The 57,339-nt window shown below is 30.8% G+C and carries 56 protein-coding genes and 1 pseudogene; 37 read left to right on the forward strand and 20 right to left on the reverse strand.

Features of this window, described 5'->3' with window-relative positions:
* The 3 genes and pseudogenes from K354_RS15350 to K354_RS0112055 all read left to right on the forward strand — a co-directional run.
* Positions 1–649: pseudogene (locus K354_RS15350) on the forward strand (methyl-accepting chemotaxis protein); the annotation flags it as partial.
* A gap of 516 nt (positions 650–1,165) precedes the next feature.
* Positions 1,166–1,675 (forward strand): GNAT family N-acetyltransferase, encoded by a 510-nt coding sequence (locus K354_RS0112050; RefSeq protein WP_037940785.1) that lies wholly within the window; start codon positions 1,166–1,168, stop codon positions 1,673–1,675.
* Positions 1,665–2,306 (forward strand): HAD family hydrolase, encoded by a 642-nt coding sequence (locus tag K354_RS0112055; RefSeq protein WP_024955753.1) that lies wholly within the window; start codon positions 1,665–1,667, stop codon positions 2,304–2,306. Before K354_RS0112050 ends, K354_RS0112055 begins: the two co-directional genes overlap by 11 nt.
* Here the strand turns inward: K354_RS0112055 and K354_RS0112060 are convergent.
* From K354_RS0112060 to K354_RS0112075, 3 genes are all read right to left on the reverse strand, one after another.
* Positions 2,289–4,397, reverse strand: a complete 2,109-nt coding sequence (locus K354_RS0112060; protein ID WP_024955754.1) for a helix-hairpin-helix domain-containing protein — start codon at positions 4,395–4,397, stop codon at positions 2,289–2,291. The two genes, K354_RS0112055 and K354_RS0112060, sit on opposite strands and share 18 nt — an antisense overlap.
* Before the next feature lie 51 nt (positions 4,398–4,448).
* A complete protein-coding gene (locus K354_RS0112065) occupies positions 4,449–5,450 on the reverse strand; it encodes a D-alanine--D-alanine ligase family protein (protein ID WP_024955755.1) in 1,002 nt (333 codons plus the stop codon).
* A 233-nt stretch (positions 5,451–5,683) separates the two neighbouring features.
* Positions 5,684–6,226, reverse strand: coding sequence for a 3'-5' exonuclease (locus tag K354_RS0112075; RefSeq protein ID WP_024955756.1), 543 nt, complete (start codon positions 6,224–6,226; stop codon positions 5,684–5,686).
* 114 nt (positions 6,227–6,340) lie between these two features.
* Here K354_RS0112075 and K354_RS14355 point away from each other — a divergent pair, with 114 nt between their 5' ends.
* The 10 genes from K354_RS14355 to K354_RS0112125 all read left to right on the forward strand — a co-directional run bounded on the left by K354_RS14355 (position 6,341) and on the right by K354_RS0112125 (position 15,611).
* Positions 6,341–6,721, forward strand: a complete 381-nt coding sequence (locus K354_RS14355; RefSeq protein WP_024955757.1) for a bactofilin family protein — start codon at positions 6,341–6,343, stop codon at positions 6,719–6,721.
* A 165-nt stretch (positions 6,722–6,886) separates the two neighbouring features.
* On the forward strand, positions 6,887–8,371 hold the full coding sequence (locus K354_RS0112085; protein WP_024955758.1) for a carbon starvation CstA family protein: 1,485 nt from the start codon (positions 6,887–6,889) through the stop codon (positions 8,369–8,371).
* A 224-nt stretch (positions 8,372–8,595) separates the two neighbouring features.
* On the forward strand, positions 8,596–11,151 hold the full coding sequence (gene acnB, locus K354_RS0112090; protein ID WP_024955759.1) for a bifunctional aconitate hydratase 2/2-methylisocitrate dehydratase: 2,556 nt from the start codon (positions 8,596–8,598) through the stop codon (positions 11,149–11,151).
* Positions 11,152–11,240: 89 nt separating this feature from the next.
* Positions 11,241–11,468 (forward strand): DUF350 domain-containing protein, encoded by a 228-nt coding sequence (locus tag K354_RS0112095; protein WP_024955760.1) that lies wholly within the window; start codon positions 11,241–11,243, stop codon positions 11,466–11,468.
* Positions 11,465–12,385, forward strand: a complete 921-nt coding sequence (locus K354_RS14805) for a transglutaminase domain-containing protein (protein WP_024955761.1) — start codon at positions 11,465–11,467, stop codon at positions 12,383–12,385. The genes K354_RS0112095 and K354_RS14805 overlap by 4 nt, the downstream gene beginning before the upstream one ends.
* 112 nt (positions 12,386–12,497) lie before the next feature.
* Positions 12,498–12,947, forward strand: a complete 450-nt coding sequence (locus K354_RS0112105) for a MarR family winged helix-turn-helix transcriptional regulator (protein ID WP_024955762.1) — start codon at positions 12,498–12,500, stop codon at positions 12,945–12,947.
* A 40-nt stretch (positions 12,948–12,987) separates the two neighbouring features.
* A complete protein-coding gene (locus K354_RS0112110; protein WP_024955763.1) occupies positions 12,988–13,554 on the forward strand; it encodes a YceI family protein in 567 nt (188 codons plus the stop codon).
* Positions 13,555–13,617: 63 nt separating this feature from the next.
* Complete coding sequence (locus tag K354_RS0112115; RefSeq protein ID WP_024955764.1) at positions 13,618–14,115, forward strand: NADPH-dependent FMN reductase; 498 nt, start codon at positions 13,618–13,620, stop codon at positions 14,113–14,115.
* A gap of 15 nt (positions 14,116–14,130) precedes the next feature.
* Positions 14,131–14,904, forward strand: coding sequence for a DODA-type extradiol aromatic ring-opening family dioxygenase (locus K354_RS0112120; RefSeq protein WP_024955765.1), 774 nt, complete (start codon positions 14,131–14,133; stop codon positions 14,902–14,904).
* A 2-nt stretch (positions 14,905–14,906) separates the two neighbouring features.
* Positions 14,907–15,611: a pirin family protein gene (locus K354_RS0112125; RefSeq protein ID WP_024955766.1), complete on the forward strand. Its 705-nt coding sequence runs from the start codon at positions 14,907–14,909 to the stop codon at positions 15,609–15,611.
* On the opposite strand, the gene K354_RS0112130 is transcribed toward K354_RS0112125, so the two are convergent.
* Positions 15,586–16,236 (reverse strand): class I SAM-dependent methyltransferase, encoded by a 651-nt coding sequence (locus K354_RS0112130; RefSeq protein ID WP_024955767.1) that lies wholly within the window; start codon positions 16,234–16,236, stop codon positions 15,586–15,588. The genes K354_RS0112125 and K354_RS0112130 overlap by 26 nt on opposite strands.
* A gap of 205 nt (positions 16,237–16,441) precedes the next feature.
* Between K354_RS0112130 and K354_RS0112135 the strand changes: the two genes are divergently transcribed.
* The 3 genes from K354_RS0112135 to K354_RS0112145 all read left to right on the forward strand — a co-directional run bounded on the left by K354_RS0112135 (position 16,442) and on the right by K354_RS0112145 (position 20,387).
* Positions 16,442–17,857, forward strand: coding sequence for a YdgA family protein (locus tag K354_RS0112135; protein WP_024955768.1), 1,416 nt, complete (start codon positions 16,442–16,444; stop codon positions 17,855–17,857).
* A gap of 95 nt (positions 17,858–17,952) precedes the next feature.
* Positions 17,953–18,873 (forward strand): methylenetetrahydrofolate reductase, encoded by a 921-nt coding sequence (locus K354_RS0112140; protein WP_024955769.1) that lies wholly within the window; start codon positions 17,953–17,955, stop codon positions 18,871–18,873.
* Between the two features lie 2 nt (positions 18,874–18,875).
* Positions 18,876–20,387 (forward strand): B12-binding domain-containing radical SAM protein, encoded by a 1,512-nt coding sequence (locus tag K354_RS0112145; RefSeq protein WP_024955770.1) that lies wholly within the window; start codon positions 18,876–18,878, stop codon positions 20,385–20,387.
* Here the strand turns inward: K354_RS0112145 and K354_RS0112150 are convergent.
* Entirely contained in the window at positions 20,384–21,088 is a 705-nt protein-coding gene (locus K354_RS0112150) for an alpha/beta fold hydrolase (RefSeq protein ID WP_024955771.1), read from the reverse strand. The genes K354_RS0112145 and K354_RS0112150 overlap by 4 nt on opposite strands.
* Before the next feature lie 288 nt (positions 21,089–21,376).
* Here K354_RS0112150 and K354_RS0112155 point away from each other — a divergent pair, with 288 nt between their 5' ends.
* Positions 21,377–21,934 carry a LutC/YkgG family protein gene (locus tag K354_RS0112155; protein ID WP_024955772.1) on the forward strand — a complete coding sequence of 186 codons (558 nt, stop codon included), beginning with the start codon at positions 21,377–21,379 and terminating at the stop codon, positions 21,932–21,934.
* A gap of 2 nt (positions 21,935–21,936) precedes the next feature.
* A complete protein-coding gene (gene ldhH, locus K354_RS0112160; RefSeq protein ID WP_024955773.1) occupies positions 21,937–24,063 on the forward strand; it encodes an L-lactate dehydrogenase (quinone) large subunit LdhH in 2,127 nt (708 codons plus the stop codon).
* A gap of 83 nt (positions 24,064–24,146) precedes the next feature.
* Here the strand turns inward: ldhH and K354_RS0112165 are convergent, their stop codons facing one another.
* The 9 genes from K354_RS0112165 to K354_RS0112205 form a co-directional block, all read right to left on the reverse strand.
* Positions 24,147–24,911 (reverse strand): dimethylarginine dimethylaminohydrolase family protein, encoded by a 765-nt coding sequence (locus tag K354_RS0112165; RefSeq protein WP_024955774.1) that lies wholly within the window; start codon positions 24,909–24,911, stop codon positions 24,147–24,149.
* Between the two features lie 46 nt (positions 24,912–24,957).
* Positions 24,958–25,281 (reverse strand): metal-sulfur cluster assembly factor, encoded by a 324-nt coding sequence (locus K354_RS0112170; protein WP_024955775.1) that lies wholly within the window; start codon positions 25,279–25,281, stop codon positions 24,958–24,960.
* Entirely contained in the window at positions 25,282–25,686 is a 405-nt protein-coding gene (locus tag K354_RS0112175; RefSeq protein ID WP_024955776.1) for a SufE family protein, read from the reverse strand.
* Positions 25,687–25,688: 2 nt separating this feature from the next.
* Positions 25,689–26,876: an aminotransferase class V-fold PLP-dependent enzyme gene (locus tag K354_RS0112180; protein ID WP_024955777.1), complete on the reverse strand. Its 1,188-nt coding sequence runs from the start codon at positions 26,874–26,876 to the stop codon at positions 25,689–25,691.
* Entirely contained in the window at positions 26,863–28,068 is a 1,206-nt protein-coding gene (locus K354_RS0112185) for a SufD family Fe-S cluster assembly protein (protein WP_024955778.1), read from the reverse strand. The genes K354_RS0112180 and K354_RS0112185 overlap by 14 nt, the downstream gene beginning before the upstream one ends.
* The gene (gene sufC / locus K354_RS0112190) at positions 28,065–28,820 is read right to left on the reverse strand and encodes a Fe-S cluster assembly ATPase SufC (RefSeq protein ID WP_024955779.1); all 756 of its coding nucleotides are present in this window, start codon (positions 28,818–28,820) and stop codon (positions 28,065–28,067) included. The genes K354_RS0112185 and sufC overlap by 4 nt, the downstream gene beginning before the upstream one ends.
* A 10-nt stretch (positions 28,821–28,830) precedes the next feature.
* Complete coding sequence (sufB, locus tag K354_RS0112195; RefSeq protein ID WP_024955780.1) at positions 28,831–30,267, reverse strand: Fe-S cluster assembly protein SufB; 1,437 nt, start codon at positions 30,265–30,267, stop codon at positions 28,831–28,833.
* A gap of 77 nt (positions 30,268–30,344) precedes the next feature.
* Positions 30,345–32,294, reverse strand: a complete 1,950-nt coding sequence (locus K354_RS0112200) for a cache domain-containing protein (RefSeq protein WP_024955781.1) — start codon at positions 32,292–32,294, stop codon at positions 30,345–30,347.
* Between the two features lie 128 nt (positions 32,295–32,422).
* A complete protein-coding gene (locus K354_RS0112205) occupies positions 32,423–33,139 on the reverse strand; it encodes an NYN domain-containing protein (RefSeq protein ID WP_024955782.1) in 717 nt (238 codons plus the stop codon).
* Positions 33,140–33,242: 103 nt separating this feature from the next.
* Here K354_RS0112205 and K354_RS0112210 point away from each other — a divergent pair, with 103 nt between their 5' ends.
* Positions 33,243–33,809, forward strand: a complete 567-nt coding sequence (locus K354_RS0112210) for a YajG family lipoprotein (protein WP_024955783.1) — start codon at positions 33,243–33,245, stop codon at positions 33,807–33,809.
* 61 nt (positions 33,810–33,870) lie between these two features.
* On the opposite strand, the gene K354_RS0112215 is transcribed toward K354_RS0112210, so the two are convergent.
* From K354_RS0112215 to K354_RS0112225, 3 genes are all read right to left on the reverse strand, one after another.
* Positions 33,871–34,962: an ABC transporter substrate-binding protein gene (locus K354_RS0112215; protein ID WP_024955784.1), complete on the reverse strand. Its 1,092-nt coding sequence runs from the start codon at positions 34,960–34,962 to the stop codon at positions 33,871–33,873.
* Positions 34,963–35,047: 85 nt separating this feature from the next.
* A complete protein-coding gene (locus K354_RS0112220) occupies positions 35,048–35,992 on the reverse strand; it encodes a DMT family transporter (RefSeq protein ID WP_024955785.1) in 945 nt (314 codons plus the stop codon).
* Positions 35,993–36,556, reverse strand: a complete 564-nt coding sequence (locus K354_RS0112225) for an HDIG domain-containing metalloprotein (RefSeq protein ID WP_037940790.1) — start codon at positions 36,554–36,556, stop codon at positions 35,993–35,995.
* A gap of 85 nt (positions 36,557–36,641) precedes the next feature.
* Between K354_RS0112225 and K354_RS0112230 the strand changes: the two genes are divergently transcribed.
* The 11 genes from K354_RS0112230 (at position 36,642) to cobA (ending at position 47,080) form a co-directional block, all read left to right on the forward strand.
* The gene (locus K354_RS0112230) at positions 36,642–37,343 is read left to right on the forward strand and encodes a DUF445 domain-containing protein (protein ID WP_024955787.1); all 702 of its coding nucleotides are present in this window, start codon (positions 36,642–36,644) and stop codon (positions 37,341–37,343) included.
* A gap of 789 nt (positions 37,344–38,132) precedes the next feature.
* The gene (locus K354_RS0112240; RefSeq protein WP_024955788.1) at positions 38,133–38,894 is read left to right on the forward strand and encodes a hypothetical protein; all 762 of its coding nucleotides are present in this window, start codon (positions 38,133–38,135) and stop codon (positions 38,892–38,894) included.
* Between the two features lies 1 nt (position 38,895).
* A complete protein-coding gene (locus K354_RS15050; RefSeq protein ID WP_156928238.1) occupies positions 38,896–39,063 on the forward strand; it encodes a hypothetical protein in 168 nt (55 codons plus the stop codon).
* Between the two features lie 226 nt (positions 39,064–39,289).
* Complete coding sequence (locus K354_RS0112255; protein WP_024955789.1) at positions 39,290–40,492, forward strand: ankyrin repeat domain-containing protein; 1,203 nt, start codon at positions 39,290–39,292, stop codon at positions 40,490–40,492.
* On the forward strand, positions 40,482–40,604 hold the full coding sequence (locus tag K354_RS15355; protein ID WP_281169408.1) for a hypothetical protein: 123 nt from the start codon (positions 40,482–40,484) through the stop codon (positions 40,602–40,604). Before K354_RS0112255 ends, K354_RS15355 begins: the two co-directional genes overlap by 11 nt.
* 382 nt (positions 40,605–40,986) lie before the next feature.
* On the forward strand, positions 40,987–41,211 hold the full coding sequence (locus K354_RS0112265) for a DUF2061 domain-containing protein (protein ID WP_024955790.1): 225 nt from the start codon (positions 40,987–40,989) through the stop codon (positions 41,209–41,211).
* An 8-nt stretch (positions 41,212–41,219) separates the two neighbouring features.
* Complete coding sequence (locus tag K354_RS0112270; protein WP_024955791.1) at positions 41,220–41,930, forward strand: phosphoadenylyl-sulfate reductase; 711 nt, start codon at positions 41,220–41,222, stop codon at positions 41,928–41,930.
* A 76-nt stretch (positions 41,931–42,006) separates the two neighbouring features.
* On the forward strand, positions 42,007–42,921 hold the full coding sequence (gene cysD, locus K354_RS0112280) for a sulfate adenylyltransferase subunit CysD (RefSeq protein ID WP_024955792.1): 915 nt from the start codon (positions 42,007–42,009) through the stop codon (positions 42,919–42,921).
* Positions 42,921–44,336, forward strand: coding sequence for a sulfate adenylyltransferase subunit CysN (gene cysN / locus K354_RS0112285; RefSeq protein ID WP_037940792.1), 1,416 nt, complete (start codon positions 42,921–42,923; stop codon positions 44,334–44,336). The genes cysD and cysN overlap by 1 nt, the downstream gene beginning before the upstream one ends.
* 8 nt (positions 44,337–44,344) lie before the next feature.
* Positions 44,345–45,847, forward strand: a complete 1,503-nt coding sequence (locus K354_RS0112290; RefSeq protein WP_024955794.1) for a nitrite/sulfite reductase — start codon at positions 44,345–44,347, stop codon at positions 45,845–45,847.
* Positions 45,848–47,080, forward strand: coding sequence for a uroporphyrinogen-III C-methyltransferase (gene cobA, locus K354_RS0112295; protein WP_024955795.1), 1,233 nt, complete (start codon positions 45,848–45,850; stop codon positions 47,078–47,080).
* Positions 47,081–47,099: 19 nt separating this feature from the next.
* Here cobA and K354_RS0112300 read toward each other — a convergent pair whose 3' ends face one another.
* Complete coding sequence (locus tag K354_RS0112300) at positions 47,100–48,791, reverse strand: methyl-accepting chemotaxis protein (protein ID WP_024955796.1); 1,692 nt, start codon at positions 48,789–48,791, stop codon at positions 47,100–47,102.
* A 142-nt stretch (positions 48,792–48,933) separates the two neighbouring features.
* Between K354_RS0112300 and K354_RS0112305 the strand changes: the two genes are divergently transcribed.
* From K354_RS0112305 to K354_RS0112330, 6 genes are all read left to right on the forward strand, one after another.
* Entirely contained in the window at positions 48,934–49,371 is a 438-nt protein-coding gene (locus tag K354_RS0112305) for a thioredoxin family protein (protein ID WP_024955797.1), read from the forward strand.
* Complete coding sequence (locus tag K354_RS0112310) at positions 49,368–49,820, forward strand: hypothetical protein (protein ID WP_024955798.1); 453 nt, start codon at positions 49,368–49,370, stop codon at positions 49,818–49,820. Before K354_RS0112305 ends, K354_RS0112310 begins: the two co-directional genes overlap by 4 nt.
* 121 nt (positions 49,821–49,941) lie before the next feature.
* Positions 49,942–51,048, forward strand: a complete 1,107-nt coding sequence (gene trmA / locus K354_RS0112315) for a tRNA (uridine(54)-C5)-methyltransferase TrmA (protein WP_024955799.1) — start codon at positions 49,942–49,944, stop codon at positions 51,046–51,048.
* Between the two features lie 103 nt (positions 51,049–51,151).
* Positions 51,152–51,586 carry a CoA-binding protein gene (locus K354_RS0112320; protein WP_024955800.1) on the forward strand — a complete coding sequence of 145 codons (435 nt, stop codon included), beginning with the start codon at positions 51,152–51,154 and terminating at the stop codon, positions 51,584–51,586.
* Positions 51,586–52,797: a threonine ammonia-lyase gene (gene ilvA / locus K354_RS0112325; RefSeq protein ID WP_024955801.1), complete on the forward strand. Its 1,212-nt coding sequence runs from the start codon at positions 51,586–51,588 to the stop codon at positions 52,795–52,797. The genes K354_RS0112320 and ilvA overlap by 1 nt, the downstream gene beginning before the upstream one ends.
* Before the next feature lie 74 nt (positions 52,798–52,871).
* The gene (locus tag K354_RS0112330; RefSeq protein WP_024955802.1) at positions 52,872–54,428 is read left to right on the forward strand and encodes a DUF3369 domain-containing protein; all 1,557 of its coding nucleotides are present in this window, start codon (positions 52,872–52,874) and stop codon (positions 54,426–54,428) included.
* On the opposite strand, the gene K354_RS0112335 is transcribed toward K354_RS0112330, so the two are convergent.
* A complete protein-coding gene (locus tag K354_RS0112335; protein WP_024955803.1) occupies positions 54,418–55,215 on the reverse strand; it encodes a HesA/MoeB/ThiF family protein in 798 nt (265 codons plus the stop codon). The two genes, K354_RS0112330 and K354_RS0112335, sit on opposite strands and share 11 nt — an antisense overlap.
* A gap of 29 nt (positions 55,216–55,244) precedes the next feature.
* Here K354_RS0112335 and K354_RS0112340 point away from each other — a divergent pair, with 29 nt between their 5' ends.
* A complete protein-coding gene (locus K354_RS0112340) occupies positions 55,245–55,538 on the forward strand; it encodes a MoaD/ThiS family protein (protein WP_024955804.1) in 294 nt (97 codons plus the stop codon).
* A 51-nt stretch (positions 55,539–55,589) separates the two neighbouring features.
* Here K354_RS0112340 and K354_RS0112345 read toward each other — a convergent pair whose 3' ends face one another.
* The gene (locus K354_RS0112345; RefSeq protein ID WP_024955805.1) at positions 55,590–57,326 is read right to left on the reverse strand and encodes an aldehyde ferredoxin oxidoreductase C-terminal domain-containing protein; all 1,737 of its coding nucleotides are present in this window, start codon (positions 57,324–57,326) and stop codon (positions 55,590–55,592) included.
* Positions 57,327–57,339: the final 13 nt, after the last annotated feature.

Consider the following 57,339-nt stretch of genomic DNA (forward strand, 5'->3'; position numbering starts at 1 on the left):
GGTACAGGAGATGGTGATTTAACACAACGTTTAGCAGTAAAAGGTAAAGATGAATTAGCAGATATTGCAACAAGTGTAAATCTTTTTATCAAAAAAATACAAGATGTTATTATAAATGCGAAAGAGACAAGTAGTGAAAATGCTTCTATAGCCCATGAGCTTTCAACAACATCTTTAGCTGTTGGTAAACGCTCAGAAGAAGAGAGCATTATAGTATCTAATAGTGCACGTAGTGGTAATACTATCTTAGAAAATGTAGAAAGTTCTGTAAATATAGTAAAACATAATAGTGAACAATTAGACTTAGCTAATAGTAATTTTAAAACAATTCAAAAAGAGATGGATAAACTTAATATTCATCTTCAAGAGAGTTCCCAACAAGAGATAGAACTCTCCCATAAACTAAAAGAGACAAGCTCTAATACAGAAGATGTAAAAAATGTTTTAACAGTTATCTCTGATATTGCAGATCAAACAAATCTTTTAGCACTCAATGCTGCTATTGAAGCAGCTAGGGCGGGTGAACATGGACGTGGTTTTGCAGTGGTTGCTGATGAAGTAAGACAGTTGGCTGAGAGAACACAAAAAAGTTTAACTGAGATTAATACTACTATCAATATAGTCGTTCAAGCTATTTCAGATGCAAGTACACAGATGGATAGTAATTCAGCTGATATCTTAAAACTCTCAGATATATCTGCTAATTTAGAATCTATTGTAGTTGAAAATGCAAAAATCTTAGAAGACAATATTCAAAGTAATCATGAAAGTGTAAAAGAGACTTTAAAAATAAATGATTCTATACGTGATATGATTAAAGATATTCAAGAAGTAGAAACTATCGCTAGTGCTAATACGAGAAGTATTGAAGAAGTCGCAAGTGCTAGTGAGCATCTCTCTTCTATGACTAATAAACTTGATACTGAACTTGGCAAGTTTAAGGTGTAGATAGTATAACGATTGATAAGAGCTACTTGTTAAAGAAAGTAGCTCTATACATGTAAAAATTTTTTATTTTTTCAATACTTTAGAGAACAAACTAATATTTAATTTATAACAAAAAAACTTTTTATAAATGACAAATTCTAAAATCCTACTCAAGCAATAATCACTCACTAAGTATTGTTTATATATAATAAATAAATTTTAAATTTGGATAGTGAACATGATAAATTCGTTTAGAAATGCAACCATAGAAGACTTACCGCAAATCGTAAAGATTTATAATAAAGCCATAGAAGATGGAATTTCTACAGCTGATAGCATAAAAGTGACTCCAGATGAAAAAGTGGATTGGTTTAGAGCACATGATAGAGAAAAACGTCCTATTTTAGTAAAAGAGTATCATGGAAAAGTGATTGCTTGGTTATCTTTACAACCGTTTTATCCTCATCTTGCATATGAAAATAGTGCAAGAATAAATATATATATAGACACTAATTTTAGAGGAAAAAAACTTGGACAACAGTTTTTAAAAGAGATTATTGATCAGGCTGAAGATTATAATATTGAAAATTTTTTAGCACTTATTTTTGCTGATAACAATACTAGTTTACAGTTGTTTAAAAAACTTGGTTTTAAAGAGTGGGGGCATTTCCCTAGTGTTGCTAAAATCAATGATGAGAAAAAAGATCTTTTAATTTTGGGTTTAAACATAGAAAAATATGACAAATAAAATAAAATCTATCATCTTTGATATGGATGGAACTCTTCTTGATTCTAGTTATGCTTTGACTTGTAGCGTTAATTATGTGAGAGAAACATTGGGTTTAGGTCCTGTTGAAAAAGAGATGTTGGAGTATTATATAAATGAGCCTAATCAAAATTTAGCTAAAATTTTTTATGGTACACAAGAGTATAATCCTGAACATAAAGAACTTTTTGCAAAACATTATTTAAAAAATGCAAATAATCATGTAACTCCTTATGAAGGAGTTTATGATTTTTTAGAGTTTTTATATCAAAAAGATATTGTTCTTAGTATTGCTACAAATGCAGCAGATATTTTTGCACGTAACATGTTAAAAGGACAAGGAATGTTAGATTTCTTTTCTTTTATAGTTGGAGCAAACAATGTTGAACATTCAAAACCTCATCCTGATATGTTAGAACATATATCTAAACTTTCATCAATCCCACTTTCTCAAAGTATACTAGTGGGAGATAGCGTAAAAGACGAGGGTGCATCAATAAATGCTAATGTTGATTTTATGTTTGCAAAGTGGGGATATGGTAAAGCTCAAAATGCTAAAAATCAGTTTGAAAATATCAAAGAGCTACAAGATTACTTAGAAAGAATCCTTTAAAGATATTGATACTCTATTTTTTTCTAAATCTATATTTAAAATTCTTAAATTTTTAAATTGTTGATTTATGCTCATAACATCCATAAGATGTGAGATTCTTTTGTGAGAATACTCAGAGATATGTAAAAGAGCATCATTTTTAAGTCCTATATCTATAAAAGCTCCAAAGTCAGTGATGTTTCGTACAACTCCACTCACGATATCTCCCTCTTTTAACTCTTCTATACTTTTTATATCTTCACAAAAAGAGATCTCTTCTAACTCTTCTCTTATATCATATCCTGGTTTTTTGAGCTCTTGTAATATGTCTTTTAGACTCTCTACTCCACAATCAAACTCATATGAGAGTTTATGAAGTATATCTTCAGTCACTTGCGTCAAATCAAAATTCTCTTTTAAGTGTTTTGCAACATCATAATTTTCAGGATGAATACCACTATTGTCTAAAAAAGATTTTCCATTTTTAATCCTTAAAAAGCCTACACTTTGCTCATAAGCCTTCGCTCCAACACCCTTTACATGTAAAAGTTCTTTCTTACATGTAAAGCCTTTTATCTCCTCTCTATAAGCTACTATATTTTTTGCTAGTTTTTCACTGATACCAGAAACAAAAGAGAGGAGTTTGTAAGATGCTGAGTTCAAATCAACCCCAACACGATTGACTAAACTAAAGGTGACATCATTGAGTTTTTTAGCCAAATCACTTTGATTGACATCATGTTGATATTGTCCTATGCCTAAAGATTTTGGATCAATTTTCACTAAAGTAGCCATAGGATCACGAAGACGACCAGCAATCGATATTGCACCTCGTATAGTAACGTCTAAAAATCCATACTCTTCATTTGCTATTTTTGAAGCAGAGTACACTGAAGCTCCTATCTCACTTACAACTGCATACTTTACAGCTAACTTGTTTTCTTTAATAAGATTGGCTATAAAGTTTGCAGCTTCTTTTGAACCAGTTCCATTTCCTATTGCAATGGCACTTACTTTGTATTTTTTGATAAAATCTAAAACAATTTTACTTGCTTTACTCGTTTCGCTTAAAAGATACATAACATTTGAGTCTAAATAAGCACCATCTTTATCAATAACAGCAAGTTTACAACCTGTTTTAAATCCTGGGTCAATTCCAAGTATGACTTGATTTACTAAAGGTGGAGTGATTAAAAGTTCGTTGAGATTTTTACCAAAAAGGTTTATCGCATCATCGCTCGCTTTTTGTTTAAGTGCACTTAAAAGTTCTCTTTTTAAACTAGGGAGTAATAACCTTTTTAAACCATCTATATACGCACTTAACACCAGTTCTTTTGAATTATTTGCATGTTTTGGAATTCTATACTGTTTTATACCAGATATAAGATAATCTTCATCAGCTTCTACTTTTAAACTAATCTGTTTTTCATTTACCGCTCTTAAAATTGCTAAAATTTTATGAGATTTTATATAACTAGCTTTTTGTTTGACATTTGCTAACTCTTTATAAAGACCATTTTCTTCAAAAGTTTTTGTTTTTTTTGTAACAAGCAAACCATGATTTAAAAGATTTTTTCTTAAAGCATCTTTTGTACGTAACTCTTGAGAATAACGAAGGGCGATAATATCTTGTGCCCCTTGTATAGCCTCATCAATATTTTTTACATTGTTATTTAAAAAACCTTTTGCTTTATCATAAATTTCTTCAATAGAGTATCTCATAGACATAATAATATTTGCAAGACCTTCTAGTCCATTTTTGATAGCATCGTCTGCACGAGTGCTCTTAACACCCTTGTATGGCTCATATATATCTTCTAAAGATGTAAGCGTAATAGCTTTATCTAACAACTCTTGTAGTTTTGGAGTAAGAGCACCTTTTTCTTTTAAAGTATTTGCAATCTCTTCTTTTCTTTTTAAAAGTTTTAAACTGTATTCATATACTTCTTGAAATTTCAACAATACCTCATCACTTGCATTGTTTGTCATATCTTTTCTATATCTTGCTATAAAAGCAATCGTACATCCATCTTCAAGTAAATTTATTATGTTTTTTATACAGTTTTCACTTAAATCTGTTTTGGTTTTTAGTATCTCTATAATATTTTGCATTTATTTCCTATTCTTTAAAAAAAAGAATTATAGCAAGTATTGATAAAATTACTAAGCACCTGCTTGGATATGCATAGCAGTGCTGACATTTACAGGGATACGACTTATACCACTAGCTATCATTAATTCAACAACTTTATCATAAGACAATCCATTTGCAATCTCACAGGCTTTTGGAAAGTAACTTGAGCCTTTAGTCATGCCAGGTACTAAATTTGCCTCCATAAAGTAACATTCACCTTTTATATTTGTTTTAATGTCAATTCGTCCATAGTCTCTAACACCTAAACCATAAAAAGCAGCAGTAGCAAGTTTAATAAGATTTGTTTTTGTTTCAGGGGCATTAACTTTTTTTAATTCTTCAGAATCATCTTTTTTTGCCTGTTGTCCTAAAATCCTAAGTCCATTTGATGAAACTAAAGGATTTATCTCTATAGGAGAGATAAGTAATGTACCATCGCTATTTTGAACTACAGATACAGTAAACTCTTTACCACCCAAATACTCTTCAACTAAAATAGGAAGTTGAAATCTTTCAAACAATGAATCTACTTTAGTCTCAAAATCTATAAAATTTGTTACAAATGACAAATCATCAATCCCATTACCATTTGCAGCGTCAATAGGTTTTAGAAACAAAGGGAACTTTATAGGTAATTCTTGCATGGTTTTATACTCACCTGGTAATGCTGTAAAATAATCAGCCGTTTTTATTCCTAAACTTTTTAAATGATCTTTAGCCAAAACTTTATTGGAATCAAATTTTAATATTTCTCTTGAAGAAGCTGTATAATTTATAGAATGTTTAGCAAAATAATCACTCAACCAAATATCTTTTTTGTTTTTAAATGATAAATATTTGACAGCAAGAACAACTAAATCAGGTTTTCTATTGGCAATATTTTCTAAATCATTTTTAGTTGTACATATGTTTAATCTTACACTATGCCCTAGTTTTGTCATAGACTCTAGTATGGAGTTGCAAGATTTTATGTTTCCAAAACCACTCTCTTTTAATTCATTATTTGGTGTAGTAACAATTTCGATATTCATTAGTCTCGTTCCTTGTAAGAATGCATCAGTTTTTTAGTATAGTATTGTTATATATAATAAATAAAAGTGCATTTGAAGAAAGCCTAACAAAAATCTGTTAATGTTAATTCGAGTAGATCTAGGCTTTTAATGGGTTATCCTATATTTTTAAAAGACTTTAAAAACGGTATGATAATACAGATCGAGTATCATGATATTGTATTTAGTATAGCTAAATTTTTAGCTAAATTGTTTTATGTATAAATATAGTCACTCTTTTTCATAGCTTTTAGTATTTCGTATGTCTTAGAAACATCATAAGTTGCGCTGTGGTAAGAGTCTTGGTCAAAATCTATATTATAAAATTTACAAGTTTCATCAAGTTTTGGATTTTTAATATTTCCATTTTTGTTTAAAGCTTTTACGATATGACGATTTTCTTTCATCGTACAAAAATGATTTTCAAATGAAACGAGCTTATAAAGATGACGAAGTTCAAAGCTTATGTTGTGAGCTACTAAGGTTTTTGCTCCCTGACAAAACTTGACAAAATCCAAATCTTCTTTAAAATAGACACTATGATTGAGATTTTTTTCTTTTCTATACTGCAATACCATCTCAGGAGTTATCTTGTGTACTTCAAAAGAGAAACGATTAACAGGATAGCGAGATAAGTAGTATCTATGAAACATATCTGTTACAACATACTCATTATTTTTAATGGCAATTTTAGCAGCAGCTACCTCTATAACATCATGTTCGTTTGTTGAGTTAGTTTCAAAATCTAGAATTATCAATCTATTTTCCTTTAAAGATGGAATTATATCGTGTGAAGATTAAACCTAATTAATATGTAAGTGAAAATATAACATAGAAATATAGTATAATTCTTACATTAAAAGGGTATATTTATGAAACAAACAATAATTTCAAGTGGAAATAGTATTCAAGGAACAATTAATACTAGTGACGATTTAGTTGTTTTTGGTAAAACACAGGGAAAAATAGAAGCAAAAAATAGTGTAATAGTAGAAGCAAAAGGTTATGTTACTGGTCAAGTTATTGCAAATTCTTTATTTGTTAAAGGTGTTTTTGAAGGTAATGCTGAGTGCGATATTGTTCATATTATGGAAGGTGGAAAGGTTATAGGTGATATACTAAGTACAACTTTGATTATCGATAAGAAAGCATTTTTTGAAGGAAATAATAAAATTAAAAAAAATATGCTAAACCCATCAAAAGATATAAAATACACCTGTAAAGAACCAAATACTGATGATATCCTTCTATAAAAGATTTTTTTCTTTTACTATATGTAACTTTACGTAGCATTTGTTTTAAAGTTAAAATTAAATTAAATTATATACTTAATATTTATATCAATTTAAGATTTTAAGAGTAGTATTTTTTTGTTAGGATGAATTGTATAATTCATACATTAAAGCAAAGGAAATAAAATGGTTACTTTTCTATGTGCAGTAGTTTTATTATGTGTTGCATATTTTACATATGGTAAATTTGTAGAAAAAACTTTTGGAGCAGATGCCAATAGACCAACTCCTGCAACAACGCAAGCAGATGGTGTTGACTTCGTGCCTATGAATACGATGAAGGTATATTTAATCCAATTTTTAAATATAGCAGGTTTAGGTCCAATTTTTGGTCCGATTATGGGAGCACTTTATGGTCCTGCTGCATTTTTATGGATTATTGTAGGTTCAATTTTTGCTGGTGGTGTACATGATTATATGTCAGGTATGATGTCAGTGAGAACGGGTGGTAAGAGTATCGCTGAAATATCAGGGAACTATCTAGGTGAATACAGTAGATATGCAATGTTGTTTATTAGTGTAATGCTTCTTTTATTTGTTGGTGTTGTTTTTATTGTTGGACCTGCTGCACTTTTAGCAAATCTAACTTTTGACACTAGCGGAAAAGGTGTATTTGAAGGTACTATCTTTGCTAATAAAGTATTTTGGATATCTATTATTTTTGCCTATTATTTTATTTCAACTATTGTTCCTGTAGATAAAGTTATTGGTAAAATCTATCCACTTTTTGGTGCGGTTTTAATGTTTATGGCTTTTGGAGTTGGTGGAGCAATGTTATTTCATGGTTTAGCAATCCCAGAACTTACAGATATTAGTAGTTTTACACATCCAGCAGGTATCCCTATTTGGCCAGCACTTTTCTTTACTATTAGTTGTGGGGCACTAAGTGGTTTTCATGCAACACAATCTCCTCTTATGGCAAGAACTATAAAAAATGAGACATTAGGCCGTAAAGTATTTTATGGTGCGATGATTTCAGAAGCTGTTATAGCAATGATATGGGCGGCAGTTGGTATGGCTTATTTTCCTGAAGGAATTAATGGTTTAAGTGGTGTATTAGCTCAAGGTGGACCTGGTCTTGTAGTAAATAAAATTACTGTCGGATATCTTGGTATTGCTGGAGGTCTTTTAGCTATTTTAGGTGTTATTGTAGCTCCTATTACTTCTGGAGATACAGCATTTCGTTCTATTAGATTGACGATTTCAGATCGTTTTAATATGCCTCAAGCAAAAATAGTAAATCGTCTTATGATTGCTGTACCAATTTTTGTAATTGCTTTTTTAATTACACAAATTGGATTTAAAGCTATCTGGATGTACTTTACTTTTTCAAATCAGTTACTTTCAACATTTGTATTGTGGACAGCAACTGCATATTTATACCAACATGGTAGAAACTTTTGGATTTCAGCCTTGCCAGGTGTATTTATGAGTTCAAGTTTAGTGGGTTATATATTAACTGCTAAAGAATTCCCATTTGGTTTGAGTCATGATATTGCTGTAAATAGTGGAATTGTAACAGCAATTGTTATTATGATTTACTTAATTAAAATCGCTATATCTAGAAATAGTATAGAAGAAGATTCACAACCTGCATTTATTAAAAAATAAATAAAGGAATGCTTAAAGAAAGCTAGCGTTATTGTTAGCTTTCTTCCTCCTTATATAAAATAATCTATATATATCCACTAAAAGCTTAAAATATACCAATTAAAACTCCTATTTAAGGTACAAAACAGATTAAAAAAGAATTAGAAAATATTTTCAAAAAAGCTTGGGAATCGTATCTTTTTTTTGCTACAATTTGCCTAATTAACTCACAAGGAGAATTACTGATGTCATTTATTGAAGAATATAATAAAGAAGTAGAAGTTAGAGCAAAAGAGGGTATTCCTGCTCTTCCTTTGGATGCTAAACAAACAGCACAAGTAGTTGAGCTACTAAAGAGTGGTAATGAAGACCAAGAATTTTTATTAAACTTACTTGAAAATAGAGTTCCACCAGGCGTTGATGATGCAGCTTATGTTAAAGCAGCTTTCTTAAATGATATATCAAAAGGTAATGCTACATGTAGTGTTATAACTCCTGTAAAAGCAATACAGATTTTAGGTACGATGCTTGGTGGTTATAATGTTAAACCTTTGGTTGATGGTTTAAGTAGTAAAGATTCTGTCTTAGCACAAGCTTCTGCTGATGTACTAAAGCATATTGTTCTTGTATACGATGCATTTAATGATGTAGAAACTTTAGCAAAAACAAACTCTTTTGCAAAAGAAGTTTTAGAATCTTGGGCAAATGCTGAGTGGTTTACTTCAAAACCAGCACTTGCTGAAAAAATTACAGTTGCAGTACTAAAAGTACCAGGTGAGACCAATACGGATGATTTATCTCCTGCTAGTGAAGCATTTACAAGAAGTGATATACCTTTACATGCAAATGCAATGCTTGTTAAGAGACTTCCTGGTTCGATTGAAAAAATTAGAGAATTTCAAGCAGCTGGACACGAGGTTGCTTATATTGGTGATGTTGTAGGGACTGGTTCAAGTAGAAAATCAGGTATCAATTCAGTTCAATGGTTTATGGGTAGAGATATTCCATTTGTTCCAAATAAAAAAACTGGTGGATTAATTTTAGGTAGTACTATTGCACCTATTTTCTTTAATACAGCAGAAGATAGTGGAGCACTTCCAATTGAAGTAAATGTAGATGAGCTAGAAACTGGTGATATTATTGATGTATATCCTCTAGCTGGTAAAATTGAAAAAAATGGTACAGTAGTTGCCCAGTTTGAATTAGCACCTAATACTATTGCTGATGAATATAGAGCAGGAGGGAGAATTCCTCTTATTATTGGTCGTGGCTTAACTTCAAAGGCTAGGGCTTCTTTAGGTTTGGGTGCTGAAGATATTTTTGCTAAACCAGAACAACCAAGTGATAGCGGTAAAGGTTATACACAAGCGCAAAAAATGGTTGGAATTGCCTGTGGTGTTGCAGGTGTTCGACCAGGAATGTATGTTGAGCCTCAAACACTTACTGTAGGAAGCCAAGATACAACAGGACCTATGACAAGAGATGAAATTAAAGAACTTGCAGCGCTTGGCTTTAATGCTGATCTTGTAATGCAAAGTTTTTGTCATACAGCTGCTTATCCAAAACCAAGTGATGTTACTTTACAACATACTCTTCCTGATTTTATTAAAAATAGAAGTGGTGTAAGTCTTAGAGCAGGTGATGGTGTTATTCACTCATGGTTAAATCGTATGGTTCTTCCAGATACTGTTGGAACTGGTGGAGACTCTCATACACGTTTTCCTATTGGTATCTCTTTTCCAGCAGGTTCTGGTCTTGTTGCTTTTGCAGGTGTTACAGGTTCTATGCCTTTAAATATGCCTGAATCAGTTCTTGTTAGATTTAAAGGTGACTTGCAACCTGGAATTACTCTAAGAGACTTAGTAAATGCGATTCCTTATTATGCAATTAAAAAAGGACTTTTAACGGTTCCAAAGAAAAATAAGAAAAATGTATTTGCTGGGACTGTTTTAGAAATAGAAGGTTTACCAAAATTAAAAGTAGAACAAGCATTTGAGCTTAGTGATGCAGCAGCTGAAAGAAGTGCAGCAGCATGTAGTGTTCAACTTGATAAAGAACCTATTATAGAATATTTAAATTCAAATATCATTTTACTTGAATCTATGATAAAAGCAGGCTATGGTGATGCTGTAACTATTCAAAGAAGAGCAGATAAAATGAAAGAGTGGATTAAAAATCCTAATCTCGTAAAAGCTGATTCTGATGCAGAATATAAATCAATCATCGAAATTGATTTAGCAGAGATTACTGAGCCAATTTTAGCTTGTCCTAATGATCCAGATGATGTTGCAACGCTAAGTGAAATACTTGCAGATGATAAGAGACCAAATAAAATTGATGAAGTTTTTGTTGGTAGTTGTATGACAAATATTGGTCATTATAGAGCTTTAGGTGAAGTTCTTCAAGGTGAAGGCACAGTTCCAACAAGACTTTGGATAGCTCCTCCAACAAAAATGGATAAACGTCAACTTACAGAAGAGGGCTATTACTCACTCTTTGGAACTGCTGGAGCTCGTATAGAAATACCAGGATGTAGTTTATGTATGGGGAATCAAGCTCGTGTTGCTGATGGTGCTGTTGTTTTTTCAACAAGTACAAGAAACTTTGATAACCGTATGGGAATGGGTGCTCAAGTATATCTAGGAAGTGCAGAGCTTGCTGCTCTTTGTGCTTTACTTGGACGTCTACCAAGCGTAGAAGAGTATATGAGTTTAGTTCCTAAAAAGCTAGCAGGTAAGGAAGATAAAGTATACAAATACTTAAACTTTAACCTTATAGAAGATTTTGAACTAGTAGACTAATAAACAAGAGAGGTTCTTTTTAGAGAGAACCTCTTTTATGCTATACTTTATGCCTCTTAAAACAGACGTACTCAATTAAAAGGGAATCAATGGAAAATGAATTTTTAAGTGCAACATATATGACATTAGGTATAAATTTACTCTTTACACTTATAACACTTTTTGTGAGTGTATTTTTACTTTTATTGGTAGATAAGATACTTTTAAAAGATATAAATCTTCAAAATGAAATTAAAAATGGAAATATCGCAGCTTCTATTTTTGCTTCTTCTATTATGCTTTTTATAGCCATTATTATTGGTATGGGCATTCATTGATAAAAAACAAATTTAGCTATATTATTATTTTAATATGTCTTTTAGTTATTTATTATAGTAATTCTACAGAGAAACCCAGAAAAATAACTAAACCAAAGGCCATAGAAAAACCTAAGAAAGTAAGTAGACCAAAAATTATTGAAAAACCTAAGAAAGTAAATAAATCAAAGACTATTGAAAAACCTAGAAAAATAAATAAACCAACAATTGTAGAAAAAATTCCTAAAATCTATGATTTGAAAATTCCTAAAAAAGGTAAAGCACAAGAACTTACTACTATGAAGTATGCGAGAATTACACCAACTAAAGGTTCTCAAAAATATGGTTATTATATGTCTCTTAGAAAAAAGTTTATATTTGCAAGTGTTAAACCATCTACATTAAATAAGATGTATTTTGTCAATGGTTATTTAAATGGTTTTGTACCTTATAAAGTAGATAATATTTGGAAAATTTTACAATATATACAAACTAGGTTAAAATATCAGTTAGATGAAGTTGGTTATAACCATAGAAAAGAAGTGTGGCAAACATCAAAAGAGTCTTATATTAAACTTCGTGGGGATTGTGAAGACCATGCAATACTTTTAGCAGATTGGTTAATAGGTTTGGGTTATGATGCAAGAGTGGTTGCTGGTACTGTAAAACAAAGAGGTAAAAAACCAGCAGGACATGCATGGGTTGTTTTATTTAAAGATGGTAAAGAGTATCTACTTGAATCTACAAAAAAGTCAAAATGGAATAGTATCCCATATGCAAGTACTTTACCTTATTACTATCCAAAATATATGTTTAATAGAAAACAATTCTGGATAAATACTGGAAGCATTTTTACAACAAAATATTCAGGAAATAATTGGAAAAATAGTGGAAAGTTCATCCCTTATGACCAATACTATAAAGATTTAGACTCGTAATTACTTACTTTAATTAGAAAAAAATCACTAATTTGAAATATTTTAGTAACTTTTTAAGTTTTCCATTGACATTAGTACTAATTAGTAGTATAATTTTCTTAGGAGACGTGATATGAAGAAAAATGTTAAGTCTTACGGTGTAAGAACAGACAAATCAATGCAAACTTGGATGCAACTCTCTCGTGCTTTTTATAAAATCAGCACTAAAGAGATTCATTATTTTGCACAAAATGATTTGACTCTGAATCAGTTTAAAGTTCTTGAGGTTCTTTATCATAGAGGAAACTTAAATATAGGAAGTATTACTAAACTCACTATGAGTACACCTGGTAATATAACTGTTGTTGTAAGAAACTTAAAAAGAGATGGTTGGATATATACAGTAAAGGATGAGAATGATAAGAGATCAACTTTACTATCAATTAGCCCAAAAGGCACAGAAGTGATTGACCGTATATTTCCGACACATTCAAAGAATCTTACATCAAATTTTAAGATTTTAAATGATGAAGAGCTTAATACTTTATATATTTTGTTGAGAAAGTTACATAAATCACAGTAACTTTTTTATTTACATAGTACTAATAAAAAAAAGGAATAATATGAAATTAGTAAAAACAAGTTTAGTGGCAATTTTAGCAGCAGGCACATTATTTGCAGGAAATTATAATTTAGATGTAGCACATTCTAGTTTAGGATTTAAAGTAAAGCATATGATGGTTTCAAATGTTAAAGGAACATTTGATAAATTTAATGGTTCATTTGAATATGATGAAAAAGCTAAAAAGCTTGTAGCATTAAAAGGTACAGTTGATATTTCTTCAGTGAACACAGCAAATGCAAAAAGAGATGGTCACTTAAAAAGTGCGGATTTCTTTGATGTAGCAAAATTCCCAGAAATGAACTTTGAATTAACAAAAGTTGATGGAGATACTGCATATGGAAAATTGACTATGCATGGAATCACAAAAGAAGTTAAATTGGATTTTGAAAATAATGGAATTGTAAAAGATCCTTGGGGAAATACAAGAGTTGGTTTAGCTTTATATGGAAAAATAAACAGAAAAGATTTTGGTTTAGTATATAACTCTGCATTAGAAGCAGGTGGTGTTTTGATAGGTGATAAAGTAAAATTAGATATTGAATTAGAAGGAATTTTAGCTAAATAGGCTAATCTTTTACATGTAAGGATACTTAGTAGAAGTATCCTTTTTAATTTAGGAGAATAACAGATGTATACAATATTTGTTTCAAGTTTAAATGAAAATATGAAATTAGCGAATGTATTAAAAAAACAGTTGAATGAGTTAGATTATGAGGCTGAAATTATTAATCTTGTCAATTTAGAATTACCTTTGTATGATAGTTCAAAAGAACAAAATGGTATTCCTGTAGTGATTAATAAAATTACAGAAACTATGGAGAAATCACAAGGATATATTGTTATATCACCGGAATATAATTATTCGATACCTCCAATTCTTAGTAATTTTATAGCATGGGTATCTAGATCAAATGATGATTTTAGAAAAGTTTTTAATGAAAAATTTATTTTATTAGCAACACATAGTGGTTCTGGTGGTACTGATGTTTTAAACGCAATGAGAAATCAGTTTACAAAATTAGGCTCAATTATTATGCCTAGAGAAATTATTACAACATACGAAAAAGCATTAGAGTTTGATAGTAGTAAAAAAATACTACAACAATTTATAAAATTTGCAAGATAAATTAGGAAAGAAGATATGTTACCAACATTATTTATATCTCATGGTTCACCGCAACTTGCTATCATGGAACATGACGTTGCTGATTTTTTGCAGAAACTACCAAATAAATTTGAGAAACCAAAATATATTATCATAGTATCAGCTCATTGGACTAGTGATAATTTAAAGATTTTAGTAAATGAAAATCCTACAATTATATATGATTTTTATGGATTTCCTAAAGAATTATATCAAGTTGAATATCCGGTAGAAAATGATATTAAGTATGTTAATAAAGTATATGAAACTATAAAAAGCTCAAAAATAGATATAGAAAAAGATGAATCAAGAATAGGTTACGACCATGGCGTATGGGCACCACTTAGTTTAATGTATAAAGATGCAGATATTCCAGTAGTACAATTGTCCTTACCTATACATTTCTCAGGTAAAAAACTTATGCAAATTGGTGCAGCTTTACAAAGTCTAAGAGATGAAGCTCTTATTATTGGAAGTGGCAATATGACTCATAATTTATTTGATTCACAATGGGAAGATGAAGCTCCAATTAAAGAGTATGCAAGAGAGTTTAGAGATTGGGTAGTGAAAAACATTGAAAATAAAAATGAAGATTTATTGGTAGATTTAATCAATCAAGCACCATATTGTGCTAAAAATCATCCTTCACTTGACCATCTTTTACCATTTTTTGTAGCCTATGGTGCTTCAAAAGGTAAAACTGGAATTGCTATGAATGATGTTTACATGTATGCAAACCAATCTATGGAAATGGTACTCTTTAAAGATTAATCATGTTAAAAAAATTATCAAAAGAAAATATGGGAGCTTCAAATCTAGGTTGGCTAGAGAGTAGATTTCATTTTTCATTTGCAGAGTATAGAAATCCAAAAAATATAAATTTTGGGGCATTAAGAGTACTTAACGATGATATTATTCATCCCCAAGGTGGATTTGCTAAACATCCTCACAAAGATATGGAAATTATCTCTTATGTTGTAGATGGAGAGATAACCCATAAAGATAGTATGGGCAATGAAAAAACCCTAAAAAGAGGGGAGGTTCAGTATATGAGTGCTGGAACAGGAGTAATGCATTCAGAATACAATCTTAGTAAAACTGAGGATTTGAGATTGTTGCAGATTTGGATACTTCCGCCTCAAAAAAACATGCAAACTTTGTATGGTTCACACAGATATAAAGAAAATGAAAGACAAAACAGACTTTTAAATATCGTATCATCTTTAAAGGGAGATGCAAAAGTAAAGATACACCAAGATATAGAAATATACGTGAGTGAAACTACTCAAGAGATACAATACAGCATAAAAAAGGATAAGCAGATATATTTTGTTCAGATTGAAGGGGAAAGCCTTATTAATGAACAAGTGAGTCTAAGCGCTGGAGATGCGATGGAAATAACCGATGAAAATCTCTTACATGTAAAGCCCTTGGGAAAAATACACTTTCTTTTTATCGAACTAAAGAGTGAATTTTAAAAGTCCCATTATTTATCTCTGTATCTATTTCATCTGAATGCTTACATGTATAGGTGTAACCTAGTTCAATCATCATTTTAGTAAATTTTCCTTGGTTTCCTCTACCTGGATCAATGATTATAATTTCACAATTTTTATTTGCATGAGCATTTATAAATTCTGAGAGCATATGGGCATGATCTCTTTCATAAAGCAAATCACTCCCTATAATCAAATCAAATTTACCAAGAGTATCATCATTATCACTCCATCCTGTCCGCTCAAATGGAATATCTTCATCATTATTTAATAAAGAGTTTCTATTGAGAAATTTTTGAACTTGTGGATGATAATCTGTTGCTGTTATATCAGCAAGTCTATGGTTTAACACTAAACTAGCAAGACCAATACCACATCCAACTTCTAATATTCTTTTATTTTTAATATCAAAATCACTCATCAAAGAAGCAAGTACTTTACTCGATGGCCATATCTGACCAAATAAAGGCCAAGAAGCAGAAGAAATACCAAGGTCCTCCGCTTCATTATCTATATCTTCATATTGTTGGTTATCACGAAGTATACATGTATGTATATCTATATCATTAAATTCTACTGTTTGATACTTAACTCTTAAGTTGGACATTTTTTTCCCGTATTTAATAGACTTAATTATAAAGTTCGCTAAACTTTTAGGATGAAGTAGAGTAGACATAATTCATACAAAAGATGTGATATACATCTATAATATAAACTACTATAGCAAATTTTTATAATAAAAACAAATTATTATGATTAAATGATATTTTATGCTAGTATAATGCCCATAAATTTAAAATCTAAGGAAAAGTATGAAATCAATATACATGTATGTTGTTGGTATTTTAGTCATTGTCGGGATTGGGGTTACACCTGTTGTTATGAAACAACAAGTAAATAAAACAGTAGAAAAACAAAAACAAACTATGTTAAAAAATGGTTTAAAATTAACTATACTTAAAGAAGAAGGATATTTAAAAAGTACTAGAGATTTTGAGTTAGAAGTTGTTAATGCTAAACAGTTTAGAGATTATGTCTTTTCAAAAATACCTACAACTAACCCTACTGTACAACAGTTAATTACAATGTATACAAAAGAGAGTGAAAAAGATATTAGACCTGCTCTTGATGGTTTTTTATTTAAAGGGTCAATAAAAAATTCTAATTTACTACCTGAAGATATTAAAGTTGAAATGTCTTTAGTGAAACTCTCTACTAAAATGATGCAAGAGATAAATAAAAATAAAAAAATTGCTGATTTAATTAAACCTTTGCTAGATGAAAAAATATTGACTTTTTTTGTTACTTTAGATGCTAAAGAAAAAGTAAAAGAAATTGTTATGAAAGATATTGAAAAAAGCATAAAGATAGAGAATGAAATAATTGATATAGTATTAAAAGGTCATAAGTTAGTTTTAAATAATAGTGAAAAAATAGTAGGGGTATATTCATTTGATACCCAATCATTAAAAACAAAAGATTATTATATTACACTCAATGGTTTAAACTATAAATTTAATTATTTAAGTGATTTTAATAATGCTGGTAGTTTTCATCTTGGTAATATTACTATAAAAAATGGTTTGGGTGTTAGAAAACCATCTTTTAATCTTAAAAGCTTTGATATGGCAAGTACCGTTAAAACGATTGATAATATCCTAAATGCTGATATTAATTATGATATAAAAGGAATAGATTTTACTACTAGAGAAAAGTTTATGCTAGATGCTATGAACTTAAAAATCAATATTGATGGTTTAAATAAAGATGATGTACTCACTCTTAGTAATGCTTATAGTAATATCTACACTAATGCTTTTATACGTGGATATACTCAATCAAGTAAAACTAAAAACTCTACATTAACACAAAAAGATATGAAAATTTATACTGATAGTATTCAAAAGATTATTAATCAGGGATTTGATGGGACGATTGATGTTTCTATAAATGGTGTACATTTTGCAAAGGTTGGATTAAAAAATATTGATTTATCTTTAAAATGTAATGTAGAAAAAAATTCTTACACTATTCATGATATGAACTTAGTTAATGCTTTACATGTAAATGGTGCTATTAGTATGAATGAAGAAGATTTGAAAACTTTATCTTTATTAAATAGACAAGTTAAACAATTTAGCAATCTTGCTCAAAAAGAAGCTGATAGAGTAGTTTTTAATCTTAAATTCGAACAAGGAAAAATGTTTATTAACGGAAAAAAACTATAATAAAAAAGCCCTTACTATAGGGCTTTTATCTCTATTTATTAATAATTAACCAAGAAGTGAGTACACTACTCTAATATTTACATGTAGGGATTTTTATGTTAACAGACAAAATACGCTCTAAAGAGAGTGGCATACTCTTTTATGGTCTAACACCACCAAAAGCAAAACATACAAAAGAAGAATTAGAAACAATAGCAGCTAAACATATTGAGCGGTTAAATAACTTAGATATAGATGGTCTTGTTTTATATGATATACAAGATGAATCTGATAGAACAGATATAGAACGACCTTTTCCTTTTATCAAAACACTTGATCCTTGTGATTACGCAAAAAATTATCTTGATGCTCCATTAAAATTTCCTATTGTTGTGTATAAAGCAGTTGGAAAGTACGACAAAGATGAATTTCGTTTATGGCTTCAAGAAAGAGTTGGAAAAAGATTTCACACTGTATTCGTAGGAGCTGCTAGTAAAGATACTAAAGTTACTATTGGGATGAAAGAAGCCTATGACTTAAAAAAAGAGATAAGTCCTGATATAACGCTTGGCGGTATAATGATCCCTGAGCGTCACATAGTGAAGCATGATGAGCATTTAAGAGTGTTCTCAAAGATAGATAACGGTTGTGAGTTTTTTGTCTCTCAGTGTGTTTATGACCTTATGGCTGCTAAAAAGTTTCTGGATGATTATGCGGCTTATGCAAAAGAACATAATAAACCATTGGTTCCTATTATCTTTACAATAACCCCTTGTGGTTCAGCAAAAACTCTAGATTTTATGAAATGGCTTGGCATCAATATACCAACACACTTAGAAGAGAGATTGAAAAACTCTGAAGATATTTTACATGATTCTGTAAAACTAAGCCGTGATATTTTTGAAATACTCTATTTTTATGGAAAAGGCAAAGGTATACCTGTAGGATGTAATGTTGAAAGTGTCGCTATAAGAAAAGCTGAGATTGAGGCTTCAATAGAGTTACTTCATGACATCCAAAAAATAATGGAAAGATAGATTTGAGTCAAATAGTTTTAAGTACCTTCAACGCAAGATACACGCACACGGCTCTAGGTTTAAGATACCTTTTTGCAAATCTCAAAGAACTTCAAGAAGTTGCAAAAATAAAAGAGTTTGTAATCAATACCCAAGTAGCAGATGCGGTAGAGAGTGTATTGAGTGAAAACCCCAAAATAGTTGGGATTGGGGCTTATATTTGGAATGCCAATGAAGTAGGGGAGTTTATAGAGATTCTTAAAAAAGTTGCTCCTGAAATTATCATCATAGTAGGTGGTCCTGAAGCTAGTTACTTTCCTCATAGAGTTGATTTTAGTGGAGCAGATTATTTTATACAAGGTGAGGGTGATATAGCTTTTTATGAGCTTTGTAGAGCTATTTATGACGATAAAGCACCTACACAAAAGATTATCAAAGCTGATATGGTTGATTTAAATGCCATCAAACTTCCTTATGCTTATTATAGTGATGAAGATGTCGCTCATAGACAGTGTTACGTTGAAGCGAGTCGTGGTTGTCCTTATTCGTGTGAATTTTGTCTCTCATCACTTGATAAAAAAGTAAGAAACATTGAGCCTGAAAAATTTTTACAAGAGATGGAAACACTTTGGAATAGGGGTGTAAGAAGTTTTAAGTTTATAGATAGAACTTTTAATCAAGGAATTACTACAGCAAACAGGCTGATGGATTTTTTCCTTTCAAAAGAGCCTCCTTATTTTATACATTTTGAAGTTATCCCAGACAATTTTCCTGAATCTATCAAAGAGAGAATCAAAGAGTTTCCACCTTCATCACTACAATTAGAAGTCGGGATTCAGACACTTGACCCAGTTATATCACAAAATATATATAGAAAACTCAACATAGAAAAAATAAGAAAAAATCTTCATTTTTTAGAAAATGAAACAAAAGCACATTTACATGTAGACTTAATAGTAGGGCTTCCAGGAGAGAGTATTGAGCAGTTTGGTAAAAACCTTGATATGTTATATGGCATGACAAGATGCGAGATACAAATAGGCATTTTGAAAAAACTCTCAGGAACTACAATCAATAGACATGATGAAATCCATGGTATGGTCTATTCAGACAAACCTCCCTATGATATCTATCAAAACAATCTCATACCATTTGATATGATGCAAAAAATGAAACGATTTGCAAGATTTTGGGATATGGTTTATAACAGTGGTAATTTTAAAAAGAGTGTTACGTACCTTTTTGCTGAGGGTAAAGTGTTTGATGGTTTTTTCGCTTTTTCTGAGTGGATATATGAACAAACAGAATCTACTTGGCAAATCTCACTCGATAGACTAGCAGGATTTGTGTTTAAATACATCACTGAAGTTTTACATGTAGATATAGAAGTAGCAAAAGAGACTATGATAGAAGACGTCATGGTAGTACGCGGAAGAAAACTTCCTAAATTTTTACGTATAGAAATAGAAAACAAAAAAACAAGAAAAGAAGAGGCTAAGACCTTTAATAAACGTCAGCTAAAACACTCTACTTAAATTTGAGTATGCACCCATTTTTTAATCTCTAGAGCAAACTCTTGTGGTTTTTCTAAAGGTAACATATGTGCTGCACCTGGAAATTCAATAAATATAGCATTTTTTTTACGTTTTGACATGATATTCATCCATGATTTTTTGATAAGCACATCGTCGCTACTATAGCAAAAGGTCATAGGGTGGTGTAAATTTACAAGCCCCGTTATAATCGTTTCACGTTTTACAATAGCTTCTATTTGTTTTGTTAATGCAACTATACCAAGTTTTGCATACATCTCTTGCAATATATTGATTAGCTCTTTATTTTCATGATTAATTGGGTCTAAAAGAATCCGTATTCTATCAATACCAAGTCCTCTAAAACCATTGTTATGGATATAATTTAATCCAGCTTCACGTTTTTGAATTTCTTCATGAGAAAATGCTTTCGCACTGCTTGAAGCCAAAAAAAGTCTATCTATTTTCTCTGGATATTTGACAGAAAAATATGCAGCTAAATAGCCACCTAGAGAAAAGCCAAGCAAGTTAATCGGTTTATCAGGAAAAAATGCTAACAGTTCCTCTGCCATCTCACAAAAGTTGTTTTTTAAGGGAATAGGTACATGAATAAGTTCATAGTTTTCATCAAATAAAGGAATAATCTTAGACCAAAGTCTTTCATCACACATTGATCCAGGTAGGAGATATATTGTAGTTTTCATAAAGAAATAATATCTAAAAATACTTTTAAAATTGTAAAATTGTATTTTAAATATTACTATTCTTTAAATAAGAAAGTTTTGCAGATTAATTATATAAAAATTAATTTAAAAATAATTATATATTAAATTTAGTTAGACTTCAGTTTATGTGAAAATTACAGTCCATATTTTAGCGTTTAACTTACAAAAATTGGCATTTCATCATACACATTTCATGCAAAAATAATAGACTTATTAAATAATAATTTATCTATCAATATAGATTAAATGTAAAAGGAGAAATTAAGTATGTTTGAATTATTTAAAACTCGCGCTGAAGCTTCTGGTAATACAGAAGTGAAACGTTTTGAAACAACATTAGAAGCACTTGATTTTATTAATGACTTCTTAAAAGAAGAGAATATTCAAGATGTAGCAGGCTCTTATGCAGTGTGGGCAGATGGTCCACTTTTAAAACAAATTGACACAAAAGTAATGGAGAAAAAATTTCCAGGGCTTAGTTTTAATGTTACACGTGAGTTAGCAAAAGGTGCTAGAGTTGGTATATCTCAATTAAAATGGGGGATTGCTGAACTAGGTAGTATGGCACAAGACTCTGCTGATGTAGAACAGCGTTTAGCCTCAGCACTATCTTGGATTCATGTCGCAATTCTTCCTACTACAAAAATTGTTGCTAATTTAGCTGATTTTATGAAAAAAATGCATCCAAAAGAGTATAAATATATGACCCTAATTACTGGAGCTAGTAAAACAGCAGATATTGAAAGAGTACTTGCTTTAGGTGTTCATGGGCCAGATAGGCTTGTGATTCTTTGTGTAGATGATTTAGAAGTAGAAGGAGCGTAATTATGAAAATTGATATGCCAAAAAATGTAGATGAAGCTCTTGAGAGTACAAGTCTTTCTGGTATTCTTGATAGATGGGATTACCAAGGAACACGTGCAAAAGCGTTTGAAGGAGTAGACTTTCAAGCCTTAAGAACTAGAATAGCCAAAGTTAAAGGTGGTGTTGCAGATAATTTTGATGAAGTAGCAGAAACTTTCAAAAAAAATGCAGAAGCTAATGGTATTAAAGTTTTTCGTGCTAGTAGTGCAGAAGAAGCAAAAGAATATATTGCTAATCTCTGTAAAGAAAAAGAGGTTAAAAAGATTGTTAAATCTAAATCAATGGCAACAGAAGAGCTTCATCTTAATAAGCATTTAGAGCAATTTGGTATTCAATCAGATGAAACGGATTTAGGTGAGTGGATTTGTCAATTAGCACATCATACACCATCACACATGGTTATGCCTGCAATTCATCTTAATAAAGAAGAAATTTCTAGTCTTTTTTCTGATGAAATACAACAACCTTTAGACAATGATATTGATAAACTTGTTAAAGTTGCTCGTGAACAGATTCGTGAAAAGTTTTTTGAAGCAGATATGGGAATTTCAGGAGCTAATATTGCTATTGCTGAAACAGGCAGTATTGTGATTTGTACTAATGAAGGAAATGCACGTTTAGTTACTAGCCTTCCAAAAATTCATGTTGCACTTGTAGGACTTGAAAAACTTGTTCCAAATTATGAAGATGCAGAGCCTATTTTAACAGCTCTTCCTCGTAATGCTACGGCTCAACTCTTAACTAGTTATGCTTCATTTATTTCAGCACCAACACTCAACGACGATGGTACAATGAAAGAAGTTCATGTTGTTTTAATGGATAATAACCGTACAGCAATGGCAGAAGATCCTAAATTTAAAGAAGCACTTCAATGTATTCGCTGTGGTGGTTGTTTAAATGTTTGTCCAGTATTCCGTCTTGTCTCTGGTCATGTTTTTGGTGATATTTATACTGGTGGTATTGGAACTATTTTGACATCATGGTTTACAGATTTAAAATCAGCAGAAGAAATTCAAGCATTTTGTATTGGCTGTGATAAGTGTAAAGAAATCTGTCCTGGTAATATTGATATTCCTGGTTTAATTCTTGAAATTAGGCGTAGAAAAGCAGCTAAAGAAGGAATTCCTGCTGTTTACAAAGGTGCTTTACAAGTAATCAATAACCGTAAGCTTTTTCACTCATTACTAAAAGTAGCTTCTGTTGGACAAAAACCATTTGCAAAAGATGGTTTTATTCGTCACCTTCCTTTCTTTTTATCTAATTTTACAGAACACAGAAGTTTGCCAACTGTAGCACCTGTAGCCTTCCGTGATCTTTTTAAAACTATTAAGCAGCCTAAAAGTGATACAAAAGCTGCATTTTTTGCTGGATGTGCACTTGATTTTGTTTTTCCAAAAACAGGCGAAAATATTATTAAAGTACTAAATAAGGGTGGGGTAGAAGTAACATTTCCAGAAGACCAATCTTGTTGTGGTATTCCTCATTGGGGAAGTGGTTCATTTGATATGGCAGCTAAATCAGCGGCACATAACTTAAAGTCTTTGTTAGAAGATGATCCTCAATATGTAGTAGTAGGATGTGCTAGTTGTACGACAGCACTTAAAAAAGAGTGGGTTGAAGTTCTTCAATCTGAGGGTATGGATGATTTAATTCCACAAGCTAAGAAAGTTGCTGAAAGAACTTATATGTTTACAGAACTTGTAAATAAACTTGTAGAAGATAAAAAACTTATACCAAAAGAAGGTGTAGATACTCATAAGCTTACTTACCATGATTCTTGTCATGCTAAACGTCATTGTGGAATTTCACAAGAACCTAGATCGGCTCTTAGTGCCGCTGGATATGAAATCAAAGATATGAAAGAGTGCGATACTTGCTGTGGTATGGGTGGAGCTTATACAATTAAACAGTCTGATGTATCTATGAATATGCTTAAGAGAAAAATGGAAAATGTCCAAGAAACTGGAGCGGAATTTGTAAGTGCTGAGTGTCCTGGTTGTCTTATTCAACTTGGTGGAGGACTCGATAAAACAGATTCAAATATGAAAGCAATGCACCCTGCTGATTTAATGATAGACAAATTCCAATAAAAATATTTTTAACTATTCCCTAGCTCTAATCTAGCTAGGGAAAGCTTTACATGTAAAGGATTTTAATGAAGTAAAATCCTTTTTTATATATTAAAAGGAACACTCATACATGTAAGTCCAGCTTCTGCTTTAACAAACTCTGTAATGTCTGTTATTTTTACTGTATATCCTAATGATTTTACTATCTCTATTGTTTTTGGAAAAGCTTCATTCATACAAATGCTTTCATTAATTTTTAAGATATTTGCACCAAAAGGTTCTTCTTTTGGGACTATAATTTGTTTAAATCCTTGAAATACACTACTATCTACCCATTCAGGGTTAATGAGCAAAGTTGCATCATCAAGTGCAGTACAACCAGTTTTTAGGTGTAAACAGCCAGATACTTTTACCAAAGTTACTTCATAACCATAAGGAGCAATAATTTCTCTTAACGCTCTAATTCCTTGGGAATTTGTTCTTGCTGATTTTCCAACAAAAATTTGTTTTCCAATTTTGAGAACATCACCACCTTCAATCTTTGCAGGTAATTCAATACTTTTTATTTCACGGTAATTAGCAAATACTTTTTCCAGCGTAGCTCTCTCTTTTCGTCTCGATTCTACACCCATAGAACATAGTACTGCTACTTCATCAAACACTATAATAGGGTCTTCAACAAAAACACTATCTGCTAAGTCCATATTTTCATCAAGAGTGATTACTTTTGCACCACACTCTTGAAGCATTGAACAATAACTTTTGTGTTCTTTTTGTGCTTTTTTTATATCAATTGGATTACTTTGTAAAAAAGTTAGTTCACATTTTTCTAAAGAAGAAGAGGGAAGATGTGTAATTATATTTAACATAAAATTTCCTTTTATTTTTATTGGAAGTATTATGCCTAGTTATTTCTTACATCATTGCCATTTGTATCCTCGCATCTTCACTCATCATAGACTCATTCCATGGTGGCTCAAAAGTAAGTTCTACGTACACGTTATCTAGTTCAGGAATAGTTCCTATCACTTCATACACTCTATTGACTAGATGTTCTGAAACGGGACAACCAGGAGAAGTGAGTGTCATAGTAATCTGACATGCTATTTTACCATCACTCTCTTCACCAAAATCTATATTATAAAACAATCCCATATCGTACAAATTTAGTGGTAGCTCAGGATCATAAACCTTTTTAAGTTCTTCTATTACTTTATCATTCAATTTTTCTTTATTCATTTATAACTCCTCTTTTGCACGTGCATATATTGCATTTAACATCGAAGTAAAACCATTTTGTCTTACTGGCGAGATAATTTCGTCTAAATTTAAAATTTTTAATTTTTCTCTATCAAAGTCTAATATCTCTTGAGGTGTGTGGTTTGAGTAGATTTGAGCCAATATAAAAGCAAGCCCTTTGACTATAACCGTATCACCATCGGTATCAAAAAAGAGTTTATCATCCACTTTTCGCACAACAAACCAAACAGAAGATTGACAACCTTTGATTTTATTTGTTTCATTTTTATCTGCTTCATTTAAAGTGACTGATTTTTTACCTAAATCGATGATATATTCGTATTTGTCCATATCATCATCAAAAAGTTCAAAATCTTCTTTATAGTTATATACTGTTTCTTCCATCATTAAGCCTTTATCATCTCAATGCTTCGTTTTAAAGCTGCAAAAAATACTGCTACGTCTTTTACTGTATTGTAAACTCCAAAGCTAATACGCACAGTCCCTTCAACCCCTAAAGATTGCATGGTAGGTTGTACACAATGATGTCCAACTCTAACTTGAACTTTTTGTTTATCAAGTAAAATTCCCAAATCTTGATGGTGAATCCCTTGTATATTAAAACTGATATTTCCAGTAGCATTTAGGGTGTCACCATAGGTGATTACATCCTTTACATGTAAAAGATTTTCATAGGCATAATCAATCAACTCTTTTTCATGTTTTTGTATAAAATCAAATCCAATAGTATCTATATACTCTAATGCCTTAGCAAAGCCAATTGCTCCTGCAATATGTTGTGTTCCTGCTTCGTACATGTAAGGAATTGGCATAAACAAAGTATTTTTATATGTTACTTCTTTTATAGCACCCCCTCCACCTTGAAATGCTTTGCATAACTCGTGTAAATCTTTTTTGATATACAGTGCACCAATACCAGTAGGACCATAAAGTTTATGCGCTGAGATTACTAAAAAATCAGCGTCCAAATCTTGCACATCTACTTTTGTATGAACAGCACTTTGAGCAGCATCAACTAAAACTTTACATCCATATTGGTGTGCAAGTTCTGTCATCTCTTTTATAGGCAAAGTGATACCAAAGGCATTTGATGTTTGAGTGAGTGTAACAAAACTTTTTGGGTACTTTTTTAATAGACTCTTAAAATGTTCCAAATCAACACTCAAATCCTCTTTAGAATCTATTACATGTAAGGCTTTTTCTGTGATTTGCCAAGGTATTATGTTTGAATGGTGTTCTAATCCTGAAATAATTACATGTTCAAAATTATCTTTTACAAAACCATACGCTACTAAGTTTATACTACTTGTAGCACCACTTGTAAAAACGATTTCATCTTTCTTTTTAGCATTCAAAAAATCTGCAACTTTTTGCCTTGCATCTTCATACTCTTTCGTTGCATGGTTTCCTAAACCGTGAGCAGCTCTGTGTATGTTTGCACAATATTTTGTATAGTAGTCATGCATAACATCAAGAACTACTTGCGGTTTTTGTGCTGTTGCTCCACTATCTAAATAAATAAGCTTATTATCTTTGAAAAAAGGAAAATCATCTCTAATCTCATTGATACTCATCTAAATCCTCCTTTGCCCATGTTGGAAAACGCTCATAAGCATCTTTTTTAAATGCGTCTATAAGCATTAGGCGAGCATTTTCTTTTGTTATACCTCTTGACATCAAATAGTAAAGTTCTTCTTCACTTAAACTCCCCACAGTAGCCCCATGACTCGCTTCAAGTTCATCGATAAAGATTTTTAATTGAGGTTTAACATAGGATTGAGCACTCGCTTTTTTGGATAACAATAACGAATTACATAACTGATTTGCTTTAGTTCCTGGTGCGTTATGCCCAGCTATTACTTTAGCATCTACCAATCCTTTTGCTTCATCATTGATAATCTGTTTTATAAGTTGATTACTTGTTGTATTTGGAGCGTTATGTTGTATATTGACCAATGTATTTAACTTTTGTTTGTTCGTTGGCAGTTGTAAAGCAGTAAAATCTACATTTGCATTTTCACCCGCTAAATCAACGTTCCATAGAGCTATAGCTAAGTTTGCACCATCTTGGTATGAGTATATTTTAGAACTACTATTTTCATTTTGTGTATAATTATATGTATTTATAATATGTGTATTATCTTGTGATTTTTGCTCATGGACATGAACTAACTTTGAGTCTTTTTCCAATACAACATTTAATGTGTGATTGAAAAAAGTTTCTGCATTTATAAGCACTTTTTCATAAAGATTTAACCTAGAGTTTTCTTCAAGTTTTAGGGTTATATACATATGAGTTTGAGATTTATATAAGTCATCTAAATAGATAATCTCCAATGGTGTCTCTACATGAAAACCTTTTTCAACTTTGATTTCATAAAAATTTTTGTTTAATGCACCACTTAAATAATAAAAAGGATTTGAGCTTAGTTTATCTAGTGTTGGTTCTTTATCAAACTTTATTGTTATACCTTTAGGTAAGTTTGATTGAAAAGGGGAGTAAAATCCTTTTCTAAATACAATTCTATAGTTATCAGTAGATTTTAACTCTGTATAAAAACCTGATACTTGTTCTTCTAAATACTCTTTTTCATAAATAGCTCTAATACCTGTTTTCGAGAAAAGTTCACTTTTTCTAGTAGGTAAGCCTAAGGTTTGAAACTTCTCTATAGAGTCTATACGTACATTTGTTAAATCATTGTACGGTAAAGAAAATTTTTTTAATATGTTTGCTTTTGTGAAAGCATTAATTTCTATAAGCTTCATGATACACTCCTAGAATCCTTCATTCTTGTATAACCATTTGTTTCTATTTCTTTAGCCAGTTCTATACCACCACTTTGAATGATTTTTCCATCATAAAGAATATGCACAAAATCAGGTTTGATATACTTCAATAAATGTTGATGATGAGTGATGAGTAGTACTGAGCGTTCGTTGTTTAACATAGAGTTTACTCCAAGTGCCACACTTTTAAGTGCATCAACATCTAATCCTGAATCTATTTCATCGAGTAAAAAAAGTTCTGGCTCTAAAATACTCATTTGTAGCATTTCATTTTGCTTTTTTTCTCCACCTGAAAAGCCTGCATTTAAATCCCTTTTAAATACATCAGCTGTTATACCTAACTCTTTTGTTTTTGTTTTTACTAATTTTAAAAAGTCTATGGAAGTTATCTCTTCAAGTCCATGATAAATACGTTTTGCATTTAAAGCTTGTTTGAGAAAATACATATTATTGACTCCAGCAATCTCTATTGGATTTTGAAAAGCTAAAAATATCCCTTCTAAGGCTCGTTTTGCAACATCTAGTTCTAAGAGGTTTTTGTTTTTATATGTAATTTCACCATTTGTCACTTTATAATCAGGATGAGCAGATATAACTTTTGCTAAAGTCGATTTTCCTACTCCATTAGGTCCCATTACTGCATGAACCTCACCTTTTTTTATCTCTAAACTCAATCCTTCTAAGATTGTTTGATCTTCTATTTGTACTTTTAAATTTTTAATATTTAACATAATCTTTCCTTTATCCTACACTACCTTCAAGAGTCACATTTAATAGCGCTCTTGCTTCCATTGCAAATTCCATAGGCAATTTACCTAAAACCTCTTTACAAAACCCATTTACTATCATCGATACTGCATCTTCTTCACTTAAACCTCTTTGCATTAGATAAAACAGTTGTTCATCACTTATCTTTGAGGTAGTAGCTTCATGTTCTACGTTTGCAGTGTTATTATGTACATCTATATAAGGATAAGTATGAGCCTTTGCCTGTGAACCAATTATGAGTGAGTCACACTGTGTAAAGTTACGCGCATTTTTAGCATTTGAGCCAACTTTTACTAACCCTCTATAAGCATTGAGTCCATTTAAGGCTGAAATACCTTTTGAGATAATAGTTGATTTTGTATTTTTACCAACATGTATCATTTTAGAACCTGTATCTGCTTGTTGTGATTTTGAAGTAACTGCAACAGAATAAAACTCACCTACAGAGTTATCTCCAGAGAGTATACAACTTGGATATTTCCATGTGATGGCTGAGCCTGTTTCAACTTGCGTCCAGCTAATTTTTGAATTTGCTCCTTTGCATATACCTCGTTTGGTTACAAAGTTATAAATCCCACCTTTGCCATTTTCATCACCGGGGTACCAGTTTTGTATGGTTGAGTAGTTTATCTGTGCATCTTTTAAAGCAATAAGCTCAACAACTGCTGCATGAAGTTGGTTTTCATCACGAGTTGGAGCTGAACAGCCTTCATTGTAAGAGACATAAGATCCTTCATCAGCTATGATAAGAGTACGCTCAAACTGACCAGTTCCAATTGCATTGATACGAAAATAAGTCGAGAGTTCCATAGGACAGCGAACGTCTTTTGGCACATACACAAATGTACCATCAGTAAATACAGCTCCATTTAATGCAGCAAAATAGTTGTCATTCATAGGAACTACTGAAAATAAATACTTTTCTATCAAATCTTTATGATTTTTTATAGCTTCTGAGATAGAACAAAATATAATGCCCAAATCACTTAGTTGTTTCTCAAACGTAGTTTTAACGGACACTGAATCAAAAACAGCATCAACAGCAACTCCTGCTAATTGTTTTTGCTCTTCAAGTGGAATACCCAACTTTTCATATGTTTTAAGTATCTCAGGATCAACTTCGTCAAGTGAATCAAGTTGTTTTTTTGGAGCAGAGTAATAGGATATATTTTGATAGTCAATTTTATCGTACTTTAAACCAGCCCAATCCGGTTCTTCCATCTTTAACCATAAATCAAATGATTTATATCTATTTTCTAGCATCCACTGAGGTTCATCTTTCTTTTTAGAGATAAATTCTAATATGTTTTTATTGAGACCTTTTGGAGCAGTATCTGACTCTATATGTGTTGAAAAACCCAAAGAGTATTCACTGTCTAATACATCATGTATGCTTTGATTTTCTCCCATGATTTACCTTTCAATCTAATTAAGACTATTTTAGTCTTTTATTAAAAATGAAAAGTAAATGAAGCTAAATATTGAGTTTAGATTTTGCTAAGTATTACACAATAAACAGTGTTTGTATAACCATCATTGTTTTTGTATTCTCTATAATGATTACTTTTTGCTGCACCCATTAAGTATTTTTGATTTTTAATGTTTATGATTTTAGTATGATTTTTTTCATTTGTGATTTCTAACTCTTTGATTGGTTCAAAAACCTCACCTATTTTAAAGTCACAAATAGTTGATGTAGAAAGTACAATGCCATCATCACTACAAAACATCGACATTTGTATTTTAGCATCAATAGTTTCATCCATTATGGCTTTAAATTCTGGTTCACTATCAAATACTATTCCTATACCACCTATATTGTTATTCTCATCTAAACTTGTTATTGAAGCACAATATATATAGGTAGGTTTGTTGTCGTATAACTCTGTTTTTTCAAATGGTGTTACATAATATAATTGAGAGTCTATATTTGATAATGATTTTGCAAATGCCTCACCATTAACTTTTTTACCAATAAAAATATTTTGACTTGAATTTGAAACTGCTATTATATTTCTCTCTTTATCATAAATAAATATATTTGTATAAACAGTGTATAGAGAATTGATATATTCTAAAATTGAAGTTATTTTTTTAGTATCTAATAACTCTTTATCATTTAACATTTTTCTAAATGTAGTGTTTAATGCCCACCAACGACAATCATTGGCTCGTTCATATAAATTTCTATCCATAATATCAACACATAAAGAGGCTTTAAAAGCGGTATTATTTAATGATGCTTGTATGACAATATTATAAATGTATTCTATCGATTTTTTAATAGTATTATGTATGCTCTCACTCACCACACGAATATTATCAAGTATAGGATTGAGTGAATAAACTTTTCTTTTTGAAGCAATAATCTCACCATTAATTACAACATCAGCTAAATCATCAATAATCTCTTCTGATCTCATCCTTATATTTTTTAACTCTTTAGATATTATATTGGTTTTTTCTAGTTCACTAAAACTTATATTTAAATTTTCGATTTTTTTAGCATTATTAAATGATTTTTGATATTCTGAAGAAGCAAATCCATGCCAGTTTTGTCCTGTATATCCTTGGTATCCTTCACTTTTTGCTATATAAGATAAATTTGTATTAGTAGAATGAGTATCATTGGTATAATGAGATAAGTTTTCTTGAGTTTGCATAGATTTTTTATTATTGCTTAATACTTCTCCACTGTGACTCAATAAGGCTAATTTCATATCAAATAAATCAAGTTTATCAAAAATCATTTTCATTTCATCATCAATTTTAAAACATAAACATAAAATTCCTATAGTTTTATTTACATCCTTGATTTTCGCTACATATATTAAGCTTTTTTCTTTTCGTGGTTGCAAATCAGAATACCTGAAAAGCTCACAAAAATCATCATTCGTTTCTAATACTTCTTGTATGATTTTATCTTTTGATTTTACTATTGTATTTGTATCATCAAGATTTATTACAACTTCACCATCTGGACGTAACAAAATTATTTCATCATATACAGAGTATTTTAATACATATTCATGAAGTCGTTCTTTTATAAACTGTATGTTTTCTTGTGAGTTATCTGGATTATTTAAAAAATCTATTAAGTCATCATCTGTGGCTAAAAAACCAACATCAGCAGTACGTTCAAATAAGTTTCTAACAAGTATTTCCACAACAACTTGAGCTCTAGATTGTACTGAAAAAGAAAGTTTTCTAATATTCTCTGTGACAAGATGCTTGACTAATTCTTCTTGTAAACTTGCAAATTCTTTTTGAGTTTCTTCCATAAAAGTAAATAGTGTCTCAGCTACATCTAAACTCGATATTTTACCAGTAAGAACAGTTTTTTGTAAACTTTTAGAGAGAGATGTTAATGTGTTTTTATAATTATTAATATCACTCATATGCTCAACAACGTTAGGACTCATAATTTCATTAGACATTTTTACCCCACAAAGAAAAATATTTAAAAATTATACCTTTTTTAGTTAAATAAAGGAAGTATTATAATCATTTTAATGATTAATTATTAGTCAAAATTATGAGTAAAAATAATTTATCCTAGATCTTTTTAAGTATCTTTGATTTTTATATAAATATGAACATTTGTTGAGCCATCTTGAAAAGCTCTTTTATCAACTTCTATATAATTTAAAGATTCAATTAGTTTTCCATATTTATCATATCCATAACTTCTAGGATCAAATGATGGGATATTTTTACTAATATATGAAGCAACGCCTGAAAGTATTGCCCATCCATCATCAGTTGAAACAGCATTTATAGCTTTTGACATAATATTTTTTAGTTTTTTCTCATCGGCTTTTGTTTTCTTAACATCTTCTCTTTTCCGTAAATTTTCCGTAAATATAAATTTATCACAAGCAGATGTAAAAGACTCAGGAGTTTTCTCTTCACCAAATCCATATACTACTAAACCAGCTTCTCTTATTCTTGTAGCTAATCTTGTAAAATCACTATCAGAAGAGACAATGCAAAATCCATCAAGGTGATTTTCATGAAGTATATCCATAGCATCAATAATTAAAGAGGAATCTGTTGAGTTTTTACCTGTAGTATAAGAAAATTGTTGCATAGGTTGTATAGCGTGCTTATGAAGATGTTCTTTCCAATTTTTAAGATTGGTTGTTGTCCAATCACCATAAGCTCTTTTGATACTTGCTATACCAAATTTTGAGATCTCTTCTAATAACTCAGCAATAATAGATGCTTGAGCATTATCAGCATCTATAAGTACAGCTAATTTATCATTTTGTTTTTCTGACATAATAATCTCCTATATATAATCTAATTACTATATCATAATAAAATATCAAATAAATATTTTAGATAAATAGTGTATAATTTTTTAAAATAAACAAGGAGTATTCATGAAAGTTTTAACGTATATAATTGTTTTCGCATTTTTACTAGGGGGATGTTCGTATAAAAATGAAGCTATATCTCTTAATTCATATAAAGCTCAATACAATGGTCCTACTGTAAAAGAGAAAAAAACTGTATATCTTGAAAGTGTCATAGATGACAGAAAAATTAAAAGAGTTATTGGTCTTTATGAGGATAACGGTCAAATTAAAGATAAATTTTTTAGTGAAGTTGATTTTGCAAAAAAATATCAAGAAGGTCTAAATTATGCATTTGAAATTGCTGGGTTTAGTAAAAGTGAAAATGCCGATAATGCAAACTTACATGTCAAAGTTCTTATTAAAAAAATAGAATTAATCTACAATAATAAAAACTTTAATACTAACCTAAAAGGTGAAATAGAAGTTGAAGTTATAGTACAAAAAGATGGTAAAACTATAACTCAAAACTTTAGACAAAAAAATGCAACATGGATTAAACCATCTTTTAAATCAAAAGATTTAGAGCCATTTTTATATACTCTTTTTGTTGATAATGTAAATAATATTGCAGCTAGATTAACTTCGTATTAATCTTTACATGTAAAGATGCAAAAACTATTCACAGTTTTTGCATCACTTCAGTTGTTTGATACTACAAACTATTGAGTATAGCTTCAAAGCTAAGGTTATATTCTTTTATATTTGGATTTTCTTTTTTTGAAAATGTCTTAAAATCTATACTTTCCCAATTATTTTCATTAAAATATTTTAAAAACTTTTTAGCACTTTTTTTCTCTATAACGGTCACTTTATTAAGATAAACAGTAGAATCAAAATCTATGCCATTGTGGTAATCATGGATTAAAGTTAAAATCCAAGCAACGGATGCCATATGTCCACCAGCAATACCAAGAACCATACCTTGATCAACACTAGTAAGTGCATCTTTGCTCCAATCCGTTCCTGCAGTTACAAAATCAATATTTGGAATTTTTCCTCGTTTGATTAGTAACTGAGATGAGGCTCTTGCTAATTCAGAATTTGCACCCCAAATACCACATATTTTGTACTTAGAATAACGTTTGATTAGTTTTGGTAAAGCATAATTAACATACGATGCGGTCCAATTTGTCGGTATTGATTGTAATATTCTAACTTTTGAGTACTCTTTTACAGCATCATTTAAACCTCTCACTCTCTCGGAGCTAAATGAAGTCTTTCTCTCCCCTTCAAAAGCAATAAGGTTTATATATCCATCTTTATCGTAAATCTTATTTTTAATAGCTTTTTTTATCATGAGTTTAGCAGTTAAATATCCTGCCATATAATCATTTATAGATATCTTGCCAATATAATTAGGATACTTTTCCCTCGGCTCTCCAATAAGAGCTTTTTCTTCTTTCTTTAATTTACCAAACATAAAAACTTTGATACCACTTTGTGCTAAAATGGGAATTGATCTAGATGCAATCAGTTTTTCACCAATCACTATTACATAATCAGGTTTATCTTTTTTATTAGCAATTTCTTCTGCTACGTTAACAGCTCTAATGGAATCACGATTTGTATATATGATTTCAAAGTCCATATTTAAGCTTTTCCCAGCGCTTTTAGCAATACTATGGATACCTTGCCAAAATATATCTGTAGGAGTTGCTACAGATATCAATACAACTTTTTCTTTTGCAAAAAGGGCGGATGATAAAAAAATAACGAACAGACAAAATATCTTTAAAAATTTCATAAAAAGCGTCTCCCTTTTATGTACTTTTATTATATGTATAGTTTAGCAAAATATAGACAAAATTAAAAATTATACGTTTATATATCTAGTCTTTTTTCATATTTTGGTACTTTACAAACAAAATCAACCCAACTAGAATCATAAATAAACCAAAAATAGAAATTAAATTAAGTGAAGATGATCCTAAAAGCAACATACTTCCTATTAGAGCAAAAACAACTTCGCTTGCTTGAGTTGCATCAACACCTGCTAACTCATTTGTGTTCTTAGCATGATTCCGTGCATATAAAAAAATACTTGTCGCAAATACTCCTGAAAATAGAGCAACTAAAGATGTATTTAGTACTTGATTATATTTTGGTAATTCAGGATTAATTATAAGTACAAGAACAATCCATAAAGGTAATGAACCTAATGATAGAAGCATTACTTTATTAAAAGCATTATTAAGTAAGGGGGAATCAATTTTAGGTACAAAATGAGTCATTCCATGTTTTGCTTCCCATACAAGTTGATTTCCAAGAGGATAACAAAAGGCAGCTATTAGTACGGGAATACCTCCTAAAAGTAAGCTTTGAAAATTAAAATTATCTATATGCGATAAATTTACAAAACAAACTCCTATAAAAATCATAAGAGAAAATATCCAGATGCGTTTAGGAAATGTGCGACCAAAAAACATAAATACAAATAAACTTGCAACAACAGTAAACTGCCAAGTTGCAGCTATGACCCATCCTGGTGAAAAATCAGCGCTAAAGCAGATTAAGGCGTAAAACATACCAAAACCAATACTTCCACTAACAATCCAAAATAACCAGTATTGCGTAAAAAGATATAATACATTTTTAAGGCGTGTAATTCCACCTTGGACCCATAATATAACTACTAAGAAAATTATCATAAAAACATAACGAAGAGACGCTGACCATATCCAATGGCCACCAGCTAAACTCATAACTTCATTTAAAACAAATGTTGTACTAAAAAAAGCTCCTGAGAGAATACCGAGTAATATTAACTTAAGCATTTACTCTTTCATATCCAATCCAAGTTCAGGTGCGATTGCTCTCATAGCCAAAATGACTTCACCCATAAGCTCGCTCAATTCAATACCAAGCATATCAGCACCTTTTTGTATAACTTCTCTACTAGCACCTGCTGCAAATGATTTGGTTTTAAATTTTTTCTTTACAGATTTAACTTCTAAATCCATAACTGATTTACTAGGACGCACTAATGCACAAGCAGTGATAAGACCTGTGAGCTCATCCACAGCATAAAGAGTTTTTTCCATATCACTTATTGGCTCAATATCCGTACAAATTCCATAACCATGAGACATAATCGCTCTTATGATTTCTTCACTATAACCATGTTTTTGCATGATTTCTTGGGTTTTTATGCAGTGTTCTTCAGGATATTTTTCATAATCTAAATCATGCAAAAGTCCAACAATGCCCCATGTTTCTTCATCTCCATCGTATTTTTTAGCAAAGTATCTCATAGTACCTTCCACTGCTAGTCCATGAGTTACTAAGGCATCACCGTTATACTCTTTTAATAGTTCAAAAGCTTCGTCTCTATTTGGCATAATCATCCTTTCTTTTTATCATAATAATTTTTTACATGTAGTATATAAAAATTAGTGTATAATTGCAAAAAAATTAGGAGATTGAATGAATAAAAGTTTAGTTACAGATCTACTTAGTTTAGCACTTATTGGTATCTCTTTTTTAGCGATTCCTTACCAAGATGCTTTCCTTTATACAGGGTTATTTGCACTCTCAGGAGCTTTAACAAATCAAATAGCAATACATATGCTTTTTGAAAAAGTACCATTTCTTTATGGCTCAGGAGTAATTCCTCTTAGATTTGAAGCATTTAAAACTTCTATTAAAGATTTGATGATGAACCAGTTTTTTACAAAAGAGCAGTTAAATGACTTTTTTACAAAAGAAGAAAAAAAGATAGACTTAACTCCTATCATAGAAACTACAGATTTTTCTCCTGCTTATGATGCTCTAACAAAAACTGTTATGGAGTCATCTTTTGGTGGAATGCTTGGTATGTTTGGAGGGGAGGCTGCACTTGAAGGTCTACGTGAACCTTTTACAGAGAAATTAAAAGTAGCAGTAGTAGATATCTCAAAAAGTGATGCATTTAATGACCAAATCCAAATACACTTACAAAGCTCAACTCTTAGCGATGATATGCTTAGCTCCATTGAATCTGTAATCGATACAAGATTAGAAGAGTTAACACCACAAATGGTAAAAGAGATAGTTCAAAACTTTATAAAAGAACATCTTGGCTGGCTTGTTGTTTGGGGTGGTTTCTTTGGTGGACTTATAGGATTGGTGAGTTCTTTCTTATTATAGCCCTATTTTAAGGGCTATAATTTCAAGTATAGCAAAACTTTACAACATTTTTTAACATTTTGCTCTGGAATGTCCCCAAATAGACAGATTTTAATTCTGTAATTTGGTAAAATAATGCGAGAGCATTTTAAGGTATAAAATCAATATAAAAGTATTTTATTAAATGGATATTACCAAAATAGCACGATATCTCAATAATCAATGAAAAAAGATAAAATCTCTTAAAATAATCTAGAATTTTTTTTTAATAATAAAAATTGATATTTATGATAAAATCATGCCATTAAATTTTTATATAACATATATAAAATATATTCTAAAAACTCACAAGAGTATTAGAGTGATTACATGTAAATGATTAAAAATATCTAAGGGTTATGGATATGAAACAAATTTGTGCAATATATTTATATCCATATATAAACCTTATATCTTTTAATACAACCAAAATTCTAAAAACCTTGGCAAATAAATATGCTAAAAATACATATTACTTTCAATTATTTGTTAAGTTCATAAATCAACTATTAAATTATTATCAAAAAACAATTTTCTTTAATCTTACATATACATTACAAAACTTACAGATATTAAGTACTTACAAAATGAGAGTTTAAATATGACACAAGATTTCTTTACATGTAGATATATTTTTAATTTTAGGAGAGACATAATGAGTTGGGTATTAAACTTGGTATTAGAGAATAATTCAAATTTAAAAACACAAGAGGACATAAAAAGTAGTTTGTTCTCTTTAATCAGCAAAAATATAATGAAAGAGGTGGCATAATGGGAATTATAATAGTAGGTATTTTTATAATATATTGCATAGTGGGACTAGTTATTTCAATATTGGCTTACAAATTTACAAAAAAAGTAAAATACTCAATATTGGTAATCATCTTTTTTACTCTATTACCAACTTGGGATTTGTTGATACAAAAGGTAGTTAAGGAATACTATGTAACTTTTAAAATGGAACCTAAAATATATGCTTATCCTGAAAAAGATGAGAATGGGAAGATCGAGAGTTTGGGGTTAATAGATGTGAAAAGTACTAGATATGAATATATTGTTAATACAAAAGAGTTTTATGATTTAATTAAAGCAAGTTTTTTTAATCATAAAAAGTTAACTAAATTAGTTAATAATTACTATGAAATTGATACATATGAACTTGATAGTAAGGGTAAATTAAATTCTCTCAGATGGGTAAGAATATATATAAATAATAATCAAAAAAATACTTTTGAATTTACCGAGAAAAGAACTGCAAGATATCAAGTAAAATCGAAGATTCAAGAGTATTTATTTGGACTATACAAAAAAAAGATATTTAGAATTGTAGATATTAAACTCAATAAAGTTTTAGCGGAAGCTATTTATATAGATTTTACAGATAAATTTTCATATTTTAGAGATAACGTTTTATATTTAAGTAGTGGTAATGGTATAGGTATGTTTTATGTTAAAAATATTTCAAATCTTGATGAAATATTCCAAAAAGTTTTTAAAATGAAAATAAATTTATATGAAAGAAAAGGATTATAAAATGGCAGATATAAGTTCAATACGTGAAAATGGTTTATTAGCAGAATTAGCATATTTACAACTTGAAAATTTTACAGGAAATAGAACAAACAAGATAGAATTGATTGAGTTTATAGATAAACAGAATAAAGATACGATTAAAGGGGACAGGCTACTTTTAATTCAATAAAAGACAAAAAAACATATTTGTGAAGCATAAAAACTATGAACATAGTTTCTTTACATGTAAGACTTTTATAACCCAAAAGCTTTACATGTAAAGATATATTTTAATTTAGGAGATAAATAATGAGTTGGGCATTAAACTTTGCATTAGAAAATAATTTAAAACTACAAGAGGATAGAAAAAGCTTGTCCTTTTTAATCCATGTAAAGATAAATGAAGGAGAACAAAAATGAAGAAGAAAACATTTGCTCTATTTTTTATCATCGCATTTTTTGTAACCATTGGAGTAAAACTCTTTTCTTCATTAAGTAGTTTCGATGTTTCAAAAGGTATTTTACTCAATGAGCACCAAACATATACTATTGAAAAAAACCTTCACAATGGATGTTATGAAGTTGGCTTTTATTCAAAAGATAAACTCTTTTTTTTCCCAATGTATGAACCTTATACTTTTAAAGATTCACAGTTTGAAGTTAAACTTTTTGACAAAGGGGGCAAAGAGCTTAAAAAAACAAACATTGATAAAAACTCGAGACTCCAACATGGATTTAATAGGGGTCGTATCACATCTGGGACAGCTAATGTCGCACTTGAGCTTTTTAAAGTACCTCTACAAGGTGCAAACACTATTAAAGCTCAAATCAATGTCAAACAATTAAACGATAAGTTTAAAAACAAAGAAGTGTATCTTTACTTTCACAAATATTCAAATACATGCAATATGAAACGTTTGGCAATGGTAAATAAAAAACATACATATCCTATTAATAAAGCAGAGACAAACACAACACTTATCCCACTTTACAAAGCACTAACAAGTAAAGATACCCAAAAAGTAAAAACGATTCTTGATGCCAATGAAAGCTTATGTGATAGCAACTTTATCGGTGATAGAACAGTGTTTCACTATAGTGCTTTTCTTGATGATATAAAGACACTTACCTACCTTGAAAAAGAGTGTACAAAAAAGCTACTGCATAAGCCTGACATTCTTACTAAAACACCTTTGGTTTACGCTATAGAAAATAACGCTACGAAAGTACTTGATTTTTTATTTGAACACGGTGGTACATGCCCTGAAAGCATAGAAAATACTTATTTTAAAAAATCTATCGGTCCGAGTTCTGTGTATAAGAAAGATGCATGGGGAGATAATTTTACAAATTTTGTACATGAATATAATTTGCCTGAAATAGCTGATGCTTTATTGAAAAAAGAATGCATGAATATCGACAAAAAGATGAAGGCATTTGGAGGAGGAAAAATTACATGGGTAGAGTTAATGGAGCGAGACATGAGAGGTACGCAACAAATGAAAAAAGAAAATGACCCAAGGTGGAAAACTCAAAAAGACTACACCAAACTCATCAAAGTTTTTAAAAAATACACCAAAGATACAAATACAACACAAAGGATAAACGATGGCAAATGAACTTAAACCTTACGTACAAAGAGTAAATACAGATGACGAAGCTGTAAATCAAATCATAACGGTATTAAATGCTTTACATGTAAAGATATATTTTAATTTAGGAGATAAATAATGAGTTGGGCATTAAACTTTGAATTAGGAAATAATTTAAAACTACAAGAGGACATACAATAAGCCAAGCAAGTAGATATACAAACGAAAATGGAGAAAGATATACACCTAGCATACGATAGCCGTATAACAACTATCCAGCACATCCACTACAAATTAGGTATCTGCTAAATATTCCGAAGATAAGTTATAAAAATATTTATATATAACTTCCACAACCTACAATAGATAGAACTCTCTCAAATTAAACCATTTATTTTTAAAAAGTCACTACTTTATAATTTCTTGACTTATATCAATTTTTCTCTTCTTGTTTCACGTATAATTACAACATTAAATTTATACTTGAGTATTTCGATAGGAATAGTCAAAGGAGAGAAAAAGTGAATGAAAAACCCTATAGAAGTCTTGTAAAAACAGTCTCTTGGAGAGCGGTTGGTACGATTGATACTATAATAATTTCGTATTTAATAACTGGTAATCTTAAAATGGCCACTTCAATTGGATCAATTGAGCTTTTTACAAAGATGGTTTTATTTTATTTTCACGAGCGTGCTTGGAATAAAATTAGTTTTGGAAAAATAAAAGCACCTGAATATCAGATATAGGAGAATTTATGAAAAATAATATAGATACACTAAAACAAGCGATTAAAGGTAAAAACACACAAGAAGTTTTAGCGTACTTTTTAAATGAGTTAGATGTAAATATTGCATTTGCTTCAAGTTTAGGTGCTGAAGATCAAGTTTTAACTGATATTCTTCATAGCATTAGTGATGACGCAAAAATATTTACATTAGATACAGGAAGATTACCAAAAGAGACTTATGATTTGATAGAAAAAACAAATGTAAAGTACAAAAAAAATATAAAAATCTACTTTCCACAAGCAGATAAAGTAGAAGCTTTAGTAAACGAAAAAGGTATGTTTAGTTTTTATAACTCCATTGATGAGAGAAAAGAGTGTTGTTATATAAGAAAAATAGAGCCTTTAAAAAGAGCCTTAAAAGGGCTTGATATCTGGATAACAGGTTTAAGACGAGAACAATCAATAACAAGAGATAGTATGGAGATTTTAGAGCGGGATGAGGGAAATGGACTCTTAAAACTCAATCCTCTTATTGATTGGAGTGAAGAAGAGGTATGGGAACACATCAAAAAGAACAATGTTCCATACAACAAACTTCATGACCAAGGCTATCCTAGTATTGGTTGTCAGCCTTGTAGTAGGGCTGTTCAAGAGGGAGCAGATATAAGAAGCGGAAGATGGTGGTGGGAAAACCCTGAACACAAAGAGTGTGGTTTACATGTAAAGGAAAACAAATGAAAAATTCTGTTCAAAGAACAAGCTTTAGTGATATGAATTTAACTTCTGACGAGTTCGAAGTTAAAGGAGAAGTAAAATGACACAAGATAAAAGAAGACTGACGCATCTTAGGAAATTAGAAGCAGAGTCAATTCATATTATGAGAGAAGTTATAAGTGAGTTTGATAACCCTGCTATGCTTTATAGTGTAGGGAAAGATAGCGCTGTGATGTTGCACCTTGCTATCAAAGCTTTCCATCCATCAAAGCTACCATTTCCACTTTTACATGTAGATACTACTTGGAAGTTTAAAGAGATGATTGAGTTTCGTGACCAAAGAGTCAAAGAGTTGGGATTAGATTTACTTGTACATGTAAACCAAGATGGAATTGACCAAGGTGTTGGTCCTTTTTCTCATGGTAGTAAAGTCCATACGGACATCATGAAAACAGAAGGACTAAAACAAGCACTTAACAAATACAAGTTTGATGCAGTTTTTGGTGGTGCAAGACGTGATGAAGAGAAGAGTCGTGCAAAAGAGAGAATTTACTCTTTTCGTGACAAGTTTCACAGATGGAATCCAAAAGAACAACGCCCAGAACTTTGGGACTTATATAATGCAAAAGTAAATCAAGGCGAGAGTATAAGAGTATTTCCTCTTTCAAACTGGACAGAACTTGATATTTGGCAATATATCTATTTGGAGCAAATTCCTATTGTACCTTTGTATTTTGCAGATAAGCGTCCTGTTGTAGTTAGAGATGGTGTGAAGATAATGGTAGATGATGATAGGTTGCCACTAGAAGAGGGTGAAGAGATCAAGTATGAGAGTGTAAGATTTAGAACTTTAGGTTGTTATCCACTTACTGGTGCAGTTGAGTCATCTGCTTCAACTCTGCCTGAGATTATTCAAGAGATGCTTTTAACAAAAACAAGTGAGAGACAAGGTAGAGTCATCGATAGCGATAGCTCAGGGTCAATGGAAAAAAAGAAAATGGAAGGATATTTTTAATGAGTGATTTACTAAGTACAGATATTGAAGAATATTTAAAAGTACATGAAAACAAAGAACTTTTAAGGTTTATCACTTGTGGAAGTGTTGATGATGGGAAAAGTACTCTTATAGGAAGACTTTTACATGATTCAAAGATGATATTTGAAGACCAACTTGAAGCGATTACCAAAGATAGCAAAAAAAGTGGAACAACTGGAGAAAAAGTTGACTTAGCACTTTTAGTTGATGGACTTGCAAGTGAGAGAGAACAAGGTATCACTATTGATGTTGCTTATAGATATTTTACAACAGATAAGAGAAAGTTTATCATAGCAGATACTCCAGGACATGAGCAATACACGAGAAATATGGCAACTGGAGCAAGTACGGCTGATTTGGCTATTATTTTGATAGATGCAAGACATGGTATACAAACTCAAACGAAAAGACATAGTTATATAACAAGTCTTTTAGGTATCAAACACACTGTGATTGCTATCAATAAAATGGATTTAGTGGATTTTAGTGAAGAAGTATATGAAAAAATCAAAACTGATTACCTTCATTTTGCAAAAGAAGTTGGTATAAAAGATGCTACTTTTATCCCACTAAGTGCTTTAGATGGAGATAACATAGTCAATAAAAGTGAAAAAACACCTTGGTATAAGGGTGAACCACTTTTAAGTGTTCTTGAAAATATAGAGATAGCAAATGACATAAATTTTGATGACTTTAGATTTCCTGTTCAGTATGTAAATAGACCAAATCTTGATTTTAGAGGGTTTTCTGGGACTATTGCTAGTGGAGTTATAAAAGTAGGAGATGAAGTAGTAGCACTTCCTTCAAACAAAAAATCAACCATAAAGTCTATTGTGACATATGATGGTAATTTACAAGAGGCTTATGCTCCTATGGCTGTTACTTTGACACTCAATGATGAGATAGATATAAGCAGAGGTGATGTTATAGTAAAATCTGATAATGTACCTGATATTGCAGACGAATTTGACGTACATGTAGTCTGGATGAACGATACACCACTCAACCTTGGTGATACATATGAAATCAAAAAAGGCACAAGCACTATAAGTGGATTCTTTGAAGAGATTCATTATAAAAAAGATGTCAATACTTTAGAACACATAAGTGTCGATAAATTAGAATTAAATGATATAGGTTATGCTAAACTAATACTTTCAAAAAGTGTTGTTTATGATAGTTATGATATAAATAGACAAACTGGAAGATTTATCATTATAGAAAAGTATACAAACAAAACTGTTGGTGCTGGAATGATAAAACAAAAAACACAGGGTAAAAAAAGTACTCTAAAGCATAGTGACTTTGAGATAGAGTTCAACGCACTGGTTAGAAAACACTTTCCTCACTGGGGAGCGAAAGATATTTCTAAAATAGATGATTTTATTATATAGGAAATACAATGTTATCAAAAGTAGAAGCACTTAAGGCTGAGCGTCCACCATTGGAAATTATTAAGGATATTTACCGTGAGGCAAGCGGTGGAGAAAAGATAGACCAGCAACATATCGATTTGTTAAAGTGGTACGGAATGTATCCTCATGCAAATAAAGATGGAAAAGAAGATAAAGCGTATTTTATGAAACGTGTCAAATTAATTGATGGACGTATGGATAAAAAAGCATTGTCAATCATGAGTGATATTGGACTTAAATATGCACAAGGTTATATAGATTTTACAACAAGACAAAATATACAGTTTCATTATATTCAGATAAAAGATTTACCTGCAATGTTCAAACTTTTTGAAGATACAGCTTTAACTTCTCGATTAGCGTCAGGAGATGGACCAAGACCAATCGTCAACTGTCCTGTAAGTGGATTGGATAAAGATGATATTATAGATGTAAATCCTATCATAAGAGATTTAGATAAGTTTTTTGATGAAAATTCAGAAGATTTTTCAAATCTACCAAGGAAATACAAACTTGGAATTAGTGGTTGTAAATGCCACTGTATGGGTCATGAGATACAAGATATAGGCTTTACTGCTTTTAAAAATGGTGAAGAAGTTCTGTTTGATTTGAGTGTAGGTGGAGGTTTAGCTAAAACTAAACGTATCGCAAGTAGAGCAAACAGATACGTAAAACCTGACCAAGTCAAAGCTGTTTCTATTGCTGGGGCTGAACTTTTTAGAGAGTTTGGAAACAGAGAAAATAGAAGCAAAGCAAGAGTTAGAAATCTTGTTGAAGATTGGGGTGTTGAGAAGTTTGTAGAAGAGTTAGAAAAAAAACTAGGTTTTGGTTTACTTGAAGGAAATAATGAGCCTGAAATCACACCATATGCACAAAGAGAACATTTTGGTATTCATGATTCTATCGTAGCAGGTGAGAGTTACATAGGCTGTGCAACCAATAGAGGTCGTGTTGGAGGCGAGCAGTTTAAAGCACTTTCAGATTTAATAAACAAATATGATGCCGGTGGTATCGCTCTTACAACTACTCAAAACTTTATAGTTTATGGTATTAAAAATGAAATTCTTGAAGAATTTTTAAAAGGACTCAAAGAGATAGGATTTAACTCAAATCCAAGTCGTTTTGAAGCAAGAACACAAAGTTGTACAGGGCTTGGATTTTGCAAGTTTGCTATAACAGAAACAAAAAACTTTACAAGTTCACTCATAGCTCATTTAGAAGAAAAATTTCCTAATTTTGATGAGCATATTGCAATAGCAGTTTCAGGTTGTCCAAATGGATGTTCGCACCCTCATATAGCAGATATTGGGCTTATTGGAACAAAAGTGAAGACTGATGAAGGTAGAGTTGATGGATATGAAGTCTATTTAGGTGGAACTTTGCATGGTCAAAATGGAAGTAAATTTGGTGAAAAACAAGTAGAAAAAATACCTATAACAGAGATATTTACATATGTTGAAAATTTGATTCAAGCAAGGATTAATAAGTAAATGAACTCGCTACCTATTTTGCTTAAAAATCCTAAAATTCTTTTAATAGGTGGAGGTCCTGTTGCTTTACAAAAAGCAACGGTCCTTGAAAATAACAGTATTGATTTTAAAGTAATCTCAAAAGAGTATTGTGAGGCATTTAACTCTTTACATGTAAAGCAAATTATAAAAGATTTTGAGATAAAAGACACACATGGTTTTAATTATGTAGTAGATGCTACTGGTGATGATAAAGTAAAACAAACACTTTTAGAGAATAAAAACTTTTTGTTAAATATAGTAGATGTTCCTGAATTTTGTGATTTTTATTTTTCTTCACTTTTAAACTATGGTAAACTAAAGATTGCAATTTCAAGTGATGGTTCATCTCCAACAGCAACGCAAGTAGTGAGAGATGAGATAAAAAGAATAATTCCAGAAGATATAGATGAATTTTGCCAAAAACAAGCAATACAAAGAGCTATAGGTAAAATTGACAAAACCTTGGCAAAAACAGAATGCAAAAAATATTTTCCTTCAATATACCTCATAGGATGTGGGCTTGGTGATGCTGAACTTTTAACTATAAAAGCATATAAAGCTATGCAAATCATAGATGTAGCACTTTACGACAACCTTATTACTGAAGAGATATTGGAGCTTTTACCTGTACATGTAAAGAAAGTTTTTGTTGGAAAACAAAAAGGTGCTCATAGTAAGTCCCAAGAAGAGATAAATGAACTCATCCTTTTTTATGCAAAACAAGGTTTAAAAGTAGGAAGACTCAAAAGTGGAGATCCTTATATCTTTGGACGTGGAGCAGAAGAGGCTAAAGAGCTTATCGAAGAAGGCTATAAAGTTGAAGTTATCAATGGATTAACATCCGCCATTGCTGGTGTTGCACAAGCTGGTATCCCAGTAACTGCAAGAGATTATGCAACAAACTTTTCTGTAGTCTCCGCTCATTTAAAAGGCTCACTTATAAATTTAGATTGGATTCATCTTTTAAGTGTAAAGAACCATACAACCGTTGTTTTAATGGGACTTAGTTTATGCAAGCATATACAAAAAGAAGCTTTTAAAATAGGGGTTTGCAACGATATGGAAGTAGCCATTGTTTCAAATGCTTCAAGAAAAAATCAAAAAGTAAAAGTAACAACTCTAGCAAATCTATATAAAGATTCTTTAGAGATGGTAAGTCCTGCTGTACTTGTTTTTGGAAAAGTAGTAAGATTAAGCGACAAGCTCATATAGAGTCTGTCGCTTAATAGGATTAAGTTCTAAATTCGCTTAGTTTATCGTTTAATGATTCAGTCATTTTATTCATATGTTCAGCTGCACTTGCAATCTCTTCTACACTTCTTGCATTTTGAGTAGAGATTTCATTCATATCACTCACGCCATTAATCATGCTACCAATGTCATCACCAGTTTGAATATAACTAGTTACTGTTTTATCTGCCATATTTGTTGCATCTCCCATAACAGATGAAAGTTCATTAATCTTTGTTTCAACTCCAGTTGCTGTTTGACTCAACTCTTCAACTTTTTTTGAATTTGCTCCCATCTGTTCACTTGCATCCATGATAGATTGAACAATAACACTAATAGTCGAATTGATCTCAACTAATGATTTTTGAGTACGTTCTGCTAGTTTTCTTACTTCATCTGCAACTACTGCAAATCCTCGTCCATGTTCTCCTGCCCTTGCTGCTTCAATTGCGGCATTTAGTGCAAGAAGGTTTGTTTGATCTGCAATGTCACCTATTACTTGAAGAACATCTTTTACTTGTTCTGTATCTTGGCTGAGTTGTTGGATTTTGTGGGCTAATTCTATTTCTGTTGCTGAGCTGATTTTAATATCTTCTGTAAGATTTAAAATAGCTTGGTTTGCTTCTTTTAGAAATACATTTGCTTCTTCTAAATCTTGTTTAGAAGTTTTTGCATACTCTACGTTTTCACCGATTTCACTTCTCATAGTATTTGCTTGGTCTGTAGTTTTATGTACTATCTCAGTAGAGTCTTCAACGAGTTTTCCAACTTCAAGTGCTGTAGTAGAAAGTTCATGTGCTATGGAAGAGTTTTCACTTGAAAGATTTTTTGCATCAGCAATCAAAATACGTACTTTCTCTATAAAAGTATTGATTCCTTGACTTGCTTTTGTAATCTCATCATTTCCTCGTACTTCTAGTTTTTTTGTTAAATCCCCATCTCCACGTGAAAGATCCTCAGTCCTATCTATCAACTCTTCTAATGGTTTTGTTACACTTTTTTTAACACCTATATAGATAAGTACTATACTTAAAACTATAATAACAATAGAAACTATTACAAAAAATGATAACTGCTTTGCAATCTCTTTATCACTTTGTGCTTTTTCTATGGCTAACTCTTTTTTTACATTATCTACATAAACCCCTGTACCTAAAGCCCATTTGTATGGTTCAAAATTAATACTATATACGATTTTTGGTTCAGGCTTATCACTACCACCTTTTGGCCAGAGATACTCGACAAGACCTCCACCTTTTTTAGCAGCATTAACAATCTCTTTTATTACAAATACTCCATTTTTATCTTTTAAATGACTTAGATTTTTTCCTTCTAAAGAGGGTTTTACAGGAAGTGCTACATTGACTCCATTGTAATCATAAATAAATACATAACCACTATTATCTTCAAAAAAACGTACTTTTTTTATACTATCTTTCAATGCTTGTTTAATTTGTTCATCATCTGCACCATCTTTTTTCATACGATCATATGTTGCTTGAAACATACCTTGAAAGATTCGCATCTCATTTTTAAGTTCTTTTTTACGTGCTTCATAAGAACTTTTTTCTGCTTCATCTAAGAAAAAAGAAGCCTCTTTTTTCATTACATTATAAGCAAGCCCTATTAAGGCAACTCCAATAACTACTAATGAGACAGTAGTAGCAGCAATCATCCTCGTTGAAATTTTCATATTATATCCCCTGTATTATTATTTATAATCCATTTGAAAATTATTATATCACATGTAGATCTAATGTAAATAAGATATTTTTTTATTTTAAATAAATTCTGGCACAATACTGTATAATAATTAAGCATTCAAAGGATTGATTATGTTTGTTTTCAAAAATATATTTATATTACTTATCTTTTTAAACTCCTTTATTTTTGCATCATCTGCTGAACTTTATCAACAACTAGGTTACTCTACTACTTATAATGAAGCTCTTTTAAAAGCAAAAAAGACTAATAAACCTATGATGTTAGTCCTTAGTACTAAAACATGTCCATGGTGTAGAAAGCTCGAAAATCAGGTCTTAAGAAGAGACAATATCAACAAAATAGTACAAATGAACTTTGTAGGTATTGGTTTAGATAGAGATGATGATGTTTATCCTAAAGAGTTTATCCCTGAGGTAGTTCCTACTGTAGTATTTATCGATCCTCATAATCAAAATGTTCTCTTTAAATCCTATGGGTATAAATCAAAAAAAGATTTTATAAAAATTTTGACCCAAATTAATAAAAATTATAAAAAGGCTACAAAATGAAACACTTAGTAAAACTATTTCTTTTAATATCCTTCATTTATAATTTTTCCTATGCACTAACACCATTTTCTTTAGAGGGATTAAAAAGTGTTAATATTGCTATTTTAAATAAAGGAAAACTAGTTTCAAAGCAAACTATAGAAAAAATAAAAAAAGATCTAACACACTCTTTAACTAAGTTGGGGATACAAACTCATACTCTTGAGTTTTCTAATTTTCTTATAAAAATTGATGCTAAAAAAATAAAAAAGAAATTTGCAGTACATGTAAGTTTACTTCTTGTAGAAAGTGTAAATCCCATAAGAGATAAAAAACTTATAAATACTGCTATTACTTATCAACAAAGCGATTTTTTTATAACAGATGAACTTGAAGATGATGTTTATGAGTCTGCGGTTGAATTTTTACTTCCCTTGTTTGAAGAACAATACTTAGAAGAAAAAGAGTAATTATAGATATTAAATAGAAATATTTTTGTTTCTACTACTCAGATGATAGATTTTTAGATAAAATTACGATTAAAATTAAAAGAGCTAAGTATACAATACTTGCATATTATATTGGAGAACAATGAACTGTGATTACTTTGGAGTTTGTGGTAGTTGTAAGTTATATGAATTGAGTTATGACGAACAAATAGAAAAGAAAAAAAGGTTTATCAATGAGTTATTTACACCTTTAGGAGTAAATAATTTTGAAGTATTTACTTCACCAGATACACACTACAGAAATAGAGCAGAATTTAGAATTTGGCATGATGACAATGGTATGCATTATGCGATGAATCAACTTAGTGAGAAAAAGGTTGTTTTGATTGATTCTTGTCCTAAAGTGGTAAAGAAAATTGCAGATATAATGCCTAAATTAAAAGAGCTAATACAAGAAGACGAAGTGCTTAAAAGCAAACTCTTTTCTATTGAGTTTTTATCCTCTTCAACAAAAGTTTTAGTCTCTATGCTTTATCACAAAAAAATAGATGAAAGTTGGGATATACATGCAAAAAAATTGGAAAATGAATTAAATATATCTATTATAGGAAGAAGCAGAAAAGTTAAAAGAGTTATTTCAGATGACTTTGTACTCGATGAATTAGTAGTTGATAAAAAGCCTTACATGTACAAGATTATAGAGGGTGGATTTTCGCAACCCAATAGCTTTTTAAATGCCAAGATGATAGAGTGGGCAACCTTACATGTAAAGAGTCCAAAAGACCTTTTAGAACTCTATTGTGGGCATGGTAATTTCACGATTCCATTTAGCAAACAGTTTGAAAAGGTTTTGGCAACTGAAATTTCAAAATCCTCTATAAAATCAGCAAAGAAAAGCTGTGAAATGAATGACGTAATAAATATAGAGTTTTTAAGAATGAGTGTAGAAGAGCTTACAAGTGCATTGAAAAAAGAGCGAGAATTCAACCGATTAAAAGATATCGATTTAGATGTATATAACTTTTCTCATGTTTTTGTAGATCCTCCTCGAGCAGGGATTGATGAAAAAAGTTTGGAGTTTATAAGTCAATTTGAAAATATTATCTATATCTCTTGTAACCCAGTTACTCTCAAAAGAGATTTAGAGTTTTTAAAAGATAAATTTGTGATAGAAAATTTTGCAATATTTGATCAGTTCCCTCACACGGATCATATTGAATCTGGAATAGTCTTAAAAAAGCGAAACTAAGGTAGAAAGTATAATATTATATAAATAAAAATAAAACATTATATATTTTTTATTTTTCAAAGTTTCTCTATGATATACTCAAAAAAATTTTAAAGGAGAAAGTATGGAATGCTCGATGCCAAGTATAAATACAAATGACGACAAAGTCATAAAACAAATTTTTGAAAACTGCAGGAGTATTGCTATTATTGGACTCTCTCCTGATGAATCAAAACCAAGTCATATGGTGGCAAAATATTTACAAGATTGTGGTTACAAAATAATCCCTGTCTATCCTAAAGAAGATTATATATTGGGTGAAAAAGTATATAGAAGTCTTGAAGAGATAGAAGAAAAAGTAGACATGGTTGATATGTTTAGAAAAGCTGATTTTGCAGATGTACTAGTTCAAACAGCAATAAAAAGAGAAGATGTGAAATATTTTTGGATACAACTTGGACTTGTCAATGATGAAGCTTTTAAAGCAGCAATGGATGCTGGAATGATAGCAGTCCAAAATAAATGCACAAAAATAGAACATAAAAGGTTATTAGGTTAATGATACAGTTAAGTGAAATAGTACAAGCAAAAAGAAGAATAAGTAAAGTTATAAATAAAACACCCTTTGCATTTGCACCACTTTTAAGTGAAGAAACGGAAACAAATGTGTATCTTAAAAAAGAGAATTTACAACTTACTGGTGCATATAAAATCCGTGGAGCTTATAATAAAATAGCTTCTTTAAGTAAAGAAGAGAGAAACAAAGGTGTAATTGCTGCAAGTGCAGGAAATCATGCACAAGGCGTGGGTTATAGTGCAAGAGAGTTTGGTGTCAAAGCTACAATAATAATGCCTGAAGCGACTCCTTTGTTAAAAGTCACAGGAACCAAAGATTTAGGTGCAGAGGTTATTTTACACGGAAACAATTATGATGAAGCATATGGTTATGCTCTTGAGTACGCTAAAGAGCATGATTTGACATTTATTCACCCTTTTGAAGATGAAAAAGTTATAGCAGGACAAGGAACAGTCGCTCTAGAAATGTTAGATGATGTCAATGATTTAGATTTTATTGTAATACCTATTGGTGGAGGAGGGCTTATTAGTGGAGTTGCCTCTGCTATTAAACAGCTTGACCCAAAAATAAAAGTTATTGGTGTAACTGCTTCTGGTGCTCCTGCAATTTATGAATCTTTTAAAGCCAAAAAAGCTATAAATTCATCGAGCGTTAGAACAATTGCTGATGGGATTGCAGTAAGAGATGTAAGCCAAGGTAATTTTGAACATATACTCGAGTGTGTAGATGAAGTCGTTCAAGTGGATGATGAAGAGATTGCAAATGCGATTTTGTTTCTTTTAGAGAGACAAAAACTTGTAGTTGAAGGTGGTGGTGCTGCTAGTGTTGCTGCTATTATGCACAACAAATTTAAGTATTCTAAAGATTCTAAAATTGGCGCAATTTTAAGTGGTGGAAATATTGATGTTCAAATGCTTTCAGTGATTATTGAAAAAGGTTTAATTAAATCTCATAGGAAAATGAAACTTCTTATAACACTTATTGACAAACCAGGTGCTTTAATGGGACTTACTGATATTTTAAGAATTGCAAATGCAAATATAATAGAGATAGATTACGATAGAACTTCTACAAAACTCTCTTATGGTGATGCGAAAATAACTATAGTCTTAGAAACTAAAGGTAAAAAGCATCAAGAAGATATCATGAAAATGCTTAATAAAAATGGCTATGAAGCACAAATAGAAGTTTGATATAAAAATAATATTATGATTTATATATAAAATTTAGATACAATATTTTATGAGTAATTAAAAAAGGTTATTTTATGTTCAGTGATGATGGTAAACTAAAATTTGTTGATAAAAATCAAAATAGTACACAGAACACATGGAAAATACTTATTGTAGATGATGAAGAGGGTGTTCATACCATCACTAAGACTGTACTTAGTGGTTTTACTTTTGAAGATTCTGCTTTACATTTTATTAGTGCATATAGTGCTACAGAAGCTATGCAAATAATGAGAGATATTGACGATATATCTCTAATTTTACTTGATGTTGTTATGGAAGAGGATGATTCTGGATTAAAATTTGTTAAGTTTGTGAGAGATGAGCTTAAAAATGAGTTAGTAAGAATAGTTCTTAGAACAGGACAACCAGGCCAAGCACCCGAACGTGATGTTATCGTTAAATATGATATTAATGATTATAAAGAAAAAACAGAACTAACTTCAGATAAACTCTTTACTACTATTATTGCTTCTGTTAGAAATTATAGAGATTTAAAAGCGATTGAAGAGAAAAAAAATATTATTGAACAAAATAGAATAGGGCTTAAAAACATTATAAATGCTTCTGCAAATTTATTTGAAATCCATTCATTAAAAGAGTTTGCAAGTGGTGTTCTGATGCAGCTTATATCACTTTTAAAACTTAACAATAATTCGATGTATATTAAAAGTGATGGTTTTACTGCAGCTAAAGATAATACAAACAATAAATGTGTATTTTTAGCTGGAACAGGAAAATATAGTGAAACTAACAGATCAATCAATGACTGTTATGATTTTGATGATGAAATTAAAAATAGACTTATAATTGCTGAGACAAGAAAAGAAAGTTACTTTGATGATGATGTTTTTGTGGGTTATTATGAAACACACACAGGAAATAAAAACTTTTTATACATGAATGGATGTGCAGATTTAAGTGAAGATGATAAAAGATTAGTCCATATATTTTCTTCAAATGTTTCTATTGCCTTTGATAATATTTACTTGGATAAAGAAGTAGCAGAAACGCAAGCAGAAATTATCTATACACTTGGTGAAGTTATGGAAAACAGATCAAAAGAGACTGCTAGCCATGTAAAAAGAGTTGCTAACTATACCTATCTACTTGCTACAAAATATGGATTAGATGAAGAAGAGTCTTTTACTCTAAAAAGTGCTTCACCACTCCACGATATAGGTAAAATTGGTATAGAAGACTCTATACTTTTAAAACCTGGTAAATTAACAGATGAAGAATTTGTTATTATGAAAACGCATGCTCAAATAGGTTACGATATTCTTAAAAAATCAACGCGGTCTATTTTAAGAGCTGCTGCTATAGTAGCGCATGAACACCATGAAAAATATAATGGAATGGGATATCCTAACAGTAAAAAAGGTAATGATATTCATATTTATGGTCGTATCGTTGCTATCGCTGATGTTTTTGATGCACTAACACATAAAAGAGTCTATAAAGCAGCATGGTCATTTGACGAGGCTGTTGAGCATCTAAAACAAGAAAAGGGCGAACATTTTGATCCTCATCTTATAGATTTATTTTTAAATAATTTAGATGAAGTCAAAAAAATCTACGCTATAAAATAATAAATTCATTTTCTAGTAAATTAGAAATTAAAATTTTCTCTTTTAAAGGTTCTCCTATGTTAAGTAAAACTTTTATAGCTTCAGCACTTTGAATTGATGCTGCAAAAGTAACTGAAAAAGAGGGGTTCCCTATACTTTTTTCTATTCCTGATGAACCATCTCTATAAAGTTTATCTAAAGTATTACAGGTAGTAAACTGTCCATTCATACCAGCAATTGCACCATGAATAAAACTTATTTTATTTTCCTTACATATTTTGGCTAATTCTAATTTTGTTTGTGGATTATCAAGTGCATCAATGACAACATCTACATTTTGTATCATTTTAAAATCATTTATTGGATCAAATTTATGAACATAGGCATTTACATGTAAAGCTGGATTTATTTTTTCTAATCCCTCTTTAACTACAGTTACTTTTTCTTTTCCAAGACTCTCTAAATTTGAAAAATTTTGTCTATTTAAGTTATGTTCTTCAAAAATATCAAAATCAAAAATACTTAATTCTCCTATACCAATCCTTGTTAAAATTTCAGCTATATGACCACCAAGTCCACCACTTCCTATAATAGCAATATGTGAATTTAAAAGTTTTAATTGTGATTTAGTATTGATTGTAGATTGATTTCTTTTATATCTTAATGGTGTGATTCCTAGATTAAGAGCTATTTGTTCAATCTGTTTAAATGAAATATTATATTGTTGTTGTAATTGCATTTCAATTTTGAGTGGTAAGAACTTCTCAATCGAGTTTTTTTGAATGTTATTTTCTATTGTAATAGGCATTTTATATCCTTCTATGATATTATATGATTATGATTAAAATTACATTTAATGCGTTTTCTTTTTTAAGAGAAAACCTAAAAAAACAAAATATTCCTTATATTAATTCTATTATGGAACTTCCTGAACATTATACTCCAAATGCACTTATAAATGACCTTGGATACGAAGAAGGAAAAGTTGAATTTGTTTTTATAAATGGTAAAGTACACCCTAAAAATACTGAATTAAAAGATGGTGACAGAGTAGCGTTAGTCCCTCCAGGGACTCCTGGTTCATACCGCTTAATGTTAGGTGCTAAAAAAATAGAGAAGTTGGAGGATTAATACCCTCCAACTTCTCTTTTACTAAAACATAATCTTCTTTTTCTACTTAAATCAAAAATTCCAGAACTCATCAATTTCTTCATTTGTAAAATCCCAAGTAGCATTATGAGGAGGAAGTGCTTCGTACTTCATAAACTCTGGCATTCTATCGTCTGCACTAGTAAAACCAGCTTTTTGATTAAATGCATGTTCTGTTTTTAGAATAGTTGAACCAAGATTTACTACATCATCACCAGTAAGGCTTGCTCCAAATCTAGCATTTATCATATCTATAAGTGCTGGTAAACATTTTGGGTCATCAAGGGCAGGGAAGGCTACAAATATACACATACCTGTACTATCAACTGCTGCACTTGCTATTTGAAGATTTCTTGCAAGTTCTACTTGTCCCTCTTTTTTAAGAGGATCTACATATCCACCACTATTTAGAATATTTGTAGCAACTGCATATCCTGCTGTATGATCAGCTCCCATTGGAGTTGTAACATAAGTTACACCTTGTCCTTTTACACTTCTTGGATCATATGCTGGTATACCTTGTCCTTTTACAGTTGGAACTCTTACTAGTCCATATATTTTTCCCAATACATGTGTTCCACTTCCTATAATTCTACCAAGTGGTGTTCCATTTGCTAACTCATCTGCAAGAAGCTGATATGCTTTCTCACCATCACCATATTCTAAGATTCCAGCATCTACTGCTAAACCTAAACAAACACTTGTTTCGATTGAATCTAATCCTAAATCATCCATCAAGCCATCAATTTTTGCTATTTGATCTAAATCTTCGATACCAAGATTTGCTCCTAGTGCCCAAATAGTTTCATATTCAAATCCTGATGTCAGGTATTTTCCTTCTTTATCATTATATACTTGAGAACATTGGATTACACAGCCTGCATGACAACCATGAGTTGTTTTTCCACCACGTTCTTTAATATTTTCTGCCATTGTTTCACCACAGATATTCTCTGCATGTTCCCAAGAACCTTCTCTAAAGTTTCTTGTTGGTAATCCTCCAGCTTCATTAAGTATATTTACAAGTACATTTGTTCCAAATGCTGGTAATCCTTCACCACTGATAGGATTTTCTTGAAGTGCTTTAGTAAACACTTTACTTGCTTCTTTAAACTTCTCAGGATCTGCAATCGTTACTTCTTTATACTTTTCAGAATCAATAGTTATACATTTGATTTTTTTAGAACCCATAACAGCACCAAGTCCACCACGTCCATGGCTTCTTAGTTTACCTTGTGGATCTTTTACTGATATATTTGATGTTAGCATTTGCATTTCACCTGGACGAGCGATACTCATCACAGCTACTTTCTTATTATACTTTTCAAGCATAGCATCTAGTACATAATAATTATCTTTTCCTACGAGTTCAGGTACTTCAATAAAATCTACATTATCTTTAGTAATGTGTAGTTGATAAAACTTACTAGTATCTTGTGGAATACCTTCAATAATAAGTGCTTTTACTCCTAGCTTTGACATAATCCCTGCAGTTGTCCCACCGACATTACTCTCTTTGATACCACCTGTAAGAGGGCTCTTTGCTCCACAGGAATTTCTTCCTGAGTTTGCTGCACTTGTACCTGAGAGTAAACCTGGTGCAAAAACAAGTTTATTATTTGGTCCAAGAGGGTGGCATTCTGGATCAACTTCTTCTGCTACTACTGTAGAAGTAAAGCCTCTTCCTCCAAGTCCCATCCATTGTGAAGGAACTTCTTCTATCTTAAAACTTAATTCATTCATGTTTACACGATAAATTTTATCTGCCATTTTAATCTCCTTA

This window comes from Sulfurospirillum arcachonense DSM 9755, assembly GCF_000597725.1.
GTDB lineage: Bacteria > Campylobacterota > Campylobacteria > Campylobacterales > Sulfurospirillaceae > Sulfurospirillum_A > Sulfurospirillum_A arcachonense.

What these genes read in the sequence shown, in the direction of transcription:
- K354_RS0112050 (WP_037940785.1), top strand. Translation starts at nt 1,166, where the DNA reads ATGATAAATTCGTTTAGAAATGCAACCATAGAAGACTTACCGCAAATC.
- K354_RS0112055 (WP_024955753.1), top strand. Translation starts at nt 1,665, where the DNA reads ATGACAAATAAAATAAAATCTATCATCTTTGATATGGATGGAACTCTT.
- K354_RS0112060 (WP_024955754.1), bottom strand. Translation starts at nt 4,397, where the DNA reads ATGCAAAATATTATAGAGATACTAAAAACCAAAACAGATTTAAGTGAA.
- K354_RS0112065 (WP_024955755.1), bottom strand. Translation starts at nt 5,450, where the DNA reads ATGAATATCGAAATTGTTACTACACCAAATAATGAATTAAAAGAGAGT.
- K354_RS14355 (WP_024955757.1), top strand. Translation starts at nt 6,341, where the DNA reads ATGAAACAAACAATAATTTCAAGTGGAAATAGTATTCAAGGAACAATT.
- K354_RS0112085 (WP_024955758.1), top strand. Translation starts at nt 6,887, where the DNA reads ATGGTTACTTTTCTATGTGCAGTAGTTTTATTATGTGTTGCATATTTT.
- acnB (WP_024955759.1), top strand. Translation starts at nt 8,596, where the DNA reads ATGTCATTTATTGAAGAATATAATAAAGAAGTAGAAGTTAGAGCAAAA.
- K354_RS0112095 (WP_024955760.1), top strand. Translation starts at nt 11,241, where the DNA reads ATGGAAAATGAATTTTTAAGTGCAACATATATGACATTAGGTATAAAT.
- K354_RS0112105 (WP_024955762.1), top strand. Translation starts at nt 12,498, where the DNA reads ATGAAGAAAAATGTTAAGTCTTACGGTGTAAGAACAGACAAATCAATG.
- K354_RS0112110 (WP_024955763.1), top strand. Translation starts at nt 12,988, where the DNA reads ATGAAATTAGTAAAAACAAGTTTAGTGGCAATTTTAGCAGCAGGCACA.
- K354_RS0112115 (WP_024955764.1), top strand. Translation starts at nt 13,618, where the DNA reads ATGTATACAATATTTGTTTCAAGTTTAAATGAAAATATGAAATTAGCG.
- K354_RS0112120 (WP_024955765.1), top strand. Translation starts at nt 14,131, where the DNA reads ATGTTACCAACATTATTTATATCTCATGGTTCACCGCAACTTGCTATC.
- K354_RS0112125 (WP_024955766.1), top strand. Translation starts at nt 14,907, where the DNA reads ATGTTAAAAAAATTATCAAAAGAAAATATGGGAGCTTCAAATCTAGGT.
- K354_RS0112130 (WP_024955767.1), bottom strand. Translation starts at nt 16,236, where the DNA reads ATGTCCAACTTAAGAGTTAAGTATCAAACAGTAGAATTTAATGATATA.
- K354_RS0112135 (WP_024955768.1), top strand. Translation starts at nt 16,442, where the DNA reads ATGAAATCAATATACATGTATGTTGTTGGTATTTTAGTCATTGTCGGG.
- K354_RS0112140 (WP_024955769.1), top strand. Translation starts at nt 17,953, where the DNA reads ATGTTAACAGACAAAATACGCTCTAAAGAGAGTGGCATACTCTTTTAT.
- K354_RS0112150 (WP_024955771.1), bottom strand. Translation starts at nt 21,088, where the DNA reads ATGAAAACTACAATATATCTCCTACCTGGATCAATGTGTGATGAAAGA.
- K354_RS0112155 (WP_024955772.1), top strand. Translation starts at nt 21,377, where the DNA reads ATGTTTGAATTATTTAAAACTCGCGCTGAAGCTTCTGGTAATACAGAA.
- ldhH (WP_024955773.1), top strand. Translation starts at nt 21,937, where the DNA reads ATGAAAATTGATATGCCAAAAAATGTAGATGAAGCTCTTGAGAGTACA.
- K354_RS0112165 (WP_024955774.1), bottom strand. Translation starts at nt 24,911, where the DNA reads ATGTTAAATATAATTACACATCTTCCCTCTTCTTCTTTAGAAAAATGT.
- K354_RS0112170 (WP_024955775.1), bottom strand. Translation starts at nt 25,281, where the DNA reads ATGAATAAAGAAAAATTGAATGATAAAGTAATAGAAGAACTTAAAAAG.
- K354_RS0112175 (WP_024955776.1), bottom strand. Translation starts at nt 25,686, where the DNA reads ATGGAAGAAACAGTATATAACTATAAAGAAGATTTTGAACTTTTTGAT.
- K354_RS0112180 (WP_024955777.1), bottom strand. Translation starts at nt 26,876, where the DNA reads ATGAGTATCAATGAGATTAGAGATGATTTTCCTTTTTTCAAAGATAAT.
- K354_RS0112185 (WP_024955778.1), bottom strand. Translation starts at nt 28,068, where the DNA reads ATGAAGCTTATAGAAATTAATGCTTTCACAAAAGCAAACATATTAAAA.
- sufC (WP_024955779.1), bottom strand. Translation starts at nt 28,820, where the DNA reads ATGTTAAATATTAAAAATTTAAAAGTACAAATAGAAGATCAAACAATC.
- sufB (WP_024955780.1), bottom strand. Translation starts at nt 30,267, where the DNA reads ATGGGAGAAAATCAAAGCATACATGATGTATTAGACAGTGAATACTCT.
- K354_RS0112200 (WP_024955781.1), bottom strand. Translation starts at nt 32,294, where the DNA reads ATGTCTAATGAAATTATGAGTCCTAACGTTGTTGAGCATATGAGTGAT.
- K354_RS0112205 (WP_024955782.1), bottom strand. Translation starts at nt 33,139, where the DNA reads ATGTCAGAAAAACAAAATGATAAATTAGCTGTACTTATAGATGCTGAT.
- K354_RS0112210 (WP_024955783.1), top strand. Translation starts at nt 33,243, where the DNA reads ATGAAAGTTTTAACGTATATAATTGTTTTCGCATTTTTACTAGGGGGA.
- K354_RS0112215 (WP_024955784.1), bottom strand. Translation starts at nt 34,962, where the DNA reads ATGAAATTTTTAAAGATATTTTGTCTGTTCGTTATTTTTTTATCATCC.
- K354_RS0112220 (WP_024955785.1), bottom strand. Translation starts at nt 35,992, where the DNA reads ATGCTTAAGTTAATATTACTCGGTATTCTCTCAGGAGCTTTTTTTAGT.
- K354_RS0112225 (WP_037940790.1), bottom strand. Translation starts at nt 36,556, where the DNA reads ATGCCAAATAGAGACGAAGCTTTTGAACTATTAAAAGAGTATAACGGT.
- K354_RS0112230 (WP_024955787.1), top strand. Translation starts at nt 36,642, where the DNA reads ATGAATAAAAGTTTAGTTACAGATCTACTTAGTTTAGCACTTATTGGT.
- K354_RS0112240 (WP_024955788.1), top strand. Translation starts at nt 38,133, where the DNA reads ATGGGAATTATAATAGTAGGTATTTTTATAATATATTGCATAGTGGGA.
- K354_RS15050 (WP_156928238.1), top strand. Translation starts at nt 38,896, where the DNA reads ATGGCAGATATAAGTTCAATACGTGAAAATGGTTTATTAGCAGAATTA.
- K354_RS0112255 (WP_024955789.1), top strand. Translation starts at nt 39,290, where the DNA reads ATGAAGAAGAAAACATTTGCTCTATTTTTTATCATCGCATTTTTTGTA.
- K354_RS15355 (WP_281169408.1), top strand. Translation starts at nt 40,482, where the DNA reads ATGGCAAATGAACTTAAACCTTACGTACAAAGAGTAAATACAGATGAC.
- K354_RS0112270 (WP_024955791.1), top strand. Translation starts at nt 41,220, where the DNA reads ATGAAAAATAATATAGATACACTAAAACAAGCGATTAAAGGTAAAAAC.
- cysD (WP_024955792.1), top strand. Translation starts at nt 42,007, where the DNA reads ATGACACAAGATAAAAGAAGACTGACGCATCTTAGGAAATTAGAAGCA.
- cysN (WP_037940792.1), top strand. Translation starts at nt 42,921, where the DNA reads ATGAGTGATTTACTAAGTACAGATATTGAAGAATATTTAAAAGTACAT.
- K354_RS0112290 (WP_024955794.1), top strand. Translation starts at nt 44,345, where the DNA reads ATGTTATCAAAAGTAGAAGCACTTAAGGCTGAGCGTCCACCATTGGAA.
- cobA (WP_024955795.1), top strand. Translation starts at nt 45,848, where the DNA reads ATGAACTCGCTACCTATTTTGCTTAAAAATCCTAAAATTCTTTTAATA.
- K354_RS0112300 (WP_024955796.1), bottom strand. Translation starts at nt 48,791, where the DNA reads ATGAAAATTTCAACGAGGATGATTGCTGCTACTACTGTCTCATTAGTA.
- K354_RS0112305 (WP_024955797.1), top strand. Translation starts at nt 48,934, where the DNA reads ATGTTTGTTTTCAAAAATATATTTATATTACTTATCTTTTTAAACTCC.
- K354_RS0112310 (WP_024955798.1), top strand. Translation starts at nt 49,368, where the DNA reads ATGAAACACTTAGTAAAACTATTTCTTTTAATATCCTTCATTTATAAT.
- trmA (WP_024955799.1), top strand. Translation starts at nt 49,942, where the DNA reads ATGAACTGTGATTACTTTGGAGTTTGTGGTAGTTGTAAGTTATATGAA.
- K354_RS0112320 (WP_024955800.1), top strand. Translation starts at nt 51,152, where the DNA reads ATGGAATGCTCGATGCCAAGTATAAATACAAATGACGACAAAGTCATA.
- ilvA (WP_024955801.1), top strand. Translation starts at nt 51,586, where the DNA reads ATGATACAGTTAAGTGAAATAGTACAAGCAAAAAGAAGAATAAGTAAA.
- K354_RS0112330 (WP_024955802.1), top strand. Translation starts at nt 52,872, where the DNA reads ATGTTCAGTGATGATGGTAAACTAAAATTTGTTGATAAAAATCAAAAT.
- K354_RS0112335 (WP_024955803.1), bottom strand. Translation starts at nt 55,215, where the DNA reads ATGCCTATTACAATAGAAAATAACATTCAAAAAAACTCGATTGAGAAG.
- K354_RS0112340 (WP_024955804.1), top strand. Translation starts at nt 55,245, where the DNA reads ATGATTAAAATTACATTTAATGCGTTTTCTTTTTTAAGAGAAAACCTA.
- K354_RS0112345 (WP_024955805.1), bottom strand. Translation starts at nt 57,326, where the DNA reads ATGGCAGATAAAATTTATCGTGTAAACATGAATGAATTAAGTTTTAAG.